Annotated in this window: 58 protein-coding genes, 1 tRNA gene and 1 pseudogene (1 of these 60 running past the window's edge); 57 read left to right on the top strand and 3 right to left on the bottom strand. The window is 28.0% G+C overall.

What is annotated here, in order from left to right; all coding sequences use genetic code 4:
* From C6B38_RS09805 to C6B38_RS09810, 3 genes are all read left to right on the top strand, one after another.
* A partial coding sequence (locus C6B38_RS09805) for a hypothetical protein (RefSeq protein ID WP_162475838.1) occupies positions 1–305 on the top strand: 305 nt, incomplete at its 5' end.
* Positions 306–383: 78 nt separating this feature from the next.
* Positions 384–902 (top strand): lipoprotein, encoded by a 519-nt coding sequence (locus C6B38_RS03230; protein WP_105298633.1) that lies wholly within the window; start codon positions 384–386, stop codon positions 900–902.
* A 102-nt stretch (positions 903–1004) separates the two neighbouring features.
* Positions 1005–1148 (top strand): hypothetical protein, encoded by a 144-nt coding sequence (locus C6B38_RS09810; RefSeq protein ID WP_162475839.1) that lies wholly within the window; start codon positions 1005–1007, stop codon positions 1146–1148.
* 132 nt (positions 1149–1280) lie between these two features.
* Here C6B38_RS09810 and C6B38_RS03235 read toward each other — a convergent pair.
* Positions 1281–1371 (bottom strand) — tRNA-Ser (locus C6B38_RS03235).
* Positions 1372–1585: 214 nt separating this feature from the next.
* On the opposite strand from C6B38_RS03235, the gene C6B38_RS03240 reads away from it, so the two are divergent.
* The 10 genes from C6B38_RS03240 (at position 1586) to C6B38_RS03285 (ending at position 14891) form a co-directional block, all read left to right on the top strand.
* Entirely contained in the window at positions 1586–2026 is a 441-nt protein-coding gene (locus C6B38_RS03240) for a hypothetical protein (RefSeq protein ID WP_105298634.1), read from the top strand.
* Positions 2027–2584: 558 nt separating this feature from the next.
* On the top strand, positions 2585–3412 hold the full coding sequence (locus C6B38_RS03245; protein ID WP_233485501.1) for a hypothetical protein: 828 nt from the start codon (positions 2585–2587) through the stop codon (positions 3410–3412).
* A gap of 100 nt (positions 3413–3512) precedes the next feature.
* Entirely contained in the window at positions 3513–5477 is a 1965-nt protein-coding gene (uvrB, locus tag C6B38_RS03250; RefSeq protein ID WP_105298635.1) for an excinuclease ABC subunit UvrB, read from the top strand.
* Between the two features lie 39 nt (positions 5478–5516).
* Complete coding sequence (gene hprK, locus C6B38_RS03255; RefSeq protein ID WP_105298636.1) at positions 5517–6440, top strand: HPr(Ser) kinase/phosphatase; 924 nt, start codon at positions 5517–5519, stop codon at positions 6438–6440.
* Positions 6441–6461: 21 nt separating this feature from the next.
* Positions 6462–7667: a prolipoprotein diacylglyceryl transferase gene (locus C6B38_RS03260; protein ID WP_105298637.1), complete on the top strand. Its 1206-nt coding sequence runs from the start codon at positions 6462–6464 to the stop codon at positions 7665–7667.
* A complete protein-coding gene (gene trxB / locus C6B38_RS03265; RefSeq protein ID WP_105298638.1) occupies positions 7651–8592 on the top strand; it encodes a thioredoxin-disulfide reductase in 942 nt (313 codons plus the stop codon). The genes C6B38_RS03260 and trxB overlap by 17 nt, the downstream gene beginning before the upstream one ends.
* A 62-nt stretch (positions 8593–8654) precedes the next feature.
* On the top strand, positions 8655–9893 hold the full coding sequence (locus C6B38_RS03270; RefSeq protein ID WP_105298639.1) for a phosphoglycerate kinase: 1239 nt from the start codon (positions 8655–8657) through the stop codon (positions 9891–9893).
* Between the two features lie 133 nt (positions 9894–10026).
* The gene (secA, locus tag C6B38_RS03275) at positions 10027–12417 is read left to right on the top strand and encodes a preprotein translocase subunit SecA (protein ID WP_105298640.1); all 2391 of its coding nucleotides are present in this window, start codon (positions 10027–10029) and stop codon (positions 12415–12417) included.
* 67 nt (positions 12418–12484) lie between these two features.
* Positions 12485–13420, top strand: coding sequence for a DNA-binding protein WhiA (gene whiA / locus C6B38_RS03280; protein WP_105298641.1), 936 nt, complete (start codon positions 12485–12487; stop codon positions 13418–13420).
* A gap of 67 nt (positions 13421–13487) precedes the next feature.
* Positions 13488–14891 (top strand): APC family permease, encoded by a 1404-nt coding sequence (locus C6B38_RS03285; RefSeq protein ID WP_233485502.1) that lies wholly within the window; start codon positions 13488–13490, stop codon positions 14889–14891.
* A 5-nt stretch (positions 14892–14896) separates the two neighbouring features.
* Here C6B38_RS03285 and C6B38_RS03290 read toward each other — a convergent pair whose 3' ends face one another.
* Positions 14897–15253 carry a rhodanese-like domain-containing protein gene (locus tag C6B38_RS03290; protein ID WP_105298642.1) on the bottom strand — a complete coding sequence of 119 codons (357 nt, stop codon included), beginning with the start codon at positions 15251–15253 and terminating at the stop codon, positions 14897–14899.
* 110 nt (positions 15254–15363) lie between these two features.
* Here C6B38_RS03290 and tpiA point away from each other — a divergent pair, with 110 nt between their 5' ends.
* From tpiA to C6B38_RS03415, 25 genes and pseudogenes are all read left to right on the top strand, one after another.
* A complete protein-coding gene (gene tpiA / locus C6B38_RS03295) occupies positions 15364–16101 on the top strand; it encodes a triose-phosphate isomerase (protein ID WP_105298643.1) in 738 nt (245 codons plus the stop codon).
* 141 nt (positions 16102–16242) lie between these two features.
* Positions 16243–16551, top strand: a complete 309-nt coding sequence (locus C6B38_RS03300; protein ID WP_105298644.1) for a hypothetical protein — start codon at positions 16243–16245, stop codon at positions 16549–16551.
* Positions 16552–16694: 143 nt separating this feature from the next.
* Positions 16695–18227: an ABC-F family ATP-binding cassette domain-containing protein gene (locus tag C6B38_RS03305; protein WP_105298645.1), complete on the top strand. Its 1533-nt coding sequence runs from the start codon at positions 16695–16697 to the stop codon at positions 18225–18227.
* A 6-nt stretch (positions 18228–18233) separates the two neighbouring features.
* Entirely contained in the window at positions 18234–18533 is a 300-nt protein-coding gene (locus C6B38_RS03310; RefSeq protein WP_004028301.1) for a GIY-YIG nuclease family protein, read from the top strand.
* 24 nt (positions 18534–18557) lie between these two features.
* Positions 18558–19199: a hypothetical protein gene (locus C6B38_RS03315; protein ID WP_105298646.1), complete on the top strand. Its 642-nt coding sequence runs from the start codon at positions 18558–18560 to the stop codon at positions 19197–19199.
* A gap of 55 nt (positions 19200–19254) precedes the next feature.
* Positions 19255–19578, top strand: a complete 324-nt coding sequence (locus tag C6B38_RS03320) for a hypothetical protein (RefSeq protein ID WP_105298647.1) — start codon at positions 19255–19257, stop codon at positions 19576–19578.
* A 144-nt stretch (positions 19579–19722) separates the two neighbouring features.
* The gene (gene uvrA / locus C6B38_RS03325) at positions 19723–22560 is read left to right on the top strand and encodes an excinuclease ABC subunit UvrA (protein ID WP_105298648.1); all 2838 of its coding nucleotides are present in this window, start codon (positions 19723–19725) and stop codon (positions 22558–22560) included.
* A 9-nt stretch (positions 22561–22569) separates the two neighbouring features.
* Positions 22570–23694, top strand: coding sequence for a bifunctional folylpolyglutamate synthase/dihydrofolate synthase (locus C6B38_RS03330; RefSeq protein ID WP_105298649.1), 1125 nt, complete (start codon positions 22570–22572; stop codon positions 23692–23694).
* A 3-nt stretch (positions 23695–23697) separates the two neighbouring features.
* Positions 23698–24402, top strand: a complete 705-nt coding sequence (locus C6B38_RS03335) for a folate family ECF transporter S component (protein WP_105298650.1) — start codon at positions 23698–23700, stop codon at positions 24400–24402.
* Positions 24403–24566: 164 nt separating this feature from the next.
* On the top strand, positions 24567–25814 hold the full coding sequence (locus C6B38_RS03340) for a DnaD domain protein (protein WP_105298651.1): 1248 nt from the start codon (positions 24567–24569) through the stop codon (positions 25812–25814).
* Between the two features lie 28 nt (positions 25815–25842).
* Positions 25843–26754 carry an ATP-binding protein gene (locus tag C6B38_RS03345; protein ID WP_105298652.1) on the top strand — a complete coding sequence of 304 codons (912 nt, stop codon included), beginning with the start codon at positions 25843–25845 and terminating at the stop codon, positions 26752–26754.
* Positions 26755–26988: 234 nt separating this feature from the next.
* A complete protein-coding gene (locus C6B38_RS11860; protein WP_255401061.1) occupies positions 26989–27123 on the top strand; it encodes a DNA-directed RNA polymerase subunit alpha C-terminal domain-containing protein in 135 nt (44 codons plus the stop codon).
* A 469-nt stretch (positions 27124–27592) separates the two neighbouring features.
* Positions 27593–28591, top strand: a complete 999-nt coding sequence (gene gap, locus C6B38_RS03355) for a type I glyceraldehyde-3-phosphate dehydrogenase (RefSeq protein ID WP_105298653.1) — start codon at positions 27593–27595, stop codon at positions 28589–28591.
* Positions 28592–28780: 189 nt separating this feature from the next.
* Entirely contained in the window at positions 28781–29176 is a 396-nt protein-coding gene (locus C6B38_RS03360) for a hypothetical protein (RefSeq protein WP_233485503.1), read from the top strand.
* An 84-nt stretch (positions 29177–29260) separates the two neighbouring features.
* Positions 29261–30841 (top strand): methionine--tRNA ligase, encoded by a 1581-nt coding sequence (gene metG / locus C6B38_RS03365; RefSeq protein WP_105298654.1) that lies wholly within the window; start codon positions 29261–29263, stop codon positions 30839–30841.
* A 24-nt stretch (positions 30842–30865) separates the two neighbouring features.
* Complete coding sequence (gene mnmG / locus C6B38_RS03370; protein ID WP_443028743.1) at positions 30866–32749, top strand: tRNA uridine-5-carboxymethylaminomethyl(34) synthesis enzyme MnmG; 1884 nt, start codon at positions 30866–30868, stop codon at positions 32747–32749.
* Between the two features lie 11 nt (positions 32750–32760).
* Positions 32761–34098, top strand: coding sequence for a cysteine--tRNA ligase (gene cysS, locus C6B38_RS03375; RefSeq protein ID WP_105298656.1), 1338 nt, complete (start codon positions 32761–32763; stop codon positions 34096–34098).
* Between the two features lie 4 nt (positions 34099–34102).
* A pseudogene (gene trmFO, locus C6B38_RS03380) lies at positions 34103–35414 on the top strand (methylenetetrahydrofolate--tRNA-(uracil(54)-C(5))-methyltransferase (FADH(2)-oxidizing) TrmFO).
* Between the two features lie 61 nt (positions 35415–35475).
* Positions 35476–36210: a 23S rRNA (guanosine(2251)-2'-O)-methyltransferase RlmB gene (gene rlmB, locus C6B38_RS03385; RefSeq protein WP_105298657.1), complete on the top strand. Its 735-nt coding sequence runs from the start codon at positions 35476–35478 to the stop codon at positions 36208–36210.
* A gap of 34 nt (positions 36211–36244) precedes the next feature.
* On the top strand, positions 36245–36814 hold the full coding sequence (locus tag C6B38_RS03390) for an RNA polymerase subunit sigma (protein ID WP_105298658.1): 570 nt from the start codon (positions 36245–36247) through the stop codon (positions 36812–36814).
* Between the two features lie 53 nt (positions 36815–36867).
* Positions 36868–37017: a 50S ribosomal protein L33 gene (rpmG, locus tag C6B38_RS03395; RefSeq protein WP_004028373.1), complete on the top strand. Its 150-nt coding sequence runs from the start codon at positions 36868–36870 to the stop codon at positions 37015–37017.
* Between the two features lie 9 nt (positions 37018–37026).
* Positions 37027–37464: a preprotein translocase subunit SecE gene (secE, locus tag C6B38_RS03400; protein ID WP_105298659.1), complete on the top strand. Its 438-nt coding sequence runs from the start codon at positions 37027–37029 to the stop codon at positions 37462–37464.
* Between the two features lie 30 nt (positions 37465–37494).
* Positions 37495–38148 (top strand): transcription termination/antitermination protein NusG, encoded by a 654-nt coding sequence (gene nusG / locus C6B38_RS03405; protein WP_105298660.1) that lies wholly within the window; start codon positions 37495–37497, stop codon positions 38146–38148.
* Between the two features lie 45 nt (positions 38149–38193).
* Complete coding sequence (locus C6B38_RS03410) at positions 38194–38787, top strand: DNA-3-methyladenine glycosylase (RefSeq protein ID WP_105298661.1); 594 nt, start codon at positions 38194–38196, stop codon at positions 38785–38787.
* Between the two features lie 9 nt (positions 38788–38796).
* Positions 38797–39405 (top strand): HNH endonuclease signature motif containing protein, encoded by a 609-nt coding sequence (locus C6B38_RS03415; protein WP_105298662.1) that lies wholly within the window; start codon positions 38797–38799, stop codon positions 39403–39405.
* A gap of 8 nt (positions 39406–39413) precedes the next feature.
* On the opposite strand, the gene C6B38_RS03420 is transcribed toward C6B38_RS03415, so the two are convergent.
* Positions 39414–39917, bottom strand: a complete 504-nt coding sequence (locus tag C6B38_RS03420) for an isochorismatase family protein (RefSeq protein ID WP_105298663.1) — start codon at positions 39915–39917, stop codon at positions 39414–39416.
* A 93-nt stretch (positions 39918–40010) separates the two neighbouring features.
* On the opposite strand from C6B38_RS03420, the gene rsmG reads away from it, so the two are divergent.
* The 19 genes from rsmG to C6B38_RS03510 all read left to right on the top strand — a co-directional run.
* Entirely contained in the window at positions 40011–40709 is a 699-nt protein-coding gene (rsmG, locus tag C6B38_RS03425; protein WP_105298664.1) for a 16S rRNA (guanine(527)-N(7))-methyltransferase RsmG, read from the top strand.
* Between the two features lie 59 nt (positions 40710–40768).
* The gene (locus C6B38_RS03430) at positions 40769–41539 is read left to right on the top strand and encodes a ParA family protein (RefSeq protein WP_105298665.1); all 771 of its coding nucleotides are present in this window, start codon (positions 40769–40771) and stop codon (positions 41537–41539) included.
* Positions 41529–42425, top strand: coding sequence for a ParB/RepB/Spo0J family partition protein (locus C6B38_RS03435; RefSeq protein WP_105298666.1), 897 nt, complete (start codon positions 41529–41531; stop codon positions 42423–42425). Before C6B38_RS03430 ends, C6B38_RS03435 begins: the two co-directional genes overlap by 11 nt.
* Positions 42426–42446: 21 nt before the next feature.
* Positions 42447–43547 carry a redox-regulated ATPase YchF gene (gene ychF / locus C6B38_RS03440; protein WP_105298667.1) on the top strand — a complete coding sequence of 367 codons (1101 nt, stop codon included), beginning with the start codon at positions 42447–42449 and terminating at the stop codon, positions 43545–43547.
* A gap of 12 nt (positions 43548–43559) precedes the next feature.
* Positions 43560–44018: a 2-C-methyl-D-erythritol 2,4-cyclodiphosphate synthase gene (gene ispF, locus C6B38_RS03445; RefSeq protein WP_105298668.1), complete on the top strand. Its 459-nt coding sequence runs from the start codon at positions 43560–43562 to the stop codon at positions 44016–44018.
* Between the two features lie 26 nt (positions 44019–44044).
* Positions 44045–45493: a glutamate--tRNA ligase gene (gene gltX, locus C6B38_RS03450; RefSeq protein ID WP_105298669.1), complete on the top strand. Its 1449-nt coding sequence runs from the start codon at positions 44045–44047 to the stop codon at positions 45491–45493.
* A gap of 7 nt (positions 45494–45500) precedes the next feature.
* Positions 45501–46733, top strand: a complete 1233-nt coding sequence (locus tag C6B38_RS03455; RefSeq protein WP_105298670.1) for an HD domain-containing protein — start codon at positions 45501–45503, stop codon at positions 46731–46733.
* Between the two features lie 15 nt (positions 46734–46748).
* A complete protein-coding gene (gene rpoE, locus C6B38_RS03460) occupies positions 46749–47300 on the top strand; it encodes a DNA-directed RNA polymerase subunit delta (RefSeq protein WP_105298671.1) in 552 nt (183 codons plus the stop codon).
* Positions 47301–47384: 84 nt separating this feature from the next.
* A complete protein-coding gene (locus tag C6B38_RS03465) occupies positions 47385–48980 on the top strand; it encodes a CTP synthase (protein ID WP_105298672.1) in 1596 nt (531 codons plus the stop codon).
* 68 nt (positions 48981–49048) lie between these two features.
* A complete protein-coding gene (locus C6B38_RS03470; protein ID WP_105298673.1) occupies positions 49049–50350 on the top strand; it encodes an adenylosuccinate synthase in 1302 nt (433 codons plus the stop codon).
* The gene (gene purB, locus C6B38_RS03475; protein WP_105298674.1) at positions 50350–51642 is read left to right on the top strand and encodes an adenylosuccinate lyase; all 1293 of its coding nucleotides are present in this window, start codon (positions 50350–50352) and stop codon (positions 51640–51642) included. The genes C6B38_RS03470 and purB overlap by 1 nt, the downstream gene beginning before the upstream one ends.
* A gap of 16 nt (positions 51643–51658) precedes the next feature.
* Positions 51659–52228, top strand: a complete 570-nt coding sequence (gene pth / locus C6B38_RS03480; RefSeq protein WP_105298675.1) for an aminoacyl-tRNA hydrolase — start codon at positions 51659–51661, stop codon at positions 52226–52228.
* Entirely contained in the window at positions 52218–53126 is a 909-nt protein-coding gene (gene rsmI, locus C6B38_RS03485; protein WP_105298676.1) for a 16S rRNA (cytidine(1402)-2'-O)-methyltransferase, read from the top strand. The genes pth and rsmI overlap by 11 nt, the downstream gene beginning before the upstream one ends.
* Complete coding sequence (locus C6B38_RS11045; protein ID WP_233485504.1) at positions 53104–53490, top strand: hypothetical protein; 387 nt, start codon at positions 53104–53106, stop codon at positions 53488–53490. The genes rsmI and C6B38_RS11045 overlap by 23 nt, the downstream gene beginning before the upstream one ends.
* 215 nt (positions 53491–53705) lie before the next feature.
* On the top strand, positions 53706–53867 hold the full coding sequence (locus C6B38_RS11050; protein WP_233485505.1) for a hypothetical protein: 162 nt from the start codon (positions 53706–53708) through the stop codon (positions 53865–53867).
* Positions 53868–53937: 70 nt separating this feature from the next.
* Positions 53938–54807 (top strand): hypothetical protein, encoded by an 870-nt coding sequence (locus C6B38_RS03495; RefSeq protein WP_105298677.1) that lies wholly within the window; start codon positions 53938–53940, stop codon positions 54805–54807.
* A 306-nt stretch (positions 54808–55113) separates the two neighbouring features.
* Positions 55114–56313 carry an arginine deiminase gene (locus C6B38_RS03500; RefSeq protein WP_105298678.1) on the top strand — a complete coding sequence of 400 codons (1200 nt, stop codon included), beginning with the start codon at positions 55114–55116 and terminating at the stop codon, positions 56311–56313.
* Positions 56314–56352: 39 nt separating this feature from the next.
* Entirely contained in the window at positions 56353–57357 is a 1005-nt protein-coding gene (argF, locus tag C6B38_RS03505; protein ID WP_105298679.1) for an ornithine carbamoyltransferase, read from the top strand.
* 34 nt (positions 57358–57391) lie between these two features.
* A protein-coding gene (locus C6B38_RS03510; RefSeq protein ID WP_105298680.1) for a YfcC family protein crosses the window boundary here: on the top strand, positions 57392–57671 show its 5' end (the start). It continues 1211 nt past the right edge of the window; 280 of the gene's 1491 nt are visible here — the first part of the coding sequence; the start codon lies at positions 57392–57394; the stop codon falls past the right edge of the window.

Genomic DNA, 57671 nt, shown 5'->3' on the forward strand with positions numbered 1-57671 from the left:
GCTACACATCAACTGCTGGTAATTTAAAATTTTTATTTCAGATAACATCATTATCTAATAAAGTTGATAATAAAATTAAAGAATTGTATGTACAATCATGACATACAAATGACATGAAATTAAAGATTAGATTTACAAAGAAAGTTTTTCCTGATTTTTCATTTTTTAAATTTAAAGATAAAAGACTTTATAAATATTTTGGTAATGATAAAAACATATCAATAGATATTGATAATTCAAATATTTTAGGTATTAGAAATAATAGTATTAATCCTATTAGTATTACATTTATTCCACGAAGTTAGGTTTTTTACTTGAATATATATATAATATATATATAATTGTGATTGTAAAAGGATTTAATGAAAGGAAATAAAATAATAATGAAAAAGATATTAAGTCTTTTAGGCACAATCACTTTAATTGGAACAAGTACAACAAGTTTAGTTGCTTGTAATAAAACACAATATAGTGAAGATGAATTAAAAAAACTAAAAGAAGAAAACCAAATAAATACAAAATATCAAAACATTAAATACAATTTAGAATGAATAGCTCCCCAAGAAAAACCATTTAATAAGGTTGATAATAAATATTATTATGTAGTATGGCGTTGCGATAAAAATGAGGAATGAAGAATTGTTAAATTTAAAAATGATAAAAAAGTAGAAAATTTTATTAAAATTACCGATAAAAATAATTGAAATTTATTTTTAAATAAAGAAAACAAAACTAATGAAATAATTTTAAATATCAGTGAAAAAGAGAAACAAACTACTGCTTATGTTTGAAAAAAAGAAAATAGTAATTATTTTAAATCAGTTTATCGTTGAAATTTAGATACAGCAGAGCCAAATTTAGTTATTGATACTGATGGTAATATAAAAGTTAAGGGTGAATAAAATGGCAGCTATTAAAAAATCGTTAGATTGTGAGATGCCTGATTATAAAGAAAAGGTATTAGCGAGATTTAAAAAAATGAAAATGGTGATTTAGTAAGACAAATGCAGGGTGATTGACCTGTGCAGTTGTGTATTAATCATTTTAAAGAATTTCAAATAAAACTTAAAGAAACAATGGTATATATGGAAAAGCAAGATAAAGAATATAAAGATATGCTTAATACTATGATTGTTAAAAAGAATTAAAAAAGAGATTATTAAATCTCTTTTTTTAGTGTTATTACTTGTTTTAAGGGGTATATTAGCAATGAAATATATTAAGTTATTTTTTTATATTTTTGGAGAATTATGAAATTAAGTAAAAAAAGTATAGTTAAATGGCGGAACAGGAGAGGCTCGAACTCTCACATCGGTTACCCGACCTAACATCTTAGCAGGATGTCCTCTTGTCCAATTTGAGTACTGTTCCATATGGAAATACTAAAAATGTCGTATTTTACAGCATTTCAATTTTATTATAACATTTTTATGTTATTTGTTTATTATTTGTATATAAAAAGTATTGTATTGGTAAAATAATAGTGTAAAATAAAGTTAATGGTTTAATCTTTTTCCATAAAAAGAGTCTTAACTATAATTTGTTAAAAGTGTTAAYCCAACACTTAAATAAGGAGTGCAAAATAATGGCAAATGTAGAAAAAATTAAAGAGATTTTAAATATTRATGATGAAAAAGCACAAGCAGTTAATGAATTATTAGATGCTCAAGCAAAACAAATTCGTGAATCAATTAAAAATCGTGAAGATGTAGTTGAAAAAACAGATTGAGAAACTGTTAATGCTCAATTACAAGAATTAAAAAATAAAARTAATTTATTAGAMAATKAATTATATTTACAAAATTTTACAGATAAAGATAAAAAAATTATTAGTTCATTAATTGATAATGAAAAATATAATGATTTATCTAAACAAGAAAGAATAAATAAAATAGCAGAAGAATATAATCTAAATCAAGTTGATGGTACTGTTKATGGTGGWTCWGTWATTGACCAAATGTTAAAAAGACAAGAAGAAATTAAATCTAATCGTTTAGAAGAAATGGGACTGTATAAAAAAAAGTAGGGTATAAAAATATAAAGAAATTAAATAAGAATAATTAAACCATTTTAGTAAATGGTTTAATTATTCTTATTTAATTTCTTTATATTTTTATACCCTACTTTTTTTTATACAGTCATAAATATCTTCAAATTATTCTGTTTTTCCGCGATGTTTAACTTTATGAACTCGCTTTGGTATTCCGCATTTACTGCATTTAATCATAATATTGATTTTTTCCATTTTTAGTTTCTCCAATCTAATATTTAACGATTGATTTATTAATATAACTAAGAGAAACAAAACAAGGACAACACCTTTACTAAGGTAAGTATGTGAATTATTTATTAATTTCTTAATTTAATATGGTTTTTTCAGAAAGGAAACAACTTTTTATTATTTTAAAAATTATAAATATATAAAGATGCTATCCTTGTTTTGAATCAATTAGTTATTTTAGGTTTTTTCAAATAAAAAAACCATTTTAGTAAATGGTTTAATTATTCTTATTTAATTTCTTTATATTTTTATACCCCAATTTTTTTATGCAGCCTTCAAAACTGTAAAAACCAAAAATACAAAATGTGTTTGGTTTCTACAATTAAAGTAAATCCTGATGAAATTGAATTAGTTATCAAATCAAAACCAACTGGTAGTACTTCGGGTGAAAAATTAGTGGTTGGAAATTATGAACTTACCTTAACAGCAAAAGCTAATGCAAAAGCAGTGCAAGGAACAGGTAACTTTAGTATTAATGTTGTTGACCAAAGTAAATTTAAATTTGATTTAACAACTATTTTAGCAAAAGGGTTTAATTGTAATTTAACGGTTAATAATACTTTCGGTGATTTGAAAAAAGCTGTTCAACAATATATTGAAGGAAAAGTAGCACCAGCAGTTAAAAAAGATGAGATTGAATATCAAGTTGAAAAAGAAACTGATGATACAAAAAAACTATTAGAACAAGCATATAATGTTACTGTTGCAGCACCAAATACAGCAACAAGTGTTACTAAAAAAATTCAAATTACATTTAAGGTTGTTGGTGAGCCAATGATTAATTTAGATTTAACAAAGTTTACAAATAAAATTCCTGCCCCTTCATTTTTAAATAATAATTTCAAAGAAGAAGACTTAGAAAAAAGTGTTAAAGCAGTTGTTATGGAATGATTACCAAAAGAATATCGTGCTGGAATTTCTTTAAATACGGTAATTAAGCAAAAACCAACTGGAGCACCTGGTGCTGAGTTAGTAAAAGGAGAATATATTGTGATAGTTACACCTAGCGGGGGAAAAGTAACAGGTAGTTATGAAATGAAAGTTAATGTAATGCAATTCACAACCAATGAAACAATTCATCTTTATTGAGCTGGCGTTGACATTCCTGTTGCTAATATTACTAATGGATAAAAAAGTAAAAGGGATTTTATTTTTTTATTTTTAAAATAATTATAAGGAAGATTGATATAATTATTAAAGAAAAACAAAACTATAAAGGAGTAGTGAAATAATGTTTAAATTAACATCTAATTATTTACCAGCTGGTGATCAACCACGGGCAATTGAAAAATTAACTACCAATTTATTCGCAAACAAAAAGCATCAAGTTTTGTTAGGAGCAACCGGAACTGGAAAAACATTTACAATGGCAAATGTTATTGAAAATTATCAGAAGCCAACATTGGTGATGGCTCATAATAAAACATTAGCAATGCAACTATATGTTGAGTTAAAAGAAATGTTTCCAGAAAATCGTGTTGAGTATTTTGTTTCAAACTTTGATTTTTATCAACCAGAAGCTTATTTACCAGGAAAAGATTTATATATTAATAAAGATGCTCGCCAAAATATGGAATTAGACATGATGCGGTTAAGTGCTTTTAATGCTTTAACAACTCGAAAAGATGTTATTGTCGTAGCTTCTGTTGCTGCCATTTATGGGGCACAAGATCCAAATGAATATAAAAAATCTTTTTTACAAATTAATCGTAATCAAAAAATTAGTAAAAAAGATTTAGCCAATTTTTTAGTATCATCAGGATATGTTCGTAATGATATTGAATTAATTCCAGGTAGTTTTAGTGCTAAAGGTGATGTGATTAAAATTGTTCCAGGCTGAAATGTTAAAACATTTATTCGAATTGATTTGTTTGGTGATGAAATTGATGATTTAGCTTATATTGATGGAATCACTGGTGATGTTACACAGCGGTTATCAACATTAACAATTTTTCCAGCGCAAGATTATATTACTTCTCCAGAAAGATTAGTTGAAGCAATTAAACGCATTGAAGCAGAGTTAAAGGTTCGCTTAGTTGAATTAGAAGTGGCTGGAAAAATTGTTGAGTTACAACGTTTAAAACAACGTACGGAATATGATTTAGATTTACTCTGTGAAAGTGGGATATGTTCTGGAATTGAAAATTATTCACGACATTTAGATTTACGAGAAGAAGGTGAGGCTCCTTATACTTTGATTGATTTTTTTGGCGAAGATTTTTTAACTATTATTGATGAATCACATATGTCATTACCGCAAATTCGAGCAATGTATAACACAGATCGAAGTCGAAAAGAAACATTAGTAAATTATGGTTTTCGTTTAAAAAGTGCATTAGATAATCGACCCCTAAATTTTGATGAATTTAATCAAAAATTAAAAAATGTTATTTATGTTTCAGCAACGCCGGGGGATTATGAATTAGGTTTAGTGAATAACCAAGTGGTTGAACAAATTATTCGTCCAACAGGGTTATTAGATCCAACAGTAGAAGTAAAATCAACAGTAGGACAAATTGATGATATTATTGAGCAAGTAAAAATACGCCGCAAAAAAAATGAACGTGTTTTTATTACTACTTTAACAATTCGTATGTCAGAAGATTTAACAAGTTATTTACAAGAACAAAATGTTAAAGTTGCATATTTGCATAGTGAATTAAAAACTTTAGAACGTAGTCAAATCTTATTGGATTTACGAAAAGGAGTATATGATTGCATTGTTGGTGTTAACTTAATTCGTGAAGGGATTGATATTCCAGAAGTATCATTAATTTGTATTCTTGATGCTGATAAGCAAGGATTTTTACGAAATGAACGAAGTTTAATTCAAACAATTGGACGTGCTGCAAGGAATGCTGCTGGACATGTTATTTTATATGCTGATACTGTTTCTGAATCAATGGAAAAAGCAATGCAAGAAACTGCTCGTCGACGTCAAATTCAAGAGGCATATAATTTGAAATATCATATTACTCCAACGACAATTATTAAGAATATTCGTGATTATACTAATATTAAACGGCAAGATGATAAATTACATAAAATTAAAAATAAAAAATCAAAAGAATATAAAACAGCTAAAGAAGGATTACTACAAGATTTACGAAAAGAAATGTATGAAGCAAGTAAAAAACTTGATTTTGAACGAGCTGCAGAATTACGCGATATTATTATTGAAATTGAAGCAGAATAATGATTTGTGATAGTATTAATTTACAGGGAGGGACTGGAAATGACAAAATTTATTGTAAAAGATATTGTTGATAAATTTGGCTATGAGGTTTTAGCTGGAGCCGATGGTCTTAATCGACCTATTAAAATTTATGGTCTTAATCGACCAGGGTTAGAATTAGCTGGTTTTGATTTTGAAAAAAATAATAGTAATCGTCGGGTAGTTTTGTTATCAAATAAAGAGCAGTTATTTGTAAATACCTTAAGTGAAACAGTAAAAAGAGAACGCTATGAGTATATTTTAAATGAAAACATTCCGATGATTATTTTAACGGAAAAATTTACTGATAAATTATTATTTGAAATTGCGGAAAAACATAGTTGTCCAGTTGTTCGTGCAAGCAATATTACAACAAGTCGTTTATATCAAATGGTATTAGAATTTTTTGATGAGCATTTTGCACCAGTAACAGAAGAACATGCATCATTAATTAATGTTTTTGGAAAAGGAATTTTATTAAAAGGAAAATCGGGAATTGGGAAGTCAGAAATAACACTAGAATTAATTAAAAAAAATCATTTGTTTGTTGGTGATGATCGTATTATTGTTCAGCAACGAAATAATAGGTTATATGGCCAATCCCATGAAATATTAAAAAATTTAATTGAGGTTCGCGGTTTAGGAATTTTAGATTTAAGTAAAATTTATGGTTTACAAGTGCTATTAGATGAATCAAAAATTGATTTAGTAATTGAATTAATTCATTTAGATGATGAACAATATAAATCAATTGACCGATTAGGAAGTAAATATAAGCATATTAAAATTTTAGATACAAAAGTACCAATTGTAACAATTCCAGTTACATATGGGCGTAATGTTAGTGAATTAGTTGAGACAGCAGTTTCAAAATTAAAATTAGATGAAGCGGGAATTTCTTCAATGCAAATTTTACAAGATTGTTTTAAAAAATATTCAAAATAGAATTGAGAAGGAGTTTATAGTGTGAATTTAGCAACATGAATTGCCCATGATACTTATGGAAATTGATTTCGTCCTTATTGATTTTTAATTTTTTGTGGTTTTGCAATTACCATTATTTTATCGTGGGTTAATTTTCGTAAGCGTGATATTCCGACGCAAGGATTTTACTGAGGAATTTTTGTAATTACTCCAATTGCGTTATTGGGAGCCAGTTTTTTTGGCAAATATGATGTTAAAAATCCAATTTTCTTTTTTACATTATTTGCCTTCTGAGAACCGGGAATGAGCATTCATGGGGGGCTAATTTTTGGTTTAATTACATGTTGAATTTTATTTGGTTTTGAATCACGAAAGCATAATATTTCATTATGAGTATATGCAGATTTAATTGCTTCAAATATTTTATTAGCACAGGCAATTGGACGATGAGGTAATTTTTTTAATCATGAGTTGTTAGGAGCACCAATTGCTCGAGAACAATTAATGTGATTACCAAGTTTTATTCGTGATAATTTATTTAAATGATATGTTCCAACTTTGGTACCAAATAATTTTCATCCAACAGAGGCAATTGGTATTAATGGAAATCCCGTTAATCCAACTGATTTTAATAATGTGCAATATTTTCAACCAATTTTTCTATATGAATCATTGGCTAATATTTTATTATGATTTTTAATTGTGATTGCATTACCATTAATATTTCGTTATAGTTATTATTGACGGTTTAAAAAAGAAGAACCTGATTTTATGCAGTTATCGTGAAAAGGTGTTTGAGCAAAATGATACTATGATATCAAACCTGATCCAATGCTTGTCAATAATTTATCACAACAAGTAAATTTGAAAAAAGTTTATTTTAAAAATAAACATAAGATGACAAAAAAACAAGTGATAAAAGCACATTGGAAATATTATGGTTCACGATTAAAACAAATTTTTACAGCTGATGTCCGAGAATTAAAAAAAATAGAAAACCCTCATCGTTTAAAAATTTTACGTTGTGGAATTAAAACTGGTATGTATATTGCTGGTTATAATTTAATTCGGATTATTTTAGAAACACAACGAGATGATCATGATTTATTTTTAAAAAATATGCGAACATTTGATTATGTTATTCTTAGTTTAATGATTGTAATTGGTATTATTTTAATATTATTTGCCCAATGGATAGCTGTTATAAAATGAAGAAAAGGCGGATGATTATATGAAAAACAATACTAATGAAATATATGATATTTTAATTATTGGGGCTGGTCCTGGTGGCATGACTGCAGCAATTTATGCTGCACGAGCAATGGCAAATATTGCAATGATTGAAAAAGGAGCACCCGGGGGAAAAGTAACAAAGACAAGTGAAATTGAAAATTATCCTGGTTTTGATAGCATTCAAGGTTATGAATTAGCAATGAAAATGTTTGACCAAACGCAAAAATTAAAAATTCCATATATTGCCGATCGTGTAACAACCATTACAAAACAAGATAATTTATTTAAATTAGAGTTATTTTCAAAAAAATTTTTATTAGCAAAAGCTGTTATTGTTGCAACTGGTACAGTTGAACGAAAATTAGGAGTGCTTGGCGAATTAGAATTAGAAGGACATGGAGTTTCATACTGTGCGGTTTGTGATGGGGCATTATATAAAGGAAAAGATGTAGTTGTTGTTGGGGGAGGCTACGCTGCTCTGGAAGAAGCCCTTTATTTAGCTCGTTTTGTCAATAAAGTTTATTTAATTCATCGTCGTGCTGAATTTCGTGCTGATCATAGTATTGTTAATAAAGTAAAAGCAAATCCTAAAATTAATTTTATTATTGATACAATAGTAACTGAAATTAAGGATGTGACCGAAAAACGAGTGACAACAGTTGTTATTAAAAATGTGAAAACAAGCAAAATTGATAATTTAGCAGTTAGTGCTATTTTCCCATATATTGGGGCGATTCCAATTAGTGATTTTGCAAAAAACTTAGGGGTTTTAGATGAAGAAGGTTATTTTATTGTTAATAATAAATGTTTAACAGCATTGCCTGGATTATATGCCGCTGGTGATGTAACAAATACAACATTACGACAAATTGCAACTGCAATTAGTGATGGGGCAAAAGCAACTCAATTTGCGCTAGAATATCTTGATAGTTGTCATTAAAAAGTTATTTTTGCGGTAAGATATATATTGGATAAATATGAAAAAGAAAGTGAGAAGGATTTATGACAAACAAAAAAGAATTAAAAGATGTTCAAGTTAAAGGAAAAAAAGTTTTAGTCCGTGTTGATTTTAATGTGCCAATGAAGGATGGTCAAGTTACTGATGATAATCGTATTATTGCAGCTTTACCAACAATTAAATATTTGATAGCACAAGAAGCAAAAGTAATTTTATTTTCTCATTTAGGGAAAGTTAAAACAGCTGATGATTTAGAAAAACGTGATATGGCTCCAGTAGCAAAGGTATTAGAACAAAAATTAGGACAACCAGTTAAATTTATTAATGCCTTTGAAGGAAAACAATTGGAAGAAGCTATTAACGAAATGCACAATAAAGAGGTCATTTTATTTCAAAATACACGCTTTGCTGACATTATTAATAGTAATGGTCAAATTAGTGTTGATAGTGAGGGCAAAGCAGCGGCAAAACGAGAAAGTAAAAATGATTCTGCTTTAGGGAAATATTGAGCAAGTTTAGGAGATGTTTTTGTTAATGATGCATTTGGAACTGCACATCGTGCTCATGCTTCAAATGTTGGTATTGCAGAAAATATTGCTGAATCATGTTTAGGTTTTTTAGTGGAAAAAGAAGTAAAAATGTTATCACAAGGCGTAGACAATCCAGTTAAACCATTTGTTGCTATTATTGGTGGTGCAAAAGTTTCAGATAAAATTGGGGTAATTGAACATTTATTAACAAAAGCAGATAAGATTCTAATTGGTGGTGGAATGACATATACTTTTTTTGCTGCACAAGGTCACAAAATTGGAAACTCATTATTAGAAGTTGATAAAGTTGAAATTGCTAAAACCTTTTTAGCAAAAGGACAAGGGAAAATTATTTTACCAATTGATGCGTTAGAAGCACCAGAATTTGCTGATGTTCCAGCAAAAGTTACAACAGGTTTTGATATTGATGATGGTTATATGGGATTAGATATTGGTCCCAAAACAATTGAATTGTTTAAAAAAGAATTAGCAGATGCAAAAACAGTTGCTTGAAATGGACCAATGGGAGTTTTTGAATTTAAAAATTATAGTATTGGAACAAAAGCTGTTTGTGAAGCAATTGCTGAACTAAAAGGAGCCTTTACTTTAATTGGAGGAGGAGATTCAGCGGCAGCAGCAATTCAATTAGGGTATAAAGATAAGTTTACGCATATATCAACTGGTGGTGGTGCTAGCTTAGAATATATGGAAGGTAAGCCGCTACCTGGAATTGAAGCTGTTCAAAGTAAATAACATAATAAAACGACAAAAATGTCGTTTTTTTGTGGCAACATATAACATAATGGAATAACTATACCAACTATTATTTTTTATGATAGAATAAATATGAATGTTTATAATTATATAGAATAGAGGAGATAATTAAATGGCAGTTAGCGATCGTAAAATTGTAAAAAAACATGGCAAAATAGCAGATAAAATTATGGCGTTAGATAAAACAATGCAAGCATTATCTGATGATGCATTAAAAACAAAAACAAATGAATTTAAGGCTAAATTAGCAGAAGGTGTATCATTAAATGATATTTTAATTGAAGCATTTGCTGTTGCCCGTGAAGTAGCTCGTCGAATTTTAGGATTACATGCTTATCGTGTCCAACTAATTGGGGGTATTGTTCTTCATGAAGGAGATGTAGCTGAAATGAAAACAGGAGAGGGAAAAACCTTAACTGCTTTAATGCCAACATATTTAAATGCTTTAACTGGGAAGGGTGTTCATGTTGTTACTGTTAATGAATATTTATCGAGACGGGATTCAGAAATTAATGGTCAAGTTTTTAGCTTTTTAGGTTTAACAGTTGGGTTAAATTCTCGTGATATTACTAAAGATGCAAAAAGAGAAGCCTATAGTTGTGATATTACTTATACTACCAATGCTGAATTAGGATTTGATTATTTACGAGATAACATGGTAAAAGTTTACAGTGAGAAAGTCCAACGAGGATTAAATTATGCCATTATTGATGAGGCTGATTCAATTTTAATTGATGAGTCAAGAACGCCATTAATTATTTCAGGAGGACGACAAAACCGAACACCACAATACCAAGCAGCTGATCATTTTGCAAAATCATTATCACGAGATAATGATCTTGAAATTGATTTAGAAACTAAACAAGTTTATTTAACTCCAGAAGGAATTACTAAAGCAGAAAAGATTTTTTCAATTAATTCTTTATTTGATATTAAAAATACTGAATTATACCACTTAATCTTAAATGCCTTAAAAGCTAATTTTGTTTTTAAAAATGGTGTTGAATATGTTGTTCAAAATAATGAAATTATTTTAATTGATCAGTTTACTGGTCGTTTAATGCCAGGACGTGCTTATAGTGATGGTTTGCAACAATCATTGCAAGCAAAAGAACGTGTTGAAATTGAAGAAGAAACAGTGACAATGGCAACAATTACTTACCAAAACTTTTTCCGATTATATAATAAATTAAGTGGGATGACTGGTACTGCAAAAACAGAGGAAGAAGAATTTATTAAAATTTATAATATGCGTGTAATTCAAGTTCCAACTAATCGACCATTAATTCGCCGTGATGAACCTGATTATATGTTTGCAAATCGTGATGCAAAAATGCAAGCAATGATGAAAGAAATTATTACCTTGCATGAAAAGGGACAACCAATTTTAATTGGAACAACTTCAGTTGATTCTTCAGAAATTGTGTCACATTATTTGCGAAATGCTAAATTGAAATTTGAAATGTTAAATGCAAAAAATCATGAACGTGAAGCAGACATTATTGCAATTTCTGGTGAAAAAGGAGCTATTACATTAGCAACAAATATGGCTGGTCGGGGAACAGATATTAAATTAGGTGAAGGTGTTAAAGAAATTGGTGGACTAGCTGTTTTTGGTGTTGAACGAAACGAATCACGTCGAATTGATAACCAGTTACGAGGACGAGCAGGACGACAAGGAGATCCTGGTTTTTCACGTTTTTATGTTGCAATGGATGATGAATTAATGATGCGTTTTGGTGGTGAACGTTTGCGTCGAATTTTTGCACGATTAGGTTCAAATTTTATTCAATCACGAATGTTAACAAGAGCAATTTCTAATGCGCAAAAAAAAGTTGAGGGGATGAATTTTGATCAACGAAAACATATTTTAGATTATGATAATGTTTTAGCACAACATCGTGAAGCTATGTATGCGCGGCGTGATCAAATTTTAACAGCAACTGATTTAAAACCAATTATTAAAAAAATGCAATATTCTGCAGCTTATGATTTAACAAAAATATTTGGTAATGAATCGCATGGGGAATGATTCATTCATTATGATGACTTAATTAAAGGAGTTAATAATAAAGCTGTTGCAGCTAATGTCTTAGATAAAGCAGCTATGGAAAAAATGACTCGTGAAGAAGTTGCTAAATATGTTGCAACAAAAATGTATGAATTTTATTTAGCACGAACAGAAGATGTTCCTGCTGATGTTATGAATCAAATTGAACGGAATGCAATTATTATTTCGTTTGATGATTATTGAACAAAACATATTGACCAAGCAAGTAAATTACGAAGTGGAATTTACTTACGAAGTTATGCTCAAACAAATCCATTGCACGCTTATGTTGAAGAAGCTGCAAAATTATTTGAGCATATGCAATTGTCAATTGCACATGAAGTTGTAATTAAATTAGCAAATGTTGTTATTCGCAAAGTCGATGGTGACATTGAAGCTGACCCGTTTTATGATTCAGAGCAAGAAGTTCGAGAATTCAAACAAAAAGGTTAATTAATGAGCCACTATGCTAAAGTAGTGGCTTTTCTGTATTATTAAATTATTAGAATGGAAAATAAAGATGAGTTTTGCATTGGAAGTAAAAGAGGAAATTGTTAGAAAAGAATTTGACCAAATGTGCCAGAAAGCTTTTTTAAGTGGTTTTGTTAAATATAATATGACATTAAATATTAGTAATCATTTTTTTAACTTTGAAGTAACCTCAATTAGTAATTTAATTATTCGAACAATTTATAAGTTTTTAAAAAATTTATATCAAGTTAAAATTGAAATTATTATTATTCAAGGCACAAAATTAAAAAATAACAAAACTTTTAGTTTACGAATTAAAGAACGAGCTACTGAAATATTAAAAGATCTACAAATTTTTGATGCAAAAACTAATCAAAAAATTATTACCATCCCATCAGAAAGAAATGAACGACAACAACGGGCTTATATTGCGGGAATTTTTGTTGCATGTGGTAGTGTTAATTCACCAGAAACAAGTAATTATCATTTAGAAGTTCAGTTTAATGATGAAGTTTCAGCACAATATTTTCAAAAATTATTGTATAAATTTCATTTTCCTTTCAAGATAATTGTGCGTCATGATCGCTATGTTTGTTATTTAAAAAAATCAATTTTAGTTTCAGATTTCTTGAAATTAATTGATGCAATTAATAGTGTATTAGCTTTTGAAAATACTCGTATTTCAAGGGATATGGTTAATAGTATTAATCGTTTAAATAATATTGAAATTTCAAATCAACAAAAAGCAATTAAAGCTGGAGAAGAACAAGTTACAATGATTAATTATTTACTTGAACATGATTTGTTTGATGAACTAAATGAAAATACCAAAAAAGTAGCTCTATTACGGATTGCTTATCCTGATGCATCGTTACAAGATTTGTCAGCATTATTAGAAAATGAAAGTAATATTGAAATTTCCAAATCTGGAGTAAACCACTTATTCCGTGAAATTAAGAAAAAATATTATGAAAATATAAAATAATTTATGTTATAATTCATTTATTATTTTTTATTAAAAAATAGGTCATTAAAAAATGGAGGAAAAACTAATGGGAAAGCCTAAAAAGCACGTTAAATTTTTTGAATTTTTAACTGTTTTTTCAACAGCAATTGGAATTACAATTGGAGTTGGAATTTATTTAAAAAATGATACTTCAGAAGGACATCTTTTATATTTTACTCAAAATCCTTATTTATCAATTGGGTTATGAATTTTAGTTGGGATTTTAGGAATGGCAATGATTATGGTCTTTATTGAAGTTACATCAGTAAAAACTAAAAGTGGACATGGTACATTACCATCTTGGGCTAATGTTTTAATTGGTCGGCAAGTTGGTAGTTTAGTAGCATTATTTTATATCTTTTTTTATTTCCCAATTTTATTGGGTCTTTTCCCAATTTTTAGTATTAATGCAATGTTTGAAGGAATTGAAGAGCAAAGCATTAGTAAGGGAACACAACATATAATTGCGATTATTGTTGGTCTTGTTATTTTAATTTTATTTTACTTAATAAATATTTTTTTACGAAATGTTGGGAAATGAGTTCAAACAATTGGAACATTTATTAAATTTATCCCGTTAATAGTTAGCTTAGTTATAGGTTTTGTTGTTCCAATTGAAAATAATGTTTTTAATAAGTATAAGGAATTAAATTTTGGTAATTTCTTTATGGGGATTTTACCAGTACTATTTTCATTTGATGGTTTTATTTATGCTGCAGGATTGCAAAAAGAAGTTTCTAACAAAAATGTTGTTCCGAAGGCATTATTTGCTGCAATGTTATTCATTACTATTTTTTATATTTTAGAAGTTATTTCGTTATTTTTAGGAACAAATGATGGTAGCGTTTTTACCTTATTTAAAAATCTACTTGGTGGTCCAGTTGCAAAAATCTTAATGTGATTTATTATGTTAACAGCATTAATGAGCATTAATGGTCTAACCTTTGTTGCTCCTTCATTTGGACATACAGTGCAAGAAGAAAATCTTGTTTATATTGGAAAGAAAGAATTAAGTTATCAACAAATTGGTTTAATTCAAATGACAATTACTGTTTGTTTCAATTTAGTATTAATGGGACTTAGTCTTGGCGTTGTAGGCGATCCAATGTATTTATTAGATCTTTCTTCCAATGCAGTTAGTTTTACCGCTTTTCTGTGCTATATCAGTTTAATTATTGCTGTTTGTGTTAATCGTTATACAAAACGAGTCGAAGTAACAAAAGTAAAAGGAATATATTATTATGCTGGTTTTTCTCTTTTCTTACTAATAGGATCAATTGGTTATATTATGTATAATTTCTTTGCTTATAGTAGTAATTATAAAACTTTATATAGTTTGTTAATTATTATTGGGGAAACATTAATAATATGAGGTATTAATGAATTGTTATTATGACATAAAGCAACACCAGCTGCTGGTAAAATAAAAAATAAAAACCCCGTTGATTAATAATGTTAATCAATAGGATTATAAGTAAGAATTTTATCAAGTTCATCAAGCTGATGAACTTTTTTTCATCCGCCAAGAAGAATATAAACTTTAAAATTATACTTTTTTAATAAACGGTATAAATCTAAATGAGAATGACCAGCACTTGAAACAAAAAGAATCTTTTTATTTTTAGTTACTTTTTTTGAATAAATTAAACGGAAAAGATGATGAGGAATATTAATACTATTAATAATATGACTTTCAATTCATTCTTCTTTTGGTCGAATATCAATAATTAATCATTTTTCTGAATTATTAATTTTTGGCAGTTTCTTAATTGATTTAGTATTGTATTTCATTTGGAATGCTGATAAAAACATCTTTACACCTCTTTGAAAACATTATAACATTAAGAAAGTTAATATTTTATTAAGAAATCGTTAAAATTTAAGTATATAATTAAAATGTTATATAGAAACGAGGGAGAAGAATGCGAAAACCAATTATTATTGGAAATTGAAAAATGCATAAAACAACAAATGAAACAATTGATTTTTTAAAACAAGTTGATCATGTATGTCATGATTTAAAACTTGATGCTGGTATTGCGATACCGTTTGTTAATTTAGCAGTGGCAAAACAACATGCACATAATTTAATTATTGCGGCGCAAAATTGTCATTATGAAGATTTTGGTGCTTTTACTGGTGAAATTTCAGTTGAAATGCTAGAAGATTTAAAGATTACTCATGTTATTATTGGTCACTCAGAACGTCGTGAAATGTTTAATGAAACTAATGAAACAGTAAACTTAAAAGCAAAAAAAATCTTAGCAAAAGGGATGGTACCAATTATTTGTTGTGGTGAAACATTGCAACAATATGAAAATAATGAAACACAGCAAATTGTTGAAACACAAATTGAAAAAGCATTACAAGGAATTGATTTTGAAGATGCAAAAACAATTGTTATTGCTTATGAACCAATTTGAGCAATTGGAACAGGGAAAACAGCAACAGCTGAAATTGCCCAAAATGTTTGTGCAATAATTAGAGCAAAAATTGCTAGTCTTTATGATGAAGTGGTAGCAAATGTGATACGAATCCAATATGGAGGTAGTGTTAAACCGGAAAATATTCAAGAATTATTAGCTCAACCAGATATTGATGGAGTCTTAGTTGGCGGAGCTAGTTTAGAACCAAAAACTTTTTTAGGTTTAGTAAAATAACTAATAAAAAATAATGAAAACTAATTCTTAATTACTTGAGATTATTTAGCAATTTTTATTGCTTTTTTTTATAATGATTTCATAAAAGAAAATATAAAATCTTTTATTATATCAAAATACATTGGAAAGGAAACATATAGAATGAAAAAATTGTTAATGCTATTAACAACAGTAGGATTATTAACATCACCAACCTTATTGGTTAGTTGTCAAATTAAAAAATCAATAAAAGATACAAACTTAAAAACATTGTTAGAAGAATTTAAGCTTGACAAATTAAAAGAGACAGATAAAACTAATGAAGAGGGTATTAAAAAGGAAATTCTAGCACAAATTGAAGACAAATATCCTAACTTAACAGATAAAATTAAAATTTCAATTGATGGTACAATAGCAACGATTACACCTAAAGATGATGCTATCAAAAAAGGTTTTAAACTAAATTCTTAGTTATTTAAAACTACTCAGAACTAGCTTTCATCTTTTTATTTTTTTAACCAAAGAAGAGAAGATGAGGTTAAAAGCGATAAGCTATTTTAATTTTCAATAAAATAAGATATAATCATATCTTGGAATAAAATATTGAGGTTAAAATGAGTTTAATTAATATTGAAAATTTAAGTCATGCTAACGGGGGAAAAGTTCTCTATAAAAATTCAGCAATTCGAATTAATAAAGGTGAACATTTAGCTTTAATTGGAGCAAATGGAACAGGAAAAACAACATTATTAAGTATTATTTATGGGAAACTTATTCCTGATGAAGCAAACATTGAAGTGCATCCAAGAGTAAAAATTGGCTATTTAGACCAACATCAAGAGTTAGATGGAACATTAACAGTCAAGCAATTTTTAAAATTAACATATCAACATTTATTTGAAATTAAGGAAAAAATTTATGCAATTTATGAAAAAATGAGTCTTAATTATGATGAAGATGAACTTGTTAAATCACTCAAATTACAAGAGCACTTAGATCAAAATGGTTTTGAAACAATTGATAAGGAAATTCGTAGTTTAGTTGATGGTTTAGGAATTGACCCAGAAAAATTGAATGTTAAATTATCAGAATTATCAGGTGGTCAACGAGGAAAAGTTATTTTAGCAAAGTTATTATTATCGGAAAATGATTTTTTGTTATTAGATGAACCAACTAACTTTTTAGATTTAGAACAAGTTGAATGATTATCTAAATTTTTGCAAAATTATGAAAAAGCTTTTCTAGTTGTTTCACATGATATTGACTTTATTAACAAAGTAGCGAAAATAATTTATGCTATTGAAAATTTAAGTATTAACCGCTATGTTGGTAATTATCAACAATATTTAGCATTAAGTAAATTAAAAAATGAACAATATGATAAAGTGCAAAAAGGACAAGAAAGTTTAATTAAAAAATTAGAAACTTATGTTGCAAAAAATAAGGCTCGTGCTTCAACAGCAAAAAGTGCTCAATCACGGCAAAAACAAATTGATAAAATCGAAGTAATGGATAAACGACATGAATTAACAAAACCAAAATTTATTTTTAAGTATAAGAGGCCCGCTAGTACAACTATTGTTAGTACTGAGCAATTAGCAATAGGTTATCAATTTCCTTTAATTAAACCATTAACATTTGACATTCGGAATGGTGAAAAATGTATTGTGCGAGGATATAATGAAATTGGAAAAACAACCTTTCTAAATACTTTAGCGGGAAATCTTCCTAAGTTAGGTGGGACATTAAAAATTGATAATGGAGTATTCATTACTTATTTTCATCAAATTGAACAATTAATGGATATTACGCCAATTGAATATTTAAAAAACTTATACCCAGACTTGGAAGAAGGCCGAATTCGAAGTATTTTAGCCAACTTTGGAGTTAAAAGTACTTTAATGCAAAATCAGATGACAAAATTATCGGGTGGCGAACAAACTAAGGTTCGGTTATCAGCATTATCTTTACAACCATGTAGTTTACTAATTTTAGATGAGCCAACAAAGCATATTGATGTTTTAGCCAAAGAAGCATTGTTAGAAGCAATTCAAGCCTTTGATGGAACAGTTCTAATTACAACTCATGATATTAATTTTAATGTTAATTGAGCTGACAAAGTTCTTGATTTTGAAACGATGGTTTAAGATATTATGCCAAAACATTATTTTTATGTCTTATTCTGTGCTGATGAGACTCTCTATGCTGGTTATACAGTTAATTTAAATCGGCGTGAACAAGAACATAATATGGGGACTGGAGCAAAATATACATCTTTAGCAAAACGACGACCGGTTAAAATAATTTATAGTGAAGAATATGCAACCCGTTCTGCAGCAATGCAACGCGAGGCGGCTTTTAAACAATTATCTCGGTTAGAAAAAATTATGTTTTTACAAGACCATAATATTAATTTACCATTTGTAATTTTGTCAGATATGGTAAAATCATAATAGGAGCATAAAGCGGGGGGTAGGATGGATAGTAATATTAAAGTTTTAGTTGATGAATTAACTAAACTATATCATTGTTATCAAATAGAATCAATGCGGAATGATATTATGACTTGTTTAGATATTTTAAAATATTATGATTTTAATGATAAAAATAATCAAATTTTTATTGGTTATGTCTTACGAGTTTTGTTTATTGTAACAGTAAAGGTTGACGAAAATATTGATTTAACAACAGATTTATCAAATTTAGTTGCTAAAGGATATACAACCGGTAATCATCGTAATATTTTCCGTCGAAAAAAGTCAAAAAATACTAATGACTTTGAAAAAGAAGTTGAGTTTTATATTAAACGAAACTATTTTGATGATGAATATGATCGCTTACAACGATTGCTTTTAAAAAGTACGACCAAACTAATTGGCCCCGTAAATGATTCTTTAGCAGGATTTAATTATGAAAAAATATTAACTAATGCTATTCAATTATTGGATAATCAAGAATTAGTATTAAGATTACAGAATGTTGTAATTCTAATTTTAAAACCATTTGAAATTGAAGAAAGTGAATTTTTAACGAAAAAAACATTAATTAGTAAGCAATTGCTTACAATTAATAAACATCGTGAGCAATATTTAAAACAATATAACAAATTATTTATCTAAACAAATAATTAATTTATATAGTACAATATAAGTAGTTTAAACAAGGGAGGAAGTTATGAAACCAGAATTAAAGGAATTATTATTAGAAATTAAAACTAAAATTAATGATGATAAACTTTTTCGTGATTTTGTTGGTGAAATTTTAAATGAAGCTAATTACAATAATTATTATGAACAATCAGTTGTTGATGAAGAAATTGTAGATCAATTAGTTGAAATCTATTTTATTGAAAATTATAGTAGTGATGAAGAAGTTTCAGACCTAAAAGAAAAAATCATGAAAATTTTATTCTTCTTAGAAGGACAAGAAGAATTAATTAAAGAATATGCTTATTTTCTTGAAACCAAAGTAAGTCAAATTGTGACAGAACTTAACTAATTTTATTAATCTGACAGTTAATGTTAGATTTTTTAAACTTAGATTTAGTCATTTTTACATGTTAAAAATTTATAATTTTCTTTTTTAAAAATAAGATTATTTTATGATGCTAATTTATAAAAAACTAATTAAGAGGGTGAGAAAATGGGAAAAGATTGAATCGTTGTTAAAGGTGCTCGAGAAAATAATTTAAAGAATATTGATGTTAAAGTACCTAAAGAGAAATTAGTTGTTTTTACTGGTTTATCAGGAAGCGGAAAATCATCATTAGCTTTTAATACCATTTATGCGGAAGGACGACGTCGTTATATTGAAAGTCTATCAAGTTATGCTCGCCAATTTTTAGGTGGAAATGAAAAACCTGATGTTGATGGAATTGAAGGATTATCACCAGCGATTTCTATTGACCAAAAAACAACTAGTCATAATCCCCGTAGTACTGTTGGAACAGTTACAGAAATTTATGATTATCTCCGCTTATTGTATGCACGAGTTGGTACGCCATATTGTATTAATGGTCATGGGGTTATTAAATCGGTAACAGTTAAAGAAATCATAAATAATTTAAAACAACTTTTAACAGAAGGTGAAAAATTTATGATTTTATCACCAGTAGTTCGTGATAAAAAAGGTAGTTTTAAAGATTTATTTGCACGTTTGAAGCAGGAAAGTTTTATTCGGGTAAAAGTTAATGATGAAATCAAAACTTTGGATGAAGAAATTGAATTAGATAAAAATAAACGGCAAAATATTGATATTATTATTGACCGTTTGGTTTATAAAGAATCAGCAGATTTATTAAGTCGAATTCATGATGCAATTGAAGTAGCATTAAAATATGGTAATGCATTAGTAAAAATTGATTTTGTTGATCAAAAAAAAGAAATGCTTTTTTCAACTAATTATTCATGTAGTATTTGTGGTTTTGTTATTCCAGAATTACAACCACGGTTGTTTTCATTTAATTCACCATCAGGGGCTTGTAGTGAATGTAAAGGCTTAGGAGTAAAATTAGAAGTTGATGAAGATTTATTGATACCTAATCGATCATTATCAATTTTACAAGGGGCAATAATTTATTTAAAAAATATTGTTAATACAACAAATATTGAATGACAAAAGTTTAAAATTTTAGCTAATCATTATCATATTGTGTTAGAGCAACCAGTTAGTGATTTAACAAAAGAGCAACTAGAATATTTGATTCGTGGTAGTGATGAACCAATTGAATATAATTTAAAAACAGCTAGTGGAAACATTATGCGGGGATATGATTATATTGAGGGAATAGGGGAGTTAATTGAACGTCGTTATACGGAAACATCAAGTGAATCAGCACGTGAATATTATAAACAATTTATGACAGATAAAAAGTGTGGAACTTGTTTAGGAAATCGGTTAAATGAAATTTCTTTGTCAGTTAAAATTAATAATATTAGTATTTCTGAATTTACTGTTTTATCTGTTGAGGATGAATTAAAAGAAGTTTTAAATTTAAAATTAACAGAATCACAACAAGAAATTGCGCGGTTAATTATTAATGAATTAGTTAATCGTTTGGATTTCTTAAGTCGAGTTGGCTTAGGTTATTTAACGTTATCACGTAATGCTTCAACATTATCAGGTGGAGAAGCCCAGCGGATTCGATTAGCAACACAAATTGGCAGTCAGTTAACAGGGGTTTTGTATGTGCTAGATGAACCTTCAATCGGATTACATCAACGAGATAATGATAAATTAATTGAAACATTAAAAAGTTTACGTGATTTAGGAAATACTTTAATTGTGGTCGAACACGATGAAGATACGATTCGTGCTAGTGATTATATTGTTGATATTGGTCCACGTGCAGGGATTAATGGTGGTGAAGTTGTCGCTGCAGGAAGCATTGATGATATTAAACAAAATCCAAATTCAATTACTGGTAAATATTTAACTGGTGAATTAGCAATTAATGTTCCAAAAAAACGGCGTAGTGGTAATGGTTTAGTATTAGAAATTAAAGGAGCACGAGAAAACAATTTAAAAAATATTAATGTTACAATTCCTTTAAATAAATTTGTTTGTTTGACAGGCGTTTCAGGAAGTGGTAAATCAACTTTGATGAATGAAATTTTATGAAAGGGTATTAAGAAAAATTTAGGTTTAGCAACTGAACGTCCAGGTGCACATGATAAAATTGTTGGGATTGATAATATTGATAAAGTAATTAATATTTCCCAAGATCCAATTGGGAAAACACCACGTAGTAATCCTGCGACTTATACATCAGTTTTTGATGATATTCGTGATTTATTTGCGAATACGAATGAGGCTAAAGCACGAGGGTACTTAAAAGGTCGTTTTTCTTTTAATGTTCCAGGCGGACGCTGTGAACACTGTCAGGGTGATGGAATTATTAAGATTTCAATGCACTTTCTGCCAACAGTTTATGTTTCTTGTGAAGTTTGTGAAGGAAAACGCTATAATGATGAAACATTATTAGTTAAATTCAAAGATAAAAATATTTATGATGTTTTAGAAATGACAGTTGACCAAGCTTGTGATTTTTTTGCGGCGCAACCAAAAATTAACCAGAAGTTAGCAATAATGCAAGAGGTTGGTTTAGGTTATATTAAATTAGGACAATCAGCAACAGAATTATCTGGTGGAGAAGCGCAGCGGGTTAAGTTATCAACCTTTTTGTTAAAACGGACAACTGGTAAAACTTTATTTTTATTAGATGAACCAACAACGGGGTTGCATGTTGATGATGTTAAAAGATTGTTGGTGGTTTTGAATAAAATTGTTGATAATGGTGATACTGTTATTACAATTGAACATAACTTAGATGTTATTAAAATGGCTGATTATATTATTGATTTAGGACCCGAAGGTGGGATTGGTGGTGGGACGATTGTTGCAACAGGAACACCAGAACAACTTGTTTTAAAAAGTGATACTAGTTATACTGCACAATATCTAAAACCATTATTAAAGTAAGAGGTTACAATGGATGTTAAAAAACAACTTTTTAAGGCAACATTTTTTCAAAAAAAATATAATTTGGCAAAATTATTAACAAAAAAATATGCTGATGCACAAAATAAAATTAAAGTAATTAATGTTGTTGGCACAAATGGAAAAGGATCAGTTTCAAATTACTTACACAGTCAATTGATGTTAAATTATAAACGGGTGGGTCTTTTTACTTCACCAGCATTTTTAAAACATAATGAACGAATTAAAATTAATAATAAGATGATTAACGATAATGATTTAAAACGAATTATCAAAGAAATTAAAGGAGAAATTAAAACTTATCAGTTAACTTTTTTTGAAATTTGAGTTTTAATTTGTATTAAATATTTTTTAGAACAAAAAATTGATATTGCTATTATTGAAGCTGGGATTGGTGGTTGTTTAGATGCAACTAATGTTTTTAACAATCAATTAGCTGTTTTATTAACTTCAATTGATTATGAACATACTGAAGTGTTAGGTAATAGTTTGGATAGTATTATTCAAAATAAAGTTGGAATTGCAAAAAGCAATTGTAAACTTTTTATTAGTGCTAGTTGTAAAAAATATTTTAATTTGATTGCAAAATATCATGATTTGGATAATATTATTACAAGCGAAATTTGCCCACAAGCAATTAATTATTATCAAGAATTTAATGTTGGTTTAGTTATTAAGTTTTTAAAAGTTTTTAAGTTTAAAATTAATTATGAGCTTTTTAAAGTAAATCCAATCTTAGGGCGTTTTACCCAATTAAGTAAAAATCCATATTTTATTATTGATGGAGCACATAATCCAGAAGGAATTCGTGCCTGTATTCATACTTTTGAAATGTTACATAATTTGAATCGAAATGAAGTATTAGTATTGTATGCTTCTTCCCAAAAAAAAAATTATATGCAAAATTTAACTTTATTGAAGGAACATTTTGGTAACGATTTATATATTACGGAATTTCAACATCCAATGTCATGGGACATTAATAATATTAAGATGCAGAATAAGATTAAAAATTGAAAAAAATTATTATTGCAAAATAAAACAAAAAATATTTTAGTTTGTGGGTCACTATACTTTATTCCATTAGTTTATCAGTTTTATTTAGAAAGGATGTAAAATATGATATATGTATTAACAAACATTGGTGCTTGGTTAGGGATTGCTATTTTATTTTATATTGGAGTATTATTAGATTATAAAAATTGAAAAAAAATTAGTATTTTAACAATTACAATTACAAGTTTATTAATTGCATTATCTGTCATTTTAACAAATGTCATTAGTTATACTATTCCATTTCCATTTATGGGAGGAGGAGTAATTAAATTAGCATTAGGTAACTTTTTAATTTTTGTGATTGGAATGTTATTTGGACCATTTTTTGGTGTATTAAGTGGTTTGGCTACTGACGCTTTAGGGGCTTTGGTAAATATTGCTGGAACATATCATAGTGGTTTTGCTTTTAATCTTGCTTTGTATGGTTTTTTAGGAAGTATGGTTTTTTTATTTAAAAGTCATAAATTTTGAATATTAAAAACAATTATCTTATATACAATTAGTTTTGCTTTAATTTCATTTGCATTTAATGTTTTATGATTATATGCAACGGGTCTGAAACAAGTATTTTTCTCAATGGCTTTTGTTTTTAGAGCAATTAAGTTTCCAATTCAATTGGCAATTTATTTGCCAATGGTTATTTCCAGCTTTACTATTTTATATAAATTAATTATTTTACGTCATAGCATTGCTTTATGATGTACACAGAAAGGATTATTAGTTTTAACACCAATTAAATTTAAAAAACAGAAAACATGTAATAGTTAAAATTGTTTATATGTGGAAAAGTTTTAAAAACTTAATAGTTATAACTATTTTTATTAAAAGAGATTGTGGATAAGTCAGCTAATAGCATTATTTTAACAAATTATATTTACTTATTAATTGTTCGTTATAATATTATTAATGATTAAACAAAGAGGAACGGGAAAATGATGGAAAAGGAAACTACTTATTTAATTAAACAAGAGTATCAATTGTCAGATGATGAACGTATGTTACTTTTATGTTTATATCGTCCAATTATTGGCGATAAAGCACATATGTTATATATTGCTTTAACAGCACAAGATTTCATCTTAGAATTAAATACTAAATATCATTTAAATAGTCTTTTAACATTATTACAAATATCATATGACGAATTTTTAGTAGCAAAAAGTAAATTAGAAACAATTGGCTTATTAAAAATTTTAAAACGAGAAAAAGGAAAGCATTATATTTTAAAACCACAATTACCAATTTCCGCAATTGCTTTTTTTGAAAATCAAATTTTAAGTAATTATTTATTAAATATTGTAGGAGAAAAATCTTTTGCAATTATTAAAGCTAAATTTATTCTTAATAATCAAGAAGACAAACAAAATCTTAATGATTTATCTGACCAATTAAGTAATAAAGTAATGACATTTGATTTTGTCTATATTGATAAATACTTAGCATCAAAAAATGCAAATCATAAATTATACTTACCATATCGTGAAAAAATTATCCAATTAGCAAATTATTATAATGTTTTAACAAATAATCTTGCTATTTTTATTTACAAAAGTATTGAGTTAACTGCCAAAGAAAGAATTTTTAATTATGAGACATTTCAACATTTGCTATCTGATTTTCATCAAAAAACATTATTAAAAAAACAACTTAATGGGGAACAATTAAATTTAATTGTTAGTGATGAAAATATTATTAAGCGAACTAACATGTTAGAAGCAAAAATTAATGAAATGGTTTCAATTGATCCAATTCAATATTTAACTTTACTACGAGAAAATAAGAAACCAACACCAATTGAGATTGAATTAATTCGTGATTTAATTATTAATTATTCATTAACCCCGGGAGTAGTTAATTGTTTAATTGAATATGTTTGATTTAAAAATACTCATCGAATTGAAAGAAAGTATTGTGAAAAAATTGCAAATACTTTTCATCAACTACAAATTAATACTGTTGATAAAGCGATGGAGCATTTACGTAGTGCTTATGCAAAAACACAAAAAAGTAAAGTTACAAAGGATGCTATTAAAGCAAAAACATATCAATGGAAAGAAAAAACAGTTAAGCATAATATGGCTGAATTAGAATATAATAAAATTTATGAACAAAAACGTCAAGAACAAGGAATTAAGAAAGTTAATCTTCCACAATTATTAGATGATTTAAAAAATTTATAATAGTAAAAATGAAAGAGAGATTGAGGCAATGTCAAAACTAAATTTGTTAAAACAACTTCAAAATAACGAAGAATTAATGTTTAATTTACAAGAAATTGAGTTTAATATTAATAATTATCAACAGTTTGAGTCACTCTTTCAAGAATATTTAAATAATTATCATCAATGTGAAAAATCATTATCTTTATCTTTATGCCAACAACCATTTAAAGGTTATAAATATTATATTAAAAAAGAAAATGATAATTTGTTTTTAACACGAATTGAATGTGAGCATACAATAGTTATCAAAGAAAAAAATAAAGTTAAAAATAACTATCTTTATTATGACTTTAGTGATGAATTATTAAAATTACGATTAAATGATATTAAAAAAGATGAAAATTTTAATAATATGCATATTATTATTGGGGAAATGGTCAAATTTGTTAAAGGCCAACGAAAAAAAGGCTTATATATTTATGGCCAACCAGGAGTTGGCAAAACTTATTTATTAATTCGCTTAGCTAATGTTTTAGCAAATAATAATCGTAAAGTTGCTTTTATTTCAATAATTAATTTAATTAATCGAGTAAAAGAATCATTTAATCTTTTTAATAGTGAATCATCTTTAGTTGAAATTCTATTAGGAGCTGATGTCTTATTTTTAGATGATATTGGGGGAGAAACTGTTTCTCCATGAGTTCGTGATGATTTATTATTTCGTATTTTAAATGACCGTATTAGTCGTCAGTTACCAACTTTTTTTTCATCAAATTTTACAACAACAGCTTTAACAACAATTTATGCAAATGTCAAAGCTGAAATTAATGATAAAGAAATTAACAAAGTAAAAGCATTAAGAATTGTTGATCGGATCCGAGGATTAGCAACAGAATTAGAATTGTTAGGAAATAGTAGAAGAACTGATGAGGACTATGTGGAAAAATTAACAATCTAAGGAGATTTTCTCTTAACCACATTTGTTAAAAGCAGTATGATTATATGTATTGTGGTTTCTAAAAATAAAGATGTTTTAATTATTTAGAAGTAATTAAAGAATTGAAAGGGAAACAAGATATGAAAAGAATTTTTAATTTATTATTTACTACAACAATATTTTTTTGGAGCTATTCCAAATTTACTGGGTAATAATTCAAATGAAATTCAAGAACAAATAACTATTTGGTTAGAAATGGATGAAACGGAGCGAAATCAATTATTGAATCATAGTATTGATGATTTAGAAATTACGCAATGTACACAAATTTGTTTAGAAAAAGCAAAAATTTATAGATTATCTGATTTAGTTTCAAAAACAGAAAATTAAATTAAAAATATTAAAAATTTAGGAGAAAAATTATTAACAGAAATTAAAGAAAAAATGCATGAGTTAGGTTTACACTTTCGACATTAAATTGGGAGATAGAAAAAACGAAATATTATAAATTATAAATACAAGTGTATTATTTTTATAATTATAATGTAAGTCATAAAATTACGGATGTAAAAGTTATTAATGAAGATTAATAACTTTAGACAATATTTGTTAGTTTAATAATAAAATATTATGTAGGATATACAAATAGTTTTAATTAGTATTGTAAGCAATTAACAAGTTCAAGTTTTTCCTTAATAAAGTATTTGAAATGAGGCATCCTATCAATAAAATAACCTTTATTTGGATATTTTCTAATTTTCTTGCAAATTAGGCCTATAGGTTGTAAAATATATAGTAAGTATGCAATTTTTTTATTGCAGACTAAGAGTATTAAATATATGTAGAGGAGAAAAAGTAGATGACAAAAATTGCAATTAACGGATTTGGACGTATTGGCCGTTTAGCTTTTAGAAGATTATTTGACGAAAAAAATGTTGAAATTGTCGCAATTAACGATTTAACAGAGGCAAAAACTTTAGCAACATTATTAGAACTTGATTCAGTCCAAGGAGGGTGAAAACGAGGAAAAATTTCTTCAGAAGAAGGAGTTATTATTGTTGATGGGAAAAAAATAAATGTTTATGCCCAAAAAGACCCTACTGAGTTACCATGAGGTAAATTAGGAATTGATGTTGTTGTTGAATCAACAGGATTCTTTGCTGATCGTGCTGGTGCTTCAAAACATCTTACAGCAGGAGCAAAAAAAGTTTTAATCTCAGCTCCAGCAAAAGGAACAGATGTTAAAACAATTGTTTATAATGTAAACCACAAGGAAATTAAAAAGGAAGATACTATTATTTCAGGAGCAAGCTGTACAACTAACTGTTTAGCACCAATGGCAAAAGTATTAGATAAAAAATTTGGAATTGAAAAAGGATACATGACAACTGTTCACGCGGTAACAAATGATCAAAGATTGTTGGACTTAGCACATGATGATTTAAGAAGAGCACGTGCTGCTTTTTCAAATATTGTTCCAACTAAAACAGGAGCAGCAGCAGCCGTTGCGTTAGTATTACCACAATTAGAAGGTAGATTTGATGGAATGGCATTACGTGTTCCAACTATTACTGGTTCAATCGTTGACTTAGCAGTTGAATTGAAAAAAACAACAACAGTTGAAGAAATTAATAATGCAATGAAAGCAGCAGCTTCAGAAACTTTTGGTTATAATACACAACCAATTGTTTCATCAGATATTATTGGTGAAACACATGGATCAATTTTTGATGCAACATTAACAAAAATTATTGAACGTGATGGTAAACAATTAGTTAAAGTATATGCATGATATGATAATGAAATGTCATATGTATCACAAATGGTACGTACATTATTATACTTTGCTACAGTTTAATTTAAAATAAAAAAACACTAAAAAATATTTTAGTGTTTTTTTATTTTTCTAAAAAAGATATTTCTTATGCTATGATATTTATATAAGAATTAATATTAAAAAAATAATCTAGAAAACTATCGTTACTATCGCTGGTTTATTTACGAGTTGATAATGGAGACAATTAAAGCAATTAAGGAGAGCAAAAAAATGAAAAATCCTATTTTAGAAAAGCATTTTAGTAATATTCGTGATCAACTAAAGTTAGTTTTAAATACAGAAAAAATTCATGATTCAACAAATCCAATTCAATTATTATATGATAATGTTGTTTTAATTCGGAATAATGGCCGTGTTATTACTGATGAAGATTTTACATATCGTTTAGAATTAGTCTTGGTTGATACTTATAAAACATTGTCATTACTAATTGATTCATTATTACAAAATGCTAAAACATTGGCTTTTAGTTATTTTAAAGAAAAATTAGATATTAAAGAATGACACGATAATTTATATGCTGATGCTGTTCAAATATTGAAAGAAAAATATGCTGATAAACTAATGCAAATAGATTTTATTTTATTATTTTTACAAAGGCATTAATTACCTTTTAAAAACCCTTATTTTATTGGTAAAAATACGATATAATTTATATTGTTAAACATATAACAATGAGAGGGATATATTATGAGTCAAAACAAGAAATTATTTTATGTTACAACCCCAATTTATTATCCAAGCGCACAATTACATATTGGGCATGCATATACCACGACATTAGCTGATATTCTTAATCGTTATAAAAAAATGGCTGGCTATGAAACTTTCTTTTTAACAGGTAGCGATGAACATGGTGAAAAAATTGAAAAGAAAGCAAAAACTGCGGGAATAACGCCATATCAATTTATAACAATGATTGTTGATAATTTTAAATTATTATGAAATAAATTAGGAATTGAATATTCAAAGTTTATTCGTACCACTGATAAAGAACATGAAGTTGGAGTCCAAAAGATTTTTAGTAAATTATATAATAATGGGGATATTTACTTAGGAGAGTATGAAGGTTTGTATTGTGTTAGTTGTGAAGAATTTTTAACTGAAGCACAAATTGATAAGATAACAAACCAATGTTTAGTTTGTGGTAATAAGCCACAAAAAGTAAAAGAAGAAACATATTTCTTCAAAGTCTCAAAATATAGTCAATTTTTAATTAATTATTATAATAATTATCCCGGTTTTATTGAGCCAGAAGCAAGAAAAAATGAAATGTTAAATAATTTTATTTTACCGGACTTAACTGATTTATCTGTTACTAGAACAACTTTTTCTTGGGGAATTAAAACATTAGAAAATGATAAACACATTATTTATGTTTGAATTGATGCCTTATCAAATTATTTAACAGCATTAGGTTATTTGTCAAATGATGATGCATTGTTTAATAAATTTTGAAATAATCCGGATGTTGAAATTTTACAATTATTAGGAAAAGAAATTTCTCGGTTTCACACTATTTATTGACCAAGTATGTTAGAAAGTTTAGGATTACGGCAACCTAATAAACTTTTATCGCATGGTTGAATTTTATTTAAAGATACTAAAATGAGTAAATCAATTGGAAATGTTGTTGATCCATTATATTTAATTGATAAATATGGGCGTGATACATTACGGTTTTATTTAGGATATGAAATTCCAACTGAAAATGATGGTAAATTTTCTTATGAAATGTTTTTAGAATCATACAATGCTCATTTAGTCAACAATATCGGGAACTTGGTATCACGAGTAAGTAATATGATTAGCAAATATTTTAATGGACAGTTAGTAAAACAACAACAATTGGATAATGTATTAATTGAAAGTTGTGCTCAAGCGGTGCAAAATTATCAACAAGCAATGGATGCTTATCAAATTTCAGAAGGATTAAGCATTATTTTAGAACTATGTAATAAGGCGAATAAATATATTGAAGAAAATAAACCTTGGGAATTAGAAAAAAACAAAAATATGGAGCAATTACATGAAACTTTAGCAAGTTTAGCTTATACTATTATCGTTAGCGCCTTTTTATTGCAGCCAGTTTTAGTTGATAATGCCCAAAAGATTGCCGATTATTTTAATGTTAATTTAACTAATTTAACATTTAAAACAATGTTAATGCAAGAAATCATATATAATAAAACGATAGAGAAAAAAGAAAACTTATTTAATCGTGTTAATGTAGAACAAGAATTAAAACAAATTGAAACAGAATTAAATTAATATAAAAGTAATAAAGGAGGGAGTTTAATGAAAAAATATGATGTAATTGTAATTGGTGCTGGTCATGCTGGAGTTGAAGCAAGTTTAGCTGCAGCAAGAATGCAGAAGAAAACATTATTAGTTACTTTGCATAAAGATAAAATTGCATTAATGCCATGTAATCCCTCAATTGGTGGTCCAGCGAAAGGAATTGTTGTTCGTGAAATTGACGCCATCGGTGGTGAAATGGCAAAAGCAGCTGATGCAACAGCTTTGCAAATGAAATTATTAAATTCTTCGCGAGGGCCTGCTGTATGAGCTTTACGTGCTCAATCAGATAAAATTCAATATGCAAAATATATGCAAAAAGTAATTGAAAAGCAAGATAATTTAGATTTATATGAAGGAGCAGTTCAATCCTTATTGGTTGATCATGATAATAATTGTTATGGGGTAATGTTAAAAGACCAAACACAATTTTTTGCCAAAAAAGTTATTTTAACAACAGGAACATATATGCAATCTTTAGTGTTACAAGGAATGACAAAAAAAGCAGAAGGACCTGATGGCGATATTACAACAGCAGGGTTATCAACGCAGTTAAAACATTTAGGGTTTGAATTATTTCGCCTAAAAACTGGCACACCAGCACGAGTTCTTAATACTTCAATTGATTATAGCAAAGCACAACCAGAACCAGGAAGTGATTTGCAACTAGCCTTTTCTTATTCAACAAAAACATTTACACCGTTAGAAGAGCAAGAATTATGTTGATTAATTCATTCAACACCAAAAACACATAGTATTGTGCAAAACAATTTAACAGCATCAGCAATGTACTCTGGGAATGTAAAAGGAACGGGACCACGTTATTGTCCAAGTTTTGAGGATAAAATTGTGCGCTTTGCTGATAAACCACGTCATCAAATATTTTTAGAACCAGAATCAAAGAGTTTAAATACAATTTATGTTCAAGGGTTTTCAACTTCAATGCCAATTGATGTACAAGAAAAGATGCTCCGTTCCTTGCCAGGATTCGAAAATGTTGAAGTTTTAAAATGAGCTTATGCAATTGAATATGATGCGGTTGTACCAACACAGTTAAAACATACATTAGAAACAAAAAAAATTAAAAATTTATATACAGCAGGTCAAATCAATGGAACAAGTGGATATGAAGAAGCTGCTTGTCAAGGTTTAATGGCTGGAATTAATGCTGTTTTAAGTATTGATCAAAAAGAACCTTTCATTTTACGTCGTGATCAAGCTTATATTGGAGTATTAATTGATGATTTAATTACAAAAGGAACGGAAGAACCTTATCGTTTATTAACTTCCCGTGCCGAATATCGCTTATTATTGCGGAATGATAATTCTGAAGAACGGTTAAAAAATTATGCTTATCAATTAGGTTTAATTGATCAAAAAAGTTGAACAGAATATCAAAATAATGTGCAAAGTTATAATGAAGTAATGCAATTATTAAAAGAAACTTATTTCACGGTAAAATCACCATTAATTCAAAAGTTAGCTAACTTAGGTGTTACCAAGATTACAGAACGCATTTCTGGTTATAATTTATTAAAACGACCAAATATTGAGTTAAAATATTTAGAGGATGAGTTACCACCGTTAAATAATTTAAAATCATTTTTAAAACAAAACTTATTAATTAATATTCGCTTTGAAGGATATATAAAAAAAGAACAAGAAATTGCTTTAAAAACAATTAAGTTGGAAAATAAATTAATTCCGGCTAATTTAAATTATGACTTAGTAGATAACTTAGCACTTGAAGCACGAGAAAAATTTAAAAAGATTCGACCAATTTCAATTGGTCAAGCAAATCGAATTTCAGGAATCAATCCAGCTGATATTCAAATGCTTTTGTTTCATTTAAAAAAAATGGAATTGGATGCAAATAGATAAGAGGGTGAAGTATGAAATTATATAATACTTTGACTCGTAATTTTACAGATTATAGTCAAACAAAAAAAATTAATATTTATGGTTGTGGACCAACTGTCTATAATTACATTCATATTGGTAATGCTCGCGCAATTATTACTGTTGATTTATTAGTTAGTTTTTTACAATTTCAACAAATTGAGGTTAATTATATTCAAAATTATACGGATATTGATGATAAGATTATTGCTAAAGCAGCAGCAGAACATAAAACTGAACAAGAGATTGCAGAATTTTATATTAAAGCTTTTGAAGAAGATGTTTTTAATTTAAATGTTAGAACACCAACTAAGTGAGTACGAGTAACAGACCATGTTAAAGATATTGTTACTTTTATTCAAAAATTAGTTAAAATTAATGCTGCATATGAAGTTAATGGTAGTGTATATTTTGATATTGCAAAATATCAAACACAATATGGACAATTAGCTAATAAAAAAATTTCAGAATTAGAAGCTAATGCTCGAATTGAACATGATGCTAACAAACATAGTCAATATGACTTTGCATTATGAAAGCAAACAACAGAAGGGATTTCTTTCCCCTTTTATGATCAAAAAGGTAAATTATATCAAGGTCGTCCAGGATGACATACGGAATGTGCTGTCTTAATTGATAAATTTTTTTATAAAGAAACAATTGACATTCATGCCGGAGGAATTGATTTAGTTTTTCCTCATCATGAAAATGAACGAATTCAATTTTTCGCAAAAAATAATAAGGAAATCGCAAAAATTTGAATGCATAATGGGCATTTAAATGTTGCTGATAAAAAAATGAGTAAATCTTTAAATAATACTATTTTAGTTCGTGATTTTATTAAATTATATGGGGCAAATACATTACGTTACTTATTATATGCAACTAATTATACACAACCATTAAATGTAACAGAAACTTTAATTATTAGTGCGCAAGGTGAAACAGAAAAGATTTTTAAAGTGTTAAAAGCAATAAATTTATATTTAGTTGAATATGATTTAAATTATAATTTAACACAACATGGTCACAATGTTAAGGAAGTCCTTGCTGAGTTAGCAAATAATTTGAATAGCCCGAATGTTTTAAATATTATTAGTAAAATGACTAAAATTATTAATACTCAATTACGTGACAAAAAACTTAATTTACAACTTGCTAGTGATTTTTATAATATTATTTTTAATATTATGAATTTTAATTTTAAATTACCATTAATTAGTAGTGAAATTCGTAAATATTTATTAGAATGAATTAAGTCAAAAAATAATAAGGATTTTGTCAAAGCAGATGAACTTCGTAAGGTTTTAGTAGAAAAAGATATTTTGTAACATAATTAAACAAAAAGAAATTAATGTTATTGGCGCTGGGTTAGCAGGCTGTGAAATTGCTTACCAGTTAGCAAAACGTGGTTTAAAAGTAAAATTATATAAAGCAAAAACATTATTTAAAAATCCAGTTCAAAAATTAGATACATTTGCAGAATTAGTTTGTTCTAATTCTTTTCGTAGTGTTTCGAAAGAAAATGCAATTGGTATTTTAAAAGAAGAGTTAAAATTATTAGATTCTTTAATTTTAAAAACAGCTTATGATGTACAAGTTCCTGCTGATGATGCACTTAGTGTTGACCGCGAGTTATTTTCACAAAAAGTTACAGCAACTTTAATAAATCATCCTAATATTAATATTATTTATGATGAATTTATTAAAATAGATCCAAAACAAATTACCATTATTGCTGTTGGACCATTAGTAACAGCAAATTTTGCTTTTGAACTTAAGAAGTTAATTGATAAGAAAGCATTGTGTTATTATGATAATTCAACTCCAATTATAACAAAAGCTGGAATTGATTTTTCAAAAGCATATTATGGCGCACGACACTCAGAACAAAAGGATTATATTATTTGTCCATTAACAGAAGATGAATTTAATCAATTAGTTACCGAATTAGTAAAAGCAAAACGAGTACCTATTGCAGATTTTGAAAAATATTTTAAAGGTTATTAACCAATTGAGATTATGGAATAAACATCACGAAAAATTCTTTTGAATGGTCCAATGAGTAGTAATAATTTAATAGACAAAAATGGTAACCAACCGTTTGCTGTGGTTCAATTACGACAAGATAATGTAATTGATAGTTTATATAATTTAGTAGGCTGACAGACAAATCTAACGTGACCAGAACAAAAACGAATTATTAAACAATTTATTCCAGGGTTAGCAAAAGTAGATATTGTTCGATATGGAGTTTTACATAAAAATAATTATATTAATTCGCCAAAAGTTTTAAATCAATTTTTACAATATAAACAAAATAATAATTTTTTTTGCTGGTCAAATTATTGGTGTAGAAGGTTATTTAGAATCAGCGGCAGTAGGATTATTATGTGCCTTAAATGTCTATCAATATGTAATGGATTTACCATTAATTAAATTTCCTTCAGAAACTATGCTAGGAGCATTAGTTAACTATGTTACAAATCCAAAACAACGAGATTTAAAACCGATGAAAGCAAATATTGGCATCGTGCCAACTTTAACAACTAAATTCAAAAGTAAAACAGAGAAAAATTTAGCAATTTATTCTCGAGCAATAAAAAAATTAAAAGAAACTATTAAAAAATATCAAATTAAATTATAATACTTATAAAGAAATTTATTAATATTGGTTATGGATAATAAAACAGGAAAAGGAAGAAAATATGCAAGAATATATATACATTTATGGAATTAATCCTGTTGTGGAATCATTATTAAATCCAGCAGTGAAAATTAATAAACTTTATTTATTACCACAAGGGAAAAATAATGATTATTATTTAAAACTAGCTAAAAGTCGTCAACTTAAGGTTGTATTTTGTTCAGCAGTTGAAATGACAACACTTGTACAAACTAGTAAGCATCAAAGTTTGGTATTAGAAATTTGTAAACCACAAAATTATTCATTAGCTTCGATAACAACAAAAGCATTACAAAATAAACATCCATTTTTATTAGTTCTTGATCAAATTTCTGACCCACATAATTTTGGTGCAATTTTGCGAACTTGTGATTTGTTTAATGTTGATGGGGTTATTATTTTAGATAAACGACAAGTTGATATTAATGCTACTGTTGCCAAAACATCTGCCGGTGCTTTTAATTATGTTCCAGTTTGTCGAGTAAATAATTTAACTAATGCAATTGAATATTTAAAAAAACAAGGGTTTTGAATCTATGCAACAAGTTTATCCACAAAAGCACAAAATGTAAGTGAATTAAAATATGATACCCCAATTTGTCTAATCCTCGGTAATGAAGGAACAGGAATTAGTGCAAAATTATTAAAGCATGCTGATTTTAATATTTATATTCCAACAGCAGGTCATCTTGATTCTTTAAATGTATCGGTTGCTAGTGCTATTTTAATTTATCAAATTAAAATGTTGCAACAATAGAATTTAATTTAGAAAGGATTTGACTATTGTTACGATGAATGAATATGAATTACTTTATTTATTTCAAGAAGGTCATAATAAGACAGCATTATTTAGTTTATATAAATTATATGCGCCCTTTCTAGAAAATGTTAAGCGACGAACTTTTTATAAGTATTTTGGGTTACCAATTGAATTAGCTGATTTAGAAAGTTTAAAATATTTTTCAGTATTAGAAAGTGCCAAAATGTATAATCTCAAGTCGTCAAAAAAATTAAAAGATTTTATTTTTCAACATTACACATGAGATATTCATAAACAAATTCGCCAATTTTTTAATTTAAAAAATAGAGTCTTAAATTATTATATTAAATTAACTAATGAGAATATCATTAATAAAGATGATAATTTTTCTAATAAAATGGCTTGTTTTGATGAACAAAAACAAATTATTAAAATATTTTATCAACGATTGTCGCCCTTAGAAAAAGAAGTATTTTGATTATGGTTTGTTGGTGAAAATATTTATAATATTCATCAGTTATTAGAGTTGAATTATCGCCAAGTTGATAATGCAATGCAACGAATTATGCAAAAAACAAGAGATTTTTATAAAAATAGTTAATTAAGTATATGAATATTGTTATTAATATACTATAATTAATTATGGTGAATATTATGCGCGAAAAGATTATATTAGTATGTTCCGAATGTTTAAATCGAAACTATACAACATTTAAAAACAAGATGACACAGAAAGAACGATTAGAAATAAATAAGTTTTGTAAAACATGTAATAAACATACTAAACATAAAGAAACAAGGTAGGTGTTTGCAATGGAAAAAAATGAAAAATCAAAAAAGAAAATTAAAACTGTTTTAACAAAAGAAGAAAAAAAAGCGTTAAAAATTCAAAAGAAAAATAAAAAAGCAGCGCTAATTTTTCAGAAAAAAGCAAGTAAAATAGCACCAATTCAAGTTGGAACAAGAAAAATAAGCACAACACCAGAAGTTGATGAAAATGGTGAACCAATTAAAAAAGGTCTTTTTAAGCGTAAAAATTCAAATAAAAGTAAAAAAACAAATTGAAAATTAGCTTTTCGTGAATTTCCTGTCAAAATGGCAAAAGAAGTTACAAGAATTCGATGAACAAGTAAGGGTAGTTTAGGACGCAAGTTTTTAATCACAATTTTATTTATTATTGCTTTTGCGGTGTTTTATTTAGTATTAGATTTAGTTTTACATCATTTACTAACTGTTGCTCGCATTATATAATTAATAAATAGGTTTAAAAGGAGTAAAGTAATGTTAGGAAAAAACACAATAACAGATGAAATCATTGATAATGATAAAAGTGAAGACAGAGAAACTTTAGAAGATATTACGAAGTATCTTGGAAAATGATATGTAATTAATTGTTATTCTGGGCATGAAGATCGTGTTCGTGATGACTTAATTCAGCGGGTAGAATCATTAAATATGAAAGATGTTGTTTTTGATATTAGAGTTATAAAAGAGACAGTTTCAGCCAAAAAAGGAGGAAAACTAATAGAAAAAGAGAAAAATGTTTATCCAGGTTATATTTTTATTAATATGATTATGAATGATGAAGCTTGATATATTGTTCGGAACACAACAGGGGTTACTGGATTTATTGGTTCATCAGGGCGAGGAACAAAACCTTTTCCTTTAACAGATCAAGAAGCAAGAACAATGCTTTCAAAATCATTGGCAGCTAAAAAAACAGCAACAAAGCAAGGAAAAAAAGTTAAAAAAGTATTTGTGGCAAACTTTGAAGTTAATGATTATGTTCGAATTTTATCAGGAACTTTTACTGAGATGGAAGGACAAGTAACAAAAATTGACACTTCAAAAGGGATTGCAATAGTAAATTTAGAAATGTTTGGTCGTTTGACACCTACTGAGGTTGAATTTGACCAATGTGAAAAAATTGGGTAGGTTAGCATAGCAAATTAATATTAATTTTTGTTATGCTTTTTTAAAATGATAAATGTAAATCGTTTAACTGATGATACTTTTTTTATGCAAAATGCTGTTATTGTTGCACGCGAATTATTAGGAAAATATTTAGTTCGAATTATTAATGGGAAAAAAATTGTTTGTAAAATTATTGAAACCGAAGCTTATGATGGACCTGATGATGATGCTAATCATGGGTTTAACAATAACCGTAGTTCTCGTAATGAAACACTTTTTTGAAAAGGCGGTTTTGCACATGTTTTTCTAATTTACGGAATGTATTATTGCTTTAATATTGTTACTGATCAAACTGATTATCCAAGTGCAGTTTTATTACGCGCTGGTGAAATTATTATTGATGAAACAGTTCCTGACTTTGTTTCAACACCACGGTTAGCAAATGGTCCTGGGAAGTTGTCACGCTATTTAAAAATTACTAAAGCTGATGATGGTCATGCCCTGCTAGAAAGTTCGGTTTTATATCTTGCCGAAGATATCGTTCCACCTACAATTGACATTACAACAACATCACGAGTCAACATTGAGTATGCAACAAATTTTAAATTAAAACCATATCGATTTTATATTACAGATCACAAGGCAGTTTCGAAAAAATAAGAGGTTAAAATGAATAAAGCAAAAAAAGCAGAAATTTGAAAGGTCCACCGAGAATTTCCTTATCTTGAGATTAGCAATATGGGACGTGTTCGTAATATTGTAACAAAGAAAATTAAGGAATTAAAGAAACCAAAAAACACTAATTATTATTTAATTCGTCGTCGTGAAGACGGAAAAACAAAAACAAGACCATTACATAAATTGGTTGTTGAATTATTTATTCGTTCAGTTCCACCAAATATGACAATTGATCATATTAATGGTAACCCACGTGATAATAGAGCAGAAAATTTAGAAATTGTTTCAAAACGAGAAAATACAATTCGACAAATTAGGATGTGATCACATCCGCATAGTTTTTATAATCGTGATTTAGTGGAAGCACATAGTGAGAAACGATGAATGTATCGTGGTGAACTATATAATTGAATTGAAATTTTAAAACTATTACATGCTCAAGGAATTATTTACTATCAAGTTAAATGAAAAGGAAGTAGTAAAGGACGCATTGGTCAATTACCAAATGGTGAAACAATTATGCGTGTCAAAAATATTGATTCTAATAATGGTGATAATGATGATGATTTTTTAAAAAACTATTATGTTGTTCATTCATAATAGTTTTTTTAAAAAACAACTTGTGGTTTAAGCCCAATACTAGCTGTTAAGTCAACAGTACCATGATAGTTTAATTTAATAGCATCAACAAGCGTTGCTGAAACACAAACATCTAAAGCAACACCAACAATGATTAAGTTGGTAACCTTGTGTTCTTGAAGAAATTCATGTAATCCATTTGAAGTTTGATTATCACTAAAAAAACCACTGTAACTATCAGCATCTTGTTGTGTTCCTTTTAAAATAATATGATCAAATTGCGTTGTAGTTAATTTATAAAACTCACTGCCAAAGGTATTTGCAATACAATGTGGACCTCATTTGGCAAATGAGCAATGATTATTAGTATGAAAATCTTTTGTTGCAATAACTAAATCATCATTATTCTGAAATTCAGCAATTAAAGCAACAATTTTTTCATATAGTTTTTCTGCTCCTGGAACATATAATGCTCCATTAGGGTCAACAAAATCATTTTGATAATCAACGACAATTAAAGCTTTTTTATTCATTTTATACTCCTTTTAATTATTTCTTAACTATTTATATATTACCAAATATATTGTTATAATGTTAAAAGCAATTAAAAGTTATGGGGGATATCGATGATTAAATTAATTAAAACAGCTTTACCAGCATTACAAATTACACCTGAACAAGAAAAACAGTTACAAGTATATTATCAATATTTAATTGAACAAAACCAAATTATGAATTTAACCACAATTATTAAGGAAGAAGAGGTTTATCTTAAACATTTTCTTGATTCAGGATTATTATTAAAAGAATTCTCATTTTCTAAGGAGATGACAGTTAGTGATGTTGGTAGTGGGACTGGTTTTCCAGGGGTTGTTTTAAAAATTCTTTGTCCAACAATTAAATTAACAATTATTGAATCGTTAGAAAAACGATGTTTATTTTTACAACGATTAGTGCTGAAGTTACAGTTAAAAGATGTTGAAATTATTCATGCTCGAGCAGAAGAATATAGTTGAGCGCATTCTGAATCTTTTGATATTGTTGTTTCTCGTGCTGTTGCTAATTTAGGTATGCTATTAGAATTGGTAGTGCGAATGGTTAAAACATCAGGAATGATTATTTGTTATAAAGGACCAAATGTTAATGCTGAATTGCAGGCAGCGCAAAAAACTTTATCTGTTTTGAATTTAAAATTAGAAAAAATTCAACATGAAACAATTTTACAACTTGGTGAACGGGACATATGTTATTTTATTAAGACAAGACCAACTGCAGAACCGTACCCACGTCGGTTTAATCAAATAAAAAAATTTCCAATTGGATAAAGTGTTATATAATAATAATGTATAAAATTATCAGATGCAACGGAACGGGAAGGACAATTATGGGAAAAATTATTGCAATCACAAACCAAAAAGGCGGCGTTGGTAAAACAACAACTTCGATTAACTTAGCGGCCGGATTGGCACGTACTGGACGAAAAATTTTATTAGTTGATATTGATCCCCAAGGAAATGCAACAACGGGGACAGGGGCTAATAAAGAAGAAATTCATGAAAGTATGTATGATGTTTTAGTTGGACAAATCCCATTAAAAAATATTATTATTTCAGACATTATAACTAATGTTGATTTAGCACCAGCAACCATTTCATTAGCGGGTGCAGATATTTATTTGATGGAAAGAACAGAAGATAACCAAAGGATTTTATTAGAGCGGATTAAACCGGTTCGTGATAAATATGATTTTATTTTAATTGATTGTCCTCCTTCTTTAGGATTGATTAATCGAAATGCACTAGCTTGTGCTGATTCTGTTTTAATTCCAATTCAAGCAGAGTATTATGCGTTAGAAGGTTTAGCACAGTTATTAACAACAATTCATTTTGTTCAAAAAATGTTTAATGAAAGTTTAACAATTGAAGGAATTGTTTTAACAATGTTTGATTCAAGAACAAAATTATCATTTGAAGTTATGACGGAAGTTAAAAAATATTTTAATGAAAAAGTTTATCGAACACATATTCCAAGAAATGTTAAAATTAGTGAATCACCATCACATGGTTTAAGTATTTTTGAATATGATAAAGGTGGTGCAGGTGCAGTTGCGTATGAAGAATTAGCGAGAGAGGTGTTGGCAAACAATGGCAAATAATACTAAAAGTCGATTAAGTTCAAAAGGATTAGATAAAATTTTTGGTGAAGGAATCAACGAAGTAATTAAAGGGATTGAAAGTAATGATGCTTTAAAAGAAACAGCAAATGAAATTGCATTAGCGGAAATCTTTCCTAATCCGCATCAACCCCGCAAAAATTTTAACGAAGAAGAGTTAACAGAATTAGCACAGTCAATTAAAGAATATGGTTTAATTCAACCTATTATTGTAAAAAAAACTAATAATGGTTATTATTTAGTTGCCGGAGAACGTCGTAGTCGTGCCGCAAAATTAGCGGGATTAACAACGATTCCAGCAATTGTAGTTGATTTTAATGATCAGCAAATGAAAGAAGTTGCTTTAATTGAAAATATTCAACGAGTTGATTTAAATTCAATTGAAGAAGCTAATGCTTATAAAGAATTGATTGAATTATTAGGTTTAACACAAGAAGAATTAGCACAACGAATTGGAAAATCACGTAGTCATGTCACAAATACAATGCGATTATTAAATTTACCAACTGAAGTGCAAACCTTGTTATTAGAAAATAAAGTAACAATGGGCCAAGTTAAACCATTAATTAGTTTAAATGTTGACAAAAATAAATTTAAAAACATTATTAATAAGATTATTAATTTAAATTTAAATGCGCGTCAGGTTGAAAAATTAGTAAAAGAATACAATCCAAAAATAACGAAACCATTGATTGAACATTCAGAGAAGGATTCGTCAAAAAGAGCTGTTAATGAATTTTTGGAAAATAAAATAATGCGAAGATTAGGAACTAAAGTAGTCATTGATACTGATAAAATTCTTATCAAGTATACTGGAATTAAAGATTTAAACCGTATTTTAGAATTATTAGGTTTAATTGACGATTAATTAATAGTAAGGAAGAAAATAATGGCATTAAAAATGGGAATAGTTGGCTTACCAAACGTTGGTAAATCCACTTTATTTAACTCAATTACAAATTCACAAGTTGAAGCGGCTAATTATCCATTTGCAACAATTAATCCAAATGTTGGAACAGTGGCCGTTCCTGATGAACGAATGAATACTTTAATTGCCCTTTGTGCTCCCGATAAAGCAATTCATAGTACTTTTGAATTTTATGATATTGCAGGATTAATTGCGGGAGCTAGCAAAGGCGAAGGTTTAGGAAATGCTTTTTTGCAAAATATTCGAGAAACTGATGCAATTTGTATGGTTATCCGTTGTTTTGATAATAAAGATATTACCCACGTTGAAGGAACAATTGATCCAATTCGTGATATTGAAATTATTAATTTAGAATTAATTATTTCTGACCAAGAACAAATTAAAAAACGAATTGAGAAAATTGGTAAAAAAGCACAAACTTTTAAACAAAAAGAAGATGTTTTTGAATATGAATTGTTATTAAAGTTAGGGACAGCATTAGAAGAAAATAAATTATTAAAAGATTTAACATTATCAGATGATGAACTAAGAGTAGTAAAGAATTTTAATTTATTAACAATTAAACCTTTTATTTATGTTGCGAATGTTGCAGAAAGTGATTTAAATCAACCAGATAATTTTTATGTTAAAACAGTTAAAGAATATGCTCAACAAAAAGAAATTGAAGTAGCTGTTATTTGTGCTAAAATTGAAGAAGAATTATCAGCATTAGAACCAGATGATCGGAAGTTATTAATGACTGATTATGGTATTAAAGAAGCCGGTTTAAGCCAATTAATTAAAAAATCTTATGCTTTATTAGGTCTACAAACATTTTTTACTGCTGGTAAGCAAGAAGTACGAGCATGAACTTTTAAAAAAGGAGCTACAGCGCCAATGTGTGCCGGAATTATTCATTCTGATTTTGAGCGCGGTTTTATTCGGGCAGAAGTTTATTCATATGCTGATTTAGTTAAATATGGTAGTGAAAAATCTGTCAAAGAAAACGGACGTTTACGAAGCGAAGGAAAAACTTATGTTATGCAAGATGGTGATATATGTTTTTTTAAATTTAATGTCTAAGGAAAAATAATAATGCGAGTTGGCAATAGTTATGATTTACATAATTTAAAAATGGGAACAGGTTTTTATTTGGGGGGAATTCTTATTCCATGCCAATACCAAGTTGAAGCTGTTTCTGATGGTGATATTTTGTTGCATACAATTAGTGAAGCAATTATTGGAGCCTTAGGATTGGGTGATTTAGGTGAATGATTTGATGAAACAAATAAAAAACTTAATTCACAGTTAATTTTAAAAAAAGCATTAACATTAATGGCTGAGCAGAATTATCAAATTAGTAATATTGATACAACAATTATTATTGATGAACCACGTTTACAAAAACATAAAAAATCAATTAAAACTAATTTACAAAAATTATTACAAATTCCAGCTGAAAAAATTAATTTAAAAGCAAAAACTACTGAACAAAATTTTCCAAATATTATTCAAAGTTATACAACATTATTACTATTAAAAGAAAATGATTAGGTAAAAGGTTAGAATAGGGGATTAAAATGAAGCAAAAAGTTAGATTACGTTATGCGCCAAGTCCAACGGGATTTTTACATATTGGTAATACAAGAACGGCATTATTTAATTATTTATTTGCAAAACATTATGATGGTGTTTTTGTTCTACGAATTGAAGATACAGATATTGAACGAAATGTGGAAGGAGCAATTGCATCACAATTAGATAATTTACGTTGATTAGGGATTGAACCAGATGAAACAATTGATCGCCCAGGAGCTTATGGGCCATATCGACAATTAGAACGATTAGAGCTTTATCAGAAATATGCACAAAAATTATTAACAACAAAAAAAGCATATTATTGTTTTTGTACTCCATCTGAACTTGACAAAGATTGTGAAGCACAATTGGCAAAAGGATATTCTTCACCACGTTATAATCGCAAGTGTTGACAATTAACTTCCGAACAAATTGCTGAAAAATTAGCGAAACAAATTCCGTATAATTTACGTTTTTTTGTTCCAGATGAAGCAAGTTATGATTTTAATGATTTAGTCCGCGGATCTGTTCATTTTGAAGGAAAAGATCTTGGTGATTGAGTCATTTTAAAATCAAATGGGATTCCAACTTATAACTTTGCGGTAGTCATTGATGATATGTTAATGGAAATTAGTCATGTTGTGCGGGGAGAAGAACATATTTCCAATACGCCAAAACAATTAATGATTTACGAAGCATTTAATGCGACCCCCCCCGTTTTTGCTCATTTAACCTTAATTGTTAATGAACAACATAAAAAGTTGTCAAAACGAGATAGTCATTTAATGCAATTTATTAGTCAATATCGAACATTAGGATATTTACCAACAGCATTTTTTAATTTTATTAGTTTATTAGGATGATCCCCCCCGGGTACTGTTGAAATTTTTAGTCATGATGAGTTAATTAAAATTTTTGATGAAACACGATTTAGTAAATCACCAAGTATGTTTGATGTTAAAAAATTAACTTGAATGAATAATTATTATCTTAAACAAATGTGTGATGAGGATTATCTAACTTTTGTCCGACCTTTTTTAGCAACGGGCTATGATTTAACAAAAAAAACAACCGAATGAGTAAATATGTTATTATTAATTTATAAAAAAGAACTCCAATATGGGGCAGAAATTGTAGCATTAACAAAACCATTTTTTGAACCAACAACAAAATTATCAGCAACAACGCAAGCAGTGCTAACAGAATTAAGTGGTTATGAAGAAATGATAACATCTTTTAAAACAGCGTTAAGTCAATTGCCAGTTTGAGATGAACTAAATATTAAGCAATTAATTAGTAAAATGGGGGAGCAATATCTTATGAAAGGAAAGAATTTATTTATGCCAATTCGAATTTTCACTTCTCATCAGGAACATGGACCAGAACTAGCAAAGGTTATTTATTTATTAGGGAAAGAACAAGTAATTAGTAATATTACTAAATTGCAATAACGAAAAAATGAAATTACCACTAACAATCCGAGATAGTGTTCATGGCGATATTGAAATTGATGAAGAAATTACCGTAAAATTAATTAACACTCCAGAATTCCAACGCTTGGATCGCATTAGCCAATTAGCAGGGGGGCAATTTGTTTTTCCAAGTGCTTCTCATACGCGTTTTTCACATTGTATTGGTGTTTATTATTTAGTTAGTAAAATGTTAGAAACAACAAGTTTTCAAGAAATGTATAGTAAGCATGAACAATTATTGGTTAAATTAGCAGGATTACTGCATGATGTTGGACATGGACCATTTTCCCATACATTTGAAATGACTAATCAAGTAACAAAACAAAATATTAGTCATGAAAATTATTCGTCTTTATTAATTAAAGATCCAACAACAAATATTAATAAAATTTTAGCGGCCGAATTTAGTCCAGACGAAATTAATGAATTATGTATGATGATTGAAGGCAAACATCCTGATGAAGTTTTATCATCGTTAGTTTCATCTCAATTAGATGCTGACCGAATGGATTATTTATTACGTGATGCGCAAACGAGTGGCGTAGGCTATAGCCATGTTGATACGCAGTGAATTATTCGGCATTTGTTTATTAAAGATAAAAAGATTGTTTTTCCGTTAAAAGTACAATATGCAATTGAATCATTTTTAATTGGTCGTTATCATATGTATAAGCAGGTTTATTTACATTCATTAAGCATTGGATTTGACTTAACTTTCCAAATGATGTTTAAACGATTGTATGATTTATATCACAACAAGTATCAGTTTAAAAATAAAGCAATTATTACTTTATTAACCCCGGTGTTGGAAGGAAAAATGATGAGCCCGAACCAGTATTGTACGTTAGATGATTATACATTATTTACCTATTTAAAAATGTTAGAAAGTGAAAATGATGAGATTTTAGTTACATTAATTAAAATGTTAACGATGCGGAATTTTCTTCAAAAAATAAACCCAGAAAAAAAAAATTTCGAAGAAATTAAAAGTAATTTGATAAAAAAATATAAAAACCATTATAATTATTTTATGGTTGAATACAACCTAAAACCAGTTAAATTATATGATAGTGATACTAAACCAATTTATATTGATACACCAAAAGGAATTAAATGCATTATGGAAGTTTCAGAAGTCCTAGCGTTTAAAAATAATAGTAAAAAAACAGCAACAACAATTTGGTTTTCAATTGGGGAAAAATATGAGAATGATTGATAAGAAAGGTTTAAATTAATGAACGATAATGTAGAATTGTTAGAATTAGTGTATTCATATTTAAAAAAGAAAAAAAATAGTGATACTTTTGAAAATATTTGAAATGATATTGCATCAAAAAGTGATGTGACAGTTCACGGAGCCAGCAAAGAAGATGTTATTGCGGAATTATATACTGATTTGGTGTTAGATAACCGTTTTGTTTTGACAAGTGAAGGTATGTGAGGATTACGTGAATTCTTAAAATATGATGAAATTAAAAAACAATATGATTATACTGATCAGTTTGAAACAACAGAAGAATTTGAAGATATTGATTTAGATGAAGATGAAGACGAAGAGGAAAATGAAGAAGAAGCATTAATTGGTACTCTTGATTTTGATGATACATTAGATGATAATGATGATGATAACGAGGAAGATGATTTTGTTGAAATAGAAGTTGATGACGATTTAATTGAAAATGATTATTCTATTGATGATGACGACGAAACAGTAGCAGCTAAATTGGGTATTACAGAAGAAATTGACTGAAAAGCTCTTGAAAAAGAAATGGAAGAAAATAATTAATACCAAGATTAAAGAGTGTTAGAAGTGACAACCCTGTTAATTTCTAAACTCTTTTTAATTTGAGGATGAAAGGATGATAAAACAATGGCAAAATATATTTTTGTAACTGGTGGAGTTGTTAGTGGTTTAGGGAAAGGAATTACAGCTTCTTCAATTGGTGTTTTATTAAAAGCAAGTGGGTTAAATGTTTTTATGCAAAAATTTGATCCATATTTAAATGTTGATCCTGGAACAATGAGTCCTTATCAACATGGTGAAGTTTTTGTAACAGCAGATGGTGCTGAAACAGATTTAGATTTAGGACATTATGAACGTTTTATTGATGAAAATTTAACTAAAGAATCAAATATTACTTCAGGACGAATATATAAAAATGTAATTGAAAAAGAACGTCGTGGCGAATATGAAGGTGGAACAGTTCAAGTTGTTCCACATGTTACAAATGAAATTAAAAAGAAAGTTTATCATGCTGCATCAACTTCAAAAGCAGATATTATTATTACTGAAATTGGGGGGACAGTTGGAGATATTGAATCGTTACCTTTTATTGAAACAATTCGTCAAGTTCGAATGGAACAAGGACGAGAAAATGTTATTTATATGCATGTTTCCTTAGTTCCATATATTGCAGCATCAAAAGAATCAAAGACAAAGCCAACCCAACATTCAGTCCGAGAACTATTATCACTGGGAATTCAACCAGATATTGTTGTTGCCCGTACTGAACAAGCTCTAGATGATAATGTCCTTGAAAAAATTGCTCTATTTTGTAATATCGAAAAAAGTAATGTTTTAGTAGCTACTGATGTTGCTAGTATTTATGAAGTACCATTAAAAATGTATGAACAAAATGCTCAAATAGTAATTAGTAAGTTATTAAATTTAAAAATCACTAAAACTGATATGTCAGAATGAAAACGGTTTGTTGAAAAAATTAATCAGTCTCAACAAGTAATTGAAATTAAATTAGTTGGAAAATATATTGAACTTCCAGATGCTTATTTATCAGTTAGTGAATCGTTGCGAATTGCTGGATATGAAAATAAGGTTAAAATTAAAATTGATTGAATTAAAGCAGAAGATATTAATAAAAAAAATTATCAACAATTATTAAAAAATGCCAAAGGCATTTTAGTTCCTGGTGGCTTTGGTGAACGTGGTTTTGAAGGGAAAATTTTAGCATGCCAATTTGCTCGTGAAAATAACATTCCGTTTTTTGGAATTTGTTTTGGAATTCAAGCAGCTGTAATTGAATTTGCCCGTAATGTTTGTCATATTCAAGATGCTAATTCTTCAGAATTAACAGAAACAAAAAATGCAATTATTGACATTATTCGTGGAAAAGATAAAACTGATGCTTTAGGAGGAACATTACGCTTAGGTAATTATAAAACAACTTTTGTTCCAAACACATTAGCCCATAAATTATATGGCAAAAATGAGGCTTTAGAACGTCATCGCCATCGCTATGAAGTTAATAATGATTATCGTGAACAATTAGCGCAAGCAGGGTTAGTATTTAGTGGCCTTTATGTTGAGAAAAACTTAGTAGAAGTCATTGAAATCCCCAAACATCCTTTTTACCTTGCTGCTCAATATCATCCCGAATTTACTTCTCGTCCAAATAAACCGAATCCATTATTTAATGGTTTTGTGCAAGCAGTAATTAAAAATAAATAAAATGAAAAATTTAAAAAAATAGGCAGATTTATATTAAGATTAAACCGTAGAAAGGTTGGAAATAAGTTATGAGTGGTACAAATTATCGAACATTAGCAATTGTTGGGAGCCAGTGAGGTGATGAAGGAAAGGGCAAAATTACTGATTATTTTGCTCAACAAGCAGATGTTATTGTTCGTTGAGCTGGTGGTGATAATGCTGGACATACAATTGTCATTAAAGGAACAAAATATAAGTTAAGTATTGTTCCTTCTGGTGTTTTTAATAAAAAATCAATGAATGTAATTGGAAATGGTTGCGTTGTTAATTTACGTAAATTAGTTAGTGAAATTATTTATTTACAAGAACATGGTTTTGATTGTAAAAATTTATGAATTAGTGATCGTGCCCATTTAATTTTTCCATATCATATGAAAATTGATGAGTTGCAAGAAGAGTATCGTCAAAAAGACTCAATTGGAACAACAAAAAAAGGAATTGGTCCTTGTTATCAAGATAAAGCCGAACGAATTGGCATTAGACTAGGTGATTTGTTTGATGAAAAAGGATTTTTACAAAAACTAGAAAATAATTTAAAATTTAAAAATGAAGTTTTAACAAAAGTTTTTAATAGTAAAGGATTTGACCCAAAATTAATTTGAAAAGAATATTTGGCATTATTTCAACAAATTAAATCTTTAGTAACTGATACTTCAATTTTAGTTGATAATGCAATTCATACTCACCAAAAGGTTTTATTTGAAGGAGCACAAGGTGTAATGTTAGACTTAGATCACGGTACTTATCCTTTTGTTACTTCATCAAATCCAACAGCATCTTCAATTCCTGTTGGTGTTGGGATTGCACCTCGTTATATTAACAATGTTTTAGGAATCGTTAAAGCATATAATACCCGTGTTGGGACAGGACCATTTCCATCCGAAATTTTTGGGGAAGTTGAAATGTATATTCGTGAAGCAGGACATGAATATGGAACTGTATCTGGGCGAGCACGACGAATTGGGTGATTTGATGGTATTTTAATGAAACATTCACTGCGAATTAGTGGTTATACTAGTATGGCAATTATGTTATTAGATGTTTTAACTACTATTAAGGAATTAAAAATTTGTGTTGGATATGAATATCAGGGGCAACAAATTGATTATGTTCCAAGTACAATTAAAGAATATGAGATGTGTAAACCAATTTTAATAACAATGCCGGGATGAGATGAAGACATTAGTAATGTTACAACATTTGAAGGTTTACCACATAATGCCCAACAATATTTAATGAAATTAGAAGAAATTGTTGGTGTTCCAATTAGTTTATTTTCTGTTGGTCCTGATCGTGAACAAACTATTTTAATGAATAAGGAGATTTTTTAATGATTGAACGCTATTTTGTTCCAGAAATTGGAAAAATTTGAAGTGATGAAAATAAATATAATACTTGAGCAAAAGTAGAATTATTAGTTTGTGAAGGATGAGCACAAATAGGATTAATTCCTCCAACAGATATTGAAAAAATTAAAACTAATTTAACAGTAAATTTACCACGAATGTTAGAATTAGAAGCCGAAACGAAGCATGATGTTGTTGCTTTTACCCGCATGTTATCGGAGACACTAGGACCAGAAAAAAAATGAATTCATTATGGTTTAACATCAACTGATATTGTTGATACTAGTCAAAATTATTTGATGAAAGAATCAAATCATATTGTTGAAAAATATTTATTTGAATTAAAAGCTGCGTTAAAAGAAAAGGCTCTTGCATATAAAAATCAATTAATTATGGGACGTACCCATGGAATGTTCGCAGAACCAACCTCATTAGGATTGAAATTTTTACTTTGGTATGCTGAATTAGAACGTAATATGATGCAATTTAAAGCCGCAGGCTCAGCAATTGCTGTTGCAAAAATATCGGGTTCAGTTGGTAATTATGCGCATGTTGAAGTTCAGGTTGAAGAATATGTGGCAAAACAATTAGGGTTAAACCTTGATCCAATTACAACACAAGTAACATCACGCGATTATCATATTGCACTATTTACAAGTTTTAGTCAAATTGCTAGTTTATTAGAAAAAATGGCGCTTGAATTTCGTCATTTACAACGTTCAGAAGTGGGGGAAATTGCCGAAGGATTTAGTAAAAGTCAAAAAGGGTCATCATCAATGCCACATAAAAAAAATCCAATTAGTGCGGAAAATATTGCTGGTCTAGCTCGTTTGATTCGTAGTAATATGAATGTTACATTTGAAAATAACTTATTATGACATGAACGTGATATTTCACATAGTAGTAATGAGCGAATTATTATCCCCGATACATATCATTTAGTAGTTTATTTATTAAAGCGAATGATAGGTGTTATTAATAATTTGGTTGTTAGTCCGGATAAAATTATTGAACATTTACAACAAGCTAATCAAATTTATTTTAGCCAAGTTATTTTAACAAATATTTTGAAAGAAACTAACTATTCGCGAGAAGAAATTTATGATTTTATTCAAAAATGTACTTTAATAGCACAACAACAGCAACTTGATTTTAAAAATGTTTTAATTGATAATAATGTGGCAAAATATTTGCCCTTACCAAAATTAGAACAATTATTTGATAACAATTATTTTTTACGAAATATTGAACAAATTTATCACCGAGTGCTAAAGTAAAAAAAGGAGCAAAATGATGAAGTTAATTGTGGGTTTGGGGAATTCAGGCAATGAATATACTTATACAAGACATAATATTGGTTTTTTAGCAATTGCTAAGTTGGTAGATAAATTTGATTTAGCAAAGCCAAAAAATGCTTTTAATTCTTTAATATGAGAAATAACAATTAACAACGAGAAAGTTCTTTTTTGCAAACCACAGACATTTATGAATTTAAGTGGCACTGCCGTTTATCAAATTAAACAATTTTATAAATTAATATGAGAAGATATTATTGTTATTTATGATGATAAAGATATTCCTTTTAATATTATTAAGTTAAAAAAGAATGGTTCAAGTGCTGGCCATAATGGGATTAAAGATTTAATTCAAAAATTAGGTAGTGAAAATTTTTTAAGGATTCGTCTAGGAATTGGCAAAGATGTCCAGATTCCAACCCGAAACTGAGTACTAGGAAAGTTTTCTCCTACTCAGTTAGAAATTATTAATAATGATTTATTAGAAAGAGTTTATCAAATTATGGTGCAATATTTAGTAAAAGCAACTAGTTTTGATAAATTAATGAGTCTTTATAATGGCAAATAAAATTAAACAATATAGTTTTAAAAGCAATAATCCCAAAATTTACTTAATTGCAACTCCAATTGGTAATTTGCAAGAAATGACACCGCGAGCAATTGAAGTTATTAAAAATAATGTTCAAAAAATTTATTGTGAAGATACCCGTAACACGATTAAACTATTAAATTATTTTAATTGTAAAAAACAGTTAATTTCTTTAAACAAAGAAAATGAAATGCATCGTTTAACAGAAATGTTAAATGATTTAGCACAAAACTTATCAATTGCGATTATTAGTGATGCTGGTTATCCACTTATTAGTGATCCGGGTTATTATGCCGTTAATCATATTTTGGAACATTATCCTTATGATGTAATACCGATTAGTGGCGCTAATGCTGCTTTAAACGCTATTGTTAGTTCGGGTCTTAATCCGCACCATTTTTTATTTTTTGGGTTTTTAAATAAAGCAAAAACAAAAAAGATTAATGAATTAGAACAGTTGTTATCATTACCATACCCCATTATTTTTTATGAAGCACCCCATCGAACCTTAGAAACATTAAAAATAATTAAAACAGTTTTTGGTGATCGTAAAATTGCCGTTGGTAAGGAAATTACAAAAATTCATGAGCAATGATATCGTGGTCATTTAAGCAAAGTGCTTTTATTTTTACAGCAAGAAGAAAATGTTGCTGTTGGTGAATATGTGCTTGTTGTTGATGGTGTGGGGAATGTTACTGACCCTGTTWTTGCAGATGAAATTTTGGTTGCTAAAATTGACCAGTTAATCATAAAACAAAATTATCGAGTTAAACAAGCAATTGATTTTGTTGCAAATAAATATAAAATTAGTAAAAATTTTTTATATAATAAATATCATCAGCAAAAGGAACAAGATGAAACAAACAGAACGAATTAAACAGTTAGTGTTTTGTAGCATTCTCTTTAGTTTAGAAATTATTATTTTACTTTTAACTTATTTTTATAGTTTATTTTATTATCAATTGAATTGATTAAGTTATTTATGATATTTTGTTAGTTGATGAAGTGTGCAAACTGATTGTTTAATTTTATTATTTGCCTTAGGAGGATTAATTTATTTTACAAAATTAAGAAATTGTGGCTTTGTGACAAATCGGTTTTTTATCTTATATATTGTCTTTGCCGCTTTGTTAACATTTTTATTTTTTACACTTGGGACAATTATCGGTGCGGTTACTGGTGAAAAATTTACTGGCAGTTGGCATAACATAGCAATTTATTGAATTAGTACAACAGTGTAACATTGGGTTTGTCCAGTTATTTTTATTATTTGTTTTTGCATATTGGTAGAAAAAGAATTTATAAATTATAAATATTTTTGTTTACAAAAATTATATAAGTTTTATCTTCATCCAATTTTTACACCATTTTTATTGATGTCCGCCAAGGCGTTTTATTATTAACTCCAGTTGATGAAAAATTATGAAATTATAGTGTTCCAGCAAATAATTATTATGTGCCATATTTTTTTCAAGATTTTCGCCACTTAGAATATTATATTTTATATTTACTTGTGTTAAGTATCATTATTGCTTTATTAATAACATTTGTTGTTAATTTAAATAATTTATTAGTTAACCGTCAAAAAATTAAAGAAATGCAAGAAAAGATAAATTAAATTTAAATAATTATTATTTTACGGTAAAATTGAAATACATAAAAATTATAGAAGAATAGAGGGATAAAAAATGACACAACAGAGTAATTTCTGAACAGATGTTGAAAAAGGAATGATGAGTTACTTAACAAAATATATTAATCTTTTTGAAACAGACTATGCAAAATACACAGCGGAAAAAAATCCAAAAATAGAAGCTTTTTTAGCGGGGGCAAAGTTTAAAACTAATTTTGAAGATTTATTTAATTTTATGAAAACAGAAATCAAACCATTATTTGATGATATTAGAGCAGAATATTTACAAGATAAAAAACCAGAAGAAATTGACCAGAAAAAAGTTACAACATTAATTGAAGTAAGCAAATTATTTAACGCAATTATTCCATTGCCACGATTTTTAAATGATTTTATGACTAGTGCAAAAGAAGCTAGCCCTGTTGATTTAAATAAACTTTTTGTAAATATGATGAAGTTAGAGATTGGTGAGTTAACAAAAATTTATGAGGATGAGATAAAAAATCTTGATCCAGCACTTGATAAATGTTTAAAAGATATTAATAGTGCTAATGATGCTTTAGAAATTTGAAATTTAGTAAATCAATTAGGCTTATTTTTACAACGTGATATTATGTTAACTGATTTTTCTCCTGAAAAAGAAGAAGAAAAGTTAAAAGGGCAGTTAGAAAATATTAATCAAATTGAAAAAGATTATAATGATGGAAAAATTAAATTACCAGAATTTAATAAAGAAAAAATTATTGAAGAAGTCCAAGCGTATCATAATTTTGTCATTGCATTAAACCCGAAAAAGCGATTAGAAATTGCTGAAAAAACAACAGAATATCGTAATAAAGTTGTTCCTTTAGTTCAAATTATTCAATGTTTACATGATTTATTAATTAATATTTTAACTAAAACAAATATCATTAATATAACATAAAAAACTTTAAAGTATTGTTTTTAAAATTAAAAAGAATAATATAAAAGTATAAGGATAAAAAAGTAAACAATGGCATTTTTACTTATGCAATATGGAAAAGTGTATTGCTTTAAATATATTTGATAAAAGGATAACATAATCAATCTTGAGTATATTTATTTAAATGACATTAAATGACATTACAATTTGATAGGTATTCTGTGTATTTAACAGCAATTTTCATTTTTTAGTTTTGCATGTTTATCTTTAATTTTTATTAAAGGATTTTAATAAAAATGGACATAGAAAGAGAAGAGGACAAGTAACATGATAGAAAAATATGGTATTAATGTTTATTCAGAAATAGGTAATTTGAAAACAGTATTACTACATCGTCCTGGCGATGAATTAGCCAATTTATCACCAGATTTATTAGAACGATTATTGTTTGATGATACACCAGATTTAGCAGTTGCACAAAAAGAACATGATTTTTTTGCACAAACTTTTAGAGATTTAGGTGTTGAAGTATTATATATTGAAAAATTAGTCGCTGAAGTTTTAGACACTGATTCAAAAATGCGGCAAGAATTACTAGAACAGTTTTTAAAAGAATCTGGTGCTAAAGAAGAATACATTAGTAAGTTACGTACTTATTTAGGTAAATTAGATAATCAAGCTCTTGTTAATAAAATGATAGCAGGAGTAACAAAATACGAGTTAGGAGTAGAAATTACAGATAATTATCCGCTAGCGGTTGATCCAATGCCAAATATTTTATTCCAACGTGATCCATTTGCATCAATTGGAAATGGTGCAACTATTCATAAAATGTTTACGGTTACTAGAAATCGTGAAACATTATTTTCTGATGTTGTTTTAAGACATCATCCGCGTTTTAAAGGAAAAATTAATTTTTGATATGATCGTAACGAAAAAGAAACTTTAGAAGGTGGAGATATTTTAGTTTTAAATGCAAAATCATTAATTATTGGTGTTTCACAAAGGACATCGATGGAAGCTATTAAAATAGTAGCAAAAAACTTAATTGAAAATGATTCAGTTAGTTATGAAAAAGTAATTGCATTATATTTAAAAACAAAAAATCGTGCTTTTATGCATTTAGATACTGTTTTTACTAATATTGATTATGATAAATTTATCGCGCATCCATTAATTTTTGAAGCAATGGGTGAATTTAAAATTTTTGAAATTACAAAAAATGGAGTTAAAGAAATTAAAGAAACAATTAAGGATTATTTATCAGAAGAAGTTGGTAAGCCAGTTCAAATTTTTAAATGTGGTGGAGAAGATCCAATTGCACAGGCAAGAGAACAATGAAATGATGCGACAAATGTTATTACAATTCGTCCTGGCGAAGTGATTGCCTATTCAAGAAATCAAATTACAATTGAAATTTTAAAAGAATCTGGTGTTAAAGTCCACGTTATTGATTCAGCTGAATTATCACGTGGGCGTGGAGGACCTCGCTGTATGTCAATGCCAATTTGAAGAGAAGATATCTAAAATATTAATATTATATTTTAAAAGGAGAGAAAAAATAATATGGCTGTAAATTTAAAAGGAAGAAGTTTCCTAACTTTACTAGATTTCACGCAAAGAGAAATTTACTATTTATTAGATTTAGCAAGACAATTAAAAGAAGCAAAATATGCTGGAACTGAACAAAAACCATTAGCTGGAAAATCTGTTGCTTTATTATTTGCAAAAGATTCAACACGAACAAGATGTGCTTTTGAAGTAGGAACATTTGATTTAGGTATGCACCCTGTTTATTTAGGACCAAGTGGTAGTCAAATGGGGAAAAAAGAATCAATTGAAGATACTGCAAAAGTGTTAGGGAGAATGTTTGATGGAATTCAATTTCGTGGATTTAAACAAACTGATGTTGAAGCATTAGCAAAATATTCAGGTGTTCCAGTATGAAATGGATTAACTGATGAATTTCACCCAACCCAAATGTTAGCTGATATTTTAACATTGCAAGAAGAAAAAGGACAACGCAATATGAAAGGGCTAAAATTTGTTTATTTTGGTGATTCTCGTTTTAATATGGCAAATAGTTATATGGTTGTTAGTGCTAAATTAGGAATGCATTTTGTTGCTTGTGCGCCAAAAGACTTATGACCAAATGCAGAATTATTGAAAAAAGTACAAGCAATTGCGAAAGAACATGGTGGTTCAATTACGTTAACTGAAGACCACAAAACAGCAGCAAAAGATGCTGATGCAATTGCCACTGATGTTTGAGTGTCAATGGGAGAAGATTCTGCCGTTTGAGGAAAAAGAATTAAGTATTTAACACCATATCAAGTAACAATGGAAAAAATGAAACAAGCAAAAGAAGATGCTATCTTTTTACATTGTTTACCAAGTTTCCATGATGGGAATACAGATACTGCACAACAAGTGATTAAACAATTTGGTGGAACTGGAGAATTAGAAGTTACTGATGAAGTTTTCCAATCAAAATATTCACGTGTTTTTGAAGAAGCAGAAAATCGTTTACATACTATTAAAGCAGTAATGCTAGCAACAATTCGTGGCTAGGTTATTTATGAAAGATTAAAAGGGGGGTGCAAAAATGGATATAAAAAAGAAAAAAAAGTTTAAATTTAAATTACCCACAGCATTTACAATTTTATTAGGAATTACGCTTTTAATTATTATTGTATCTTGAATTCCAGGAACAACTGGCCAATGAAAAGATTCTGATGGAAACCTTTACAATGGTGGTCCTGCCGGAATTTTTGACTTATTTTTAGCTCCAATGCAAGGATTTAAAAATAAAGTTGATGTTATTGTCTTTATTTTAGTTTTAGGAGGATTCTTAGGAATCGTTATTGAATCAAAAGCATTAGATG

Origin of the sequence: Spiroplasma sp. ChiS (genome assembly GCF_002968355.1) — a bacterium.
Lineage (GTDB): Bacteria > Bacillota_I > Bacilli_A > Mycoplasmatales > Mycoplasmataceae > Spiroplasma > Spiroplasma citri.